Source organism: bacterium, from assembly GCA_016708025.1.
In the GTDB taxonomy this organism is placed as follows: Bacteria; Zixibacteria; MSB-5A5; order GN15; family FEB-12; genus FEB-12.
The window spans coordinates 346,029-403,699 of record JADJGQ010000001.1; the positions used below are offsets into that span (position 1 = coordinate 346,029).

General features: G+C 55.0%; 45 protein-coding genes (2 of these 45 cut by a window edge). 27 read left to right on the plus strand and 18 right to left on the minus strand.

Going from position 1 to position 57,671, the window contains the following annotated elements:
* Positions 1 to 762, plus strand: partial view of a DUF885 domain-containing protein gene (locus IPH75_01580; GenBank protein MBK7140752.1) — the end only. 975 nt of this gene lie to the left of the window's left edge; only the last 762 of its 1,737 coding nucleotides appear in the window; its start codon lies beyond the left edge, outside the window; it ends in the stop codon at positions 760 to 762.
* Between the two features lie 276 nt (positions 763 to 1,038).
* Here the strand turns inward: IPH75_01580 and IPH75_01585 are convergent, their stop codons facing one another.
* Positions 1,039 to 4,308, minus strand: coding sequence for a PD40 domain-containing protein (locus tag IPH75_01585; GenBank protein ID MBK7140753.1), 3,270 nt, complete (start codon positions 4,306 to 4,308; stop codon positions 1,039 to 1,041).
* Between the two features lie 177 nt (positions 4,309 to 4,485).
* Positions 4,486 to 7,881 carry an alpha-amylase gene (locus IPH75_01590; GenBank protein MBK7140754.1) on the minus strand — a complete coding sequence of 1,132 codons (3,396 nt, stop codon included), beginning with the start codon at positions 7,879 to 7,881 and terminating at the stop codon, positions 4,486 to 4,488.
* Positions 7,882 to 8,206: 325 nt separating this feature from the next.
* Between IPH75_01590 and IPH75_01595 the strand changes: the two genes are divergently transcribed.
* Positions 8,207 to 8,821 carry a YfiR family protein gene (locus IPH75_01595; protein ID MBK7140755.1) on the plus strand — a complete coding sequence of 205 codons (615 nt, stop codon included), beginning with the start codon at positions 8,207 to 8,209 and terminating at the stop codon, positions 8,819 to 8,821.
* 38 nt (positions 8,822 to 8,859) lie between these two features.
* Positions 8,860 to 10,515: a HAMP domain-containing protein gene (locus tag IPH75_01600; GenBank protein ID MBK7140756.1), complete on the plus strand. Its 1,656-nt coding sequence runs from the start codon at positions 8,860 to 8,862 to the stop codon at positions 10,513 to 10,515.
* A gap of 95 nt (positions 10,516 to 10,610) precedes the next feature.
* On the opposite strand, the gene IPH75_01605 is transcribed toward IPH75_01600, so the two are convergent.
* The 4 genes from IPH75_01605 to IPH75_01620 form a co-directional block, all read right to left on the minus strand.
* A complete protein-coding gene (locus IPH75_01605) occupies positions 10,611 to 12,233 on the minus strand; it encodes a hypothetical protein (protein MBK7140757.1) in 1,623 nt (540 codons plus the stop codon).
* Positions 12,234 to 12,815: 582 nt separating this feature from the next.
* A complete protein-coding gene (locus tag IPH75_01610) occupies positions 12,816 to 14,771 on the minus strand; it encodes a VCBS repeat-containing protein (protein ID MBK7140758.1) in 1,956 nt (651 codons plus the stop codon).
* A 137-nt stretch (positions 14,772 to 14,908) separates the two neighbouring features.
* Positions 14,909 to 15,700, minus strand: a complete 792-nt coding sequence (locus IPH75_01615) for a response regulator transcription factor (protein MBK7140759.1) — start codon at positions 15,698 to 15,700, stop codon at positions 14,909 to 14,911.
* Positions 15,693 to 16,832 (minus strand): histidine kinase, encoded by a 1,140-nt coding sequence (locus IPH75_01620; protein MBK7140760.1) that lies wholly within the window; start codon positions 16,830 to 16,832, stop codon positions 15,693 to 15,695. Before IPH75_01620 ends, IPH75_01615 begins: the two co-directional genes overlap by 8 nt.
* A gap of 206 nt (positions 16,833 to 17,038) precedes the next feature.
* On the opposite strand from IPH75_01620, the gene IPH75_01625 reads away from it, so the two are divergent.
* Complete coding sequence (locus tag IPH75_01625; protein MBK7140761.1) at positions 17,039 to 17,638, plus strand: penicillin-binding protein activator LpoB; 600 nt, start codon at positions 17,039 to 17,041, stop codon at positions 17,636 to 17,638.
* Positions 17,639 to 17,650: 12 nt separating this feature from the next.
* Positions 17,651 to 19,039, plus strand: a complete 1,389-nt coding sequence (locus IPH75_01630) for a hypothetical protein (GenBank protein ID MBK7140762.1) — start codon at positions 17,651 to 17,653, stop codon at positions 19,037 to 19,039.
* 11 nt (positions 19,040 to 19,050) lie between these two features.
* On the opposite strand, the gene IPH75_01635 is transcribed toward IPH75_01630, so the two are convergent.
* The gene (locus IPH75_01635) at positions 19,051 to 22,230 is read right to left on the minus strand and encodes a nucleotidyltransferase domain-containing protein (protein ID MBK7140763.1); all 3,180 of its coding nucleotides are present in this window, start codon (positions 22,228 to 22,230) and stop codon (positions 19,051 to 19,053) included.
* Between the two features lie 176 nt (positions 22,231 to 22,406).
* Positions 22,407 to 22,904 (minus strand): DUF1579 family protein, encoded by a 498-nt coding sequence (locus IPH75_01640; GenBank protein ID MBK7140764.1) that lies wholly within the window; start codon positions 22,902 to 22,904, stop codon positions 22,407 to 22,409.
* 258 nt (positions 22,905 to 23,162) lie between these two features.
* On the opposite strand from IPH75_01640, the gene IPH75_01645 reads away from it, so the two are divergent.
* Positions 23,163 to 23,969, plus strand: a complete 807-nt coding sequence (locus IPH75_01645; GenBank protein MBK7140765.1) for a hypothetical protein — start codon at positions 23,163 to 23,165, stop codon at positions 23,967 to 23,969.
* Positions 23,970 to 23,984: 15 nt separating this feature from the next.
* Here the strand turns inward: IPH75_01645 and IPH75_01650 are convergent, their stop codons facing one another.
* Both IPH75_01650 and IPH75_01655 read right to left on the minus strand, forming a co-directional pair.
* Positions 23,985 to 24,281 (minus strand): GIY-YIG nuclease family protein, encoded by a 297-nt coding sequence (locus IPH75_01650; protein MBK7140766.1) that lies wholly within the window; start codon positions 24,279 to 24,281, stop codon positions 23,985 to 23,987.
* A 375-nt stretch (positions 24,282 to 24,656) separates the two neighbouring features.
* Positions 24,657 to 25,943: a Glu/Leu/Phe/Val dehydrogenase gene (locus IPH75_01655; GenBank protein ID MBK7140767.1), complete on the minus strand. Its 1,287-nt coding sequence runs from the start codon at positions 25,941 to 25,943 to the stop codon at positions 24,657 to 24,659.
* 1,092 nt (positions 25,944 to 27,035) lie between these two features.
* On the opposite strand from IPH75_01655, the gene IPH75_01660 reads away from it, so the two are divergent.
* Genes IPH75_01660 through IPH75_01705 form a run of 10 tightly spaced genes read left to right on the plus strand, consistent with a single transcriptional unit; the run spans position 27,036 to position 37,189 of the window.
* Positions 27,036 to 27,620 carry a 4Fe-4S dicluster domain-containing protein gene (locus IPH75_01660; GenBank protein MBK7140768.1) on the plus strand — a complete coding sequence of 195 codons (585 nt, stop codon included), beginning with the start codon at positions 27,036 to 27,038 and terminating at the stop codon, positions 27,618 to 27,620.
* Positions 27,621 to 27,622: 2 nt separating this feature from the next.
* Positions 27,623 to 28,498: a CoB--CoM heterodisulfide reductase iron-sulfur subunit B family protein gene (locus IPH75_01665; protein MBK7140769.1), complete on the plus strand. Its 876-nt coding sequence runs from the start codon at positions 27,623 to 27,625 to the stop codon at positions 28,496 to 28,498.
* On the plus strand, positions 28,495 to 29,484 hold the full coding sequence (locus IPH75_01670) for a CoB--CoM heterodisulfide reductase iron-sulfur subunit A family protein (GenBank protein MBK7140770.1): 990 nt from the start codon (positions 28,495 to 28,497) through the stop codon (positions 29,482 to 29,484). The genes IPH75_01665 and IPH75_01670 overlap by 4 nt, the downstream gene beginning before the upstream one ends.
* Complete coding sequence (locus IPH75_01675) at positions 29,481 to 29,993, plus strand: NAD(P)H-dependent oxidoreductase subunit E (protein MBK7140771.1); 513 nt, start codon at positions 29,481 to 29,483, stop codon at positions 29,991 to 29,993. Before IPH75_01670 ends, IPH75_01675 begins: the two co-directional genes overlap by 4 nt.
* On the plus strand, positions 29,990 to 32,005 hold the full coding sequence (locus IPH75_01680; GenBank protein MBK7140772.1) for an NAD(P)H-dependent oxidoreductase subunit E: 2,016 nt from the start codon (positions 29,990 to 29,992) through the stop codon (positions 32,003 to 32,005). Before IPH75_01675 ends, IPH75_01680 begins: the two co-directional genes overlap by 4 nt.
* 9 nt (positions 32,006 to 32,014) lie before the next feature.
* A complete protein-coding gene (locus tag IPH75_01685) occupies positions 32,015 to 33,769 on the plus strand; it encodes a 4Fe-4S binding protein (protein ID MBK7140773.1) in 1,755 nt (584 codons plus the stop codon).
* On the plus strand, positions 33,766 to 34,227 hold the full coding sequence (locus tag IPH75_01690; protein MBK7140774.1) for a hydrogenase iron-sulfur subunit: 462 nt from the start codon (positions 33,766 to 33,768) through the stop codon (positions 34,225 to 34,227). The genes IPH75_01685 and IPH75_01690 overlap by 4 nt, the downstream gene beginning before the upstream one ends.
* A 3-nt stretch (positions 34,228 to 34,230) precedes the next feature.
* Positions 34,231 to 35,202, plus strand: a complete 972-nt coding sequence (locus tag IPH75_01695) for an oxidoreductase (GenBank protein ID MBK7140775.1) — start codon at positions 34,231 to 34,233, stop codon at positions 35,200 to 35,202.
* Complete coding sequence (locus IPH75_01700; protein ID MBK7140776.1) at positions 35,199 to 36,680, plus strand: Ni/Fe hydrogenase subunit alpha; 1,482 nt, start codon at positions 35,199 to 35,201, stop codon at positions 36,678 to 36,680. Before IPH75_01695 ends, IPH75_01700 begins: the two co-directional genes overlap by 4 nt.
* Positions 36,680 to 37,189 (plus strand): hydrogenase maturation protease, encoded by a 510-nt coding sequence (locus IPH75_01705; GenBank protein ID MBK7140777.1) that lies wholly within the window; start codon positions 36,680 to 36,682, stop codon positions 37,187 to 37,189. Before IPH75_01700 ends, IPH75_01705 begins: the two co-directional genes overlap by 1 nt.
* A 13-nt stretch (positions 37,190 to 37,202) precedes the next feature.
* Here IPH75_01705 and IPH75_01710 read toward each other — a convergent pair whose 3' ends face one another.
* Both IPH75_01710 and IPH75_01715 read right to left on the minus strand, forming a co-directional pair.
* Positions 37,203 to 38,852 carry an alkaline phosphatase family protein gene (locus tag IPH75_01710; protein MBK7140778.1) on the minus strand — a complete coding sequence of 550 codons (1,650 nt, stop codon included), beginning with the start codon at positions 38,850 to 38,852 and terminating at the stop codon, positions 37,203 to 37,205.
* Positions 38,853 to 38,890: 38 nt separating this feature from the next.
* A complete protein-coding gene (locus IPH75_01715; protein MBK7140779.1) occupies positions 38,891 to 40,537 on the minus strand; it encodes an NAD+ synthase in 1,647 nt (548 codons plus the stop codon).
* A gap of 422 nt (positions 40,538 to 40,959) precedes the next feature.
* Here IPH75_01715 and IPH75_01720 point away from each other — a divergent pair, with 422 nt between their 5' ends.
* Genes IPH75_01720 through IPH75_01745 form a run of 6 tightly spaced genes read left to right on the plus strand, consistent with a single transcriptional unit; the run spans position 40,960 to position 46,014 of the window.
* Entirely contained in the window at positions 40,960 to 42,153 is a 1,194-nt protein-coding gene (locus IPH75_01720; GenBank protein MBK7140780.1) for a 4Fe-4S dicluster domain-containing protein, read from the plus strand.
* Positions 42,154 to 42,156: 3 nt separating this feature from the next.
* Positions 42,157 to 42,609 (plus strand): cyclic nucleotide-binding domain-containing protein, encoded by a 453-nt coding sequence (locus tag IPH75_01725; GenBank protein ID MBK7140781.1) that lies wholly within the window; start codon positions 42,157 to 42,159, stop codon positions 42,607 to 42,609.
* Complete coding sequence (locus IPH75_01730) at positions 42,606 to 43,472, plus strand: FAD/NAD(P)-binding protein (protein ID MBK7140782.1); 867 nt, start codon at positions 42,606 to 42,608, stop codon at positions 43,470 to 43,472. The genes IPH75_01725 and IPH75_01730 overlap by 4 nt, the downstream gene beginning before the upstream one ends.
* Before the next feature lie 2 nt (positions 43,473 to 43,474).
* Positions 43,475 to 44,251, plus strand: a complete 777-nt coding sequence (locus IPH75_01735; protein MBK7140783.1) for an oxidoreductase — start codon at positions 43,475 to 43,477, stop codon at positions 44,249 to 44,251.
* Positions 44,241 to 45,530 (plus strand): Ni/Fe hydrogenase subunit alpha, encoded by a 1,290-nt coding sequence (locus tag IPH75_01740; protein MBK7140784.1) that lies wholly within the window; start codon positions 44,241 to 44,243, stop codon positions 45,528 to 45,530. The genes IPH75_01735 and IPH75_01740 overlap by 11 nt, the downstream gene beginning before the upstream one ends.
* Before the next feature lie 4 nt (positions 45,531 to 45,534).
* Positions 45,535 to 46,014, plus strand: coding sequence for a hydrogenase maturation protease (locus IPH75_01745; GenBank protein ID MBK7140785.1), 480 nt, complete (start codon positions 45,535 to 45,537; stop codon positions 46,012 to 46,014).
* Position 46,015: 1 nt separating this feature from the next.
* On the opposite strand, the gene IPH75_01750 is transcribed toward IPH75_01745, so the two are convergent.
* Positions 46,016 to 46,450: a hypothetical protein gene (locus tag IPH75_01750; GenBank protein MBK7140786.1), complete on the minus strand. Its 435-nt coding sequence runs from the start codon at positions 46,448 to 46,450 to the stop codon at positions 46,016 to 46,018.
* A gap of 143 nt (positions 46,451 to 46,593) precedes the next feature.
* On the opposite strand from IPH75_01750, the gene IPH75_01755 reads away from it, so the two are divergent.
* From IPH75_01755 to IPH75_01770, 4 genes are all read left to right on the plus strand, one after another.
* Positions 46,594 to 48,843, plus strand: coding sequence for a vitamin B12-dependent ribonucleotide reductase (locus IPH75_01755; GenBank protein ID MBK7140787.1), 2,250 nt, complete (start codon positions 46,594 to 46,596; stop codon positions 48,841 to 48,843).
* Between the two features lie 52 nt (positions 48,844 to 48,895).
* Positions 48,896 to 49,540: a hypothetical protein gene (locus IPH75_01760; protein MBK7140788.1), complete on the plus strand. Its 645-nt coding sequence runs from the start codon at positions 48,896 to 48,898 to the stop codon at positions 49,538 to 49,540.
* Between the two features lie 364 nt (positions 49,541 to 49,904).
* Positions 49,905 to 50,282, plus strand: coding sequence for a holo-ACP synthase (gene acpS / locus IPH75_01765; GenBank protein ID MBK7140789.1), 378 nt, complete (start codon positions 49,905 to 49,907; stop codon positions 50,280 to 50,282).
* On the plus strand, positions 50,279 to 50,851 hold the full coding sequence (locus tag IPH75_01770) for an orotate phosphoribosyltransferase (GenBank protein MBK7140790.1): 573 nt from the start codon (positions 50,279 to 50,281) through the stop codon (positions 50,849 to 50,851). The genes acpS and IPH75_01770 overlap by 4 nt, the downstream gene beginning before the upstream one ends.
* A gap of 30 nt (positions 50,852 to 50,881) precedes the next feature.
* Here the strand turns inward: IPH75_01770 and IPH75_01775 are convergent, their stop codons facing one another.
* From IPH75_01775 to IPH75_01795, 5 genes are read right to left on the minus strand one after another with little or no spacing between them, the layout of a single operon-like run.
* Positions 50,882 to 52,552, minus strand: a complete 1,671-nt coding sequence (locus tag IPH75_01775; protein MBK7140791.1) for a response regulator — start codon at positions 52,550 to 52,552, stop codon at positions 50,882 to 50,884.
* Positions 52,549 to 52,917, minus strand: a complete 369-nt coding sequence (locus IPH75_01780; GenBank protein MBK7140792.1) for a response regulator — start codon at positions 52,915 to 52,917, stop codon at positions 52,549 to 52,551. Before IPH75_01780 ends, IPH75_01775 begins: the two co-directional genes overlap by 4 nt.
* A gap of 9 nt (positions 52,918 to 52,926) precedes the next feature.
* Positions 52,927 to 53,295: a response regulator gene (locus tag IPH75_01785; GenBank protein MBK7140793.1), complete on the minus strand. Its 369-nt coding sequence runs from the start codon at positions 53,293 to 53,295 to the stop codon at positions 52,927 to 52,929.
* 20 nt (positions 53,296 to 53,315) lie between these two features.
* The gene (locus IPH75_01790) at positions 53,316 to 54,986 is read right to left on the minus strand and encodes a HAMP domain-containing protein (protein MBK7140794.1); all 1,671 of its coding nucleotides are present in this window, start codon (positions 54,984 to 54,986) and stop codon (positions 53,316 to 53,318) included.
* Entirely contained in the window at positions 54,983 to 55,921 is a 939-nt protein-coding gene (locus tag IPH75_01795; protein ID MBK7140795.1) for an ABC transporter substrate-binding protein, read from the minus strand. The genes IPH75_01790 and IPH75_01795 overlap by 4 nt, the downstream gene beginning before the upstream one ends.
* 294 nt (positions 55,922 to 56,215) lie before the next feature.
* On the opposite strand from IPH75_01795, the gene IPH75_01800 reads away from it, so the two are divergent.
* Positions 56,216 to 57,671, plus strand: partial view of a TonB-dependent receptor gene (locus IPH75_01800; GenBank protein MBK7140796.1) — the 5' portion only. Its footprint extends 1,217 nt past the window's final position; 1,456 of the gene's 2,673 nt are visible here — the first part of the coding sequence; its start codon is at positions 56,216 to 56,218; its stop codon lies off the right edge, out of view.

Below are 57,671 nucleotides of genomic sequence, written 5' to 3' on the forward strand. Positions count from 1 at the left end.
CAAGAGCTACTCCGGACCTATCGAGATATCGCGAAGCGTGTAGACCCTGAGCTGGTGAAGTTCTTTGGGATCCTGCCGCGCCTTCCGTACGGCGTGACGCCGATCCCGTCATTCATGGAGAAGCAACAGACGACTGCGTACTATCAGCCGGGTTCGGCCAAAGGGGGGCGGCCGGGATACTTTTATGCCAATCTGTACAATCTGCCATCGCGCCCGAAGTGGGAGATGGAGGCGCTTACTTTGCACGAAGCGGTGCCGGGGCATCATCTGCAGATAGCGCTGGCGCAGGAACTGGACGAGATACCGAGATTCCGGCGGGAGTCCTGGATAACGGCGTATGGTGAGGGATGGGCGCTATACTCAGAGAGTCTGGGTGAGCAGATGGGGTTTTATGCCGATCCGTACGCCAAATTCGGGCAGTTGACATTCGAGATGTGGCGGGCGATCCGGTTGGTGGTGGATCCGGGGTTACATGCCAAAGGCTGGAGCCGTGAACAGGCGATCCAGTTCTTTATGCAGAATTCGAGCAAGCCGCGGCATGATGTCGAGGTAGAGATAGATAGGTATATCGTCTGGCCGGGGCAGGCGGTGTCGTACAAGATCGGGGAGTTGCATATCAGGTCATTGCGGAAGAAGGCGGAGACGCAGTTAGGGGAGAAGTTTGATATCAGGTCATTCCATGATGAGTTGTTGAAATATGGGTGTGTGCCGTTGGCGACGCTGACATCCATTGTCGACGCATGGGTTGAGTCGAGAAAGTAAGGCGGCGAGCGTCAGACCCGCCGCAACGGAACTAGGGGTAGGGCAGACCAGGAGGTCTGCCGCTCAGTAACCCAGGTTCTCGGCCGCCGGGGGGGGCAACGGTTCAAGGAAACCCAGGTCTCAGGTCGCCGGAGGGTCACAGGAAACCCAGGTCCCGGAGGGGCAGGTAGCCCAGTTCTCAGTCTCTCGAGGATCACGGTCACTCAATCCCAGGTTCTCAAATCTGCTCTAGGCAGATTTGGAACCTGGGCTACGATATAATGCTAATAGATTTTTTTAGTGCTCGTGCTGGAGGCACGAGGTGTTGATATCTGAGCCACGAATACCCATCAGATTTGGGCCGACCGGAAGCGGTTTTCTGATCGGTTCGATCTGTTCAAGCGTCTTCGCATCGTACAATCTTCCATTGATCATAGTGTACAGAATATTCTCGGACTGGCGGATATCAGTCAATGGGTCACCATCGATAACGATCAAGTCTGCGAGCATTCCGGGTTGGATGGACCCGAGTTTGTGATCGAGGCCGATCGCTTTGGCGCCCATCCAGGTGGCGCAGCGGAGAGCTTCGTGGTTGGTCATGCCGCCTTGTTGAAGCATCCAGAGTTCCCAATGCGCGCCAAGTCCCTGCAACTGGCCGTGGGCGCCGAGTTCGACTATACCGCCGCGACGGAGAATATCGGTAGCTGTCTTCGCGGCGGCGAAGTGATGATATTCCGATTCGGGGGCCATGGGGCGACGGCGTGAGCGCGGGTCAAGCACGGACCGCGGCGTGAAGTGAGCGAGGCGTTCGTTCTCCCAGACATTGTCATGCTGGTACCAGTAGTTCTCTCCCATGATACCGCCATAGGCCACGATCAAGGTGGGGGTGTAGCCAGTTTGTGATTTGCTCATCAACTGGAGTTCCGGGTCATAGAGCGGGGCGACCGGAACGCAGTGCTCAACCGTGGTGTGGCCATCGAGGTAGTGCGTCATATTGTAATGGAGAGTGGAGCCGCCTTCGGGGACAACCATGACGCCGAGTTCACGCGCGGCCTTGATGACCATCTGACGTTGCTCGCGACGTGGCTGGTTGTAGCTCTTGACGGAGAACGCGCCCCAGGCGGTAGTGCGTTTGATTGCGCTGACCGCGTCTTCATACTTGTTGATGACGGTTTTGAAACTGCCATCGGCGCCGTAGAGAATCGTTCCAGTGGAGAAAACACGCGGGGCGAGGTTTTTCCCCTGAAGTTGCAGTTCTGATTCGGCAAAGATCATCTCGGTGTTGTTCGAGGGATCATGCGTGGTGGTCACGCCAAAGGCGAGATTGGCCAGCCATGACCATTGTTGTTGCGGGTAGATATCCTGATTGGATGAACCGGTATGGGCATGGATGTCTACAAGGCCGGGCATCAGCAGTTTACCGGTGATATCGATGACTTTGGCGCCGGCAGGAACTTTGATCTGATCTTTCGTACCGACCTCGGTGATGAGATTCCCTTTCACATGGACGACACCGTTTTCGATGATGGAGAGGTCATGCATCGGGGCGATGCGTGCACCAACAAAGTAGACATCGCTATTCGGGATATCTGCTTTTTCTTGCCAGCCAAGGTTGACAGTTTTCGGCGTGAGCGTAGTGTCAGACTTGCTGCTGTCTGGTTTCGGCGCGTAGAGCGTGGCGAGATCGATGCTGAAGTATTCCGGCCCAAGCGACCAGTTTATCGTCTTGCTGTCAGCCGACCAGTTCAAATAGGTGCCGCCATCTTTGGAGAGTCTTTTCTGAGGCAGCGAACGGGTTTCGGGGCTGAGGTCGAGTGGAGTGGCTGTGCGCGGGAATGGCACAACATAGGTTTGCCAGAGTTCTTCGAAAGCGAGCCAGTTTCCATCGGGCGAGAGTTCGTAATTACCAGCGCGGACGGATTTGGCGAGGACGCGTCGGTCGGAGCCGAGGAGATTGACAGAGATGAGCGCAGATCCTTCACCTTCGCCGGAAACCAGAGTAATGCGCTGGCCATCGGCGGAGAATCTGGGATTGCGGCCCTCGCGAGTAATGAGACGCGGAGGAGTGAGTCCCTTAGCATCAACGACGTAGATGCCCGGTTCTTCATCCCACATTCTGCCGCGGTAGCCATCGCCACTCCCGCGATGGTAGACCACCCAATTTTTGTCAGGAGAGAATGCGGCAGTAACGTAGTGGCCGGGTTGCGAAACGACGATCTGCTCCCTTTTCGTCGCGAGGTCAATAATTTTGACGCGGCCACCGGTTGTGTCGTTCCAGGTGACACAGGCTGCCGACTTTCCATCGAGCGACACTGACGGCGCAAATTCGTAATGGTCGGTTTGCGAGGTCAGACGAGTGCGTTTGCCGGTTGAAGGACTATAGCGATACAGATAGCCAAGCGCCTGGAAAAGGAGATCGCCGGAAGAGCCAATTGTCTGTGGCCAGCGCACAACTTTGACGGAGAACTCCGGGCCACCGATCTCCTGCGGGAAACGAAGCACCTGCGCGACTTTCTGGCTGACATCGACAGAGAAGGGGATAGGAGCGACAGTACCATCAGCGATGGTCACTTTCCAAAGCTTTCCTTTGGCGGTGATGACGATAGCACGACCATCGGGAGTCCAGTCGAATCCGGGATGGACACCAAAGATCGACCAGGTCTCCTGCTGATCTTCATCGAGACCATCCCAAAGATGGCGGACTTCGCCGGAAGAGATGTCATAGAGGCTGAGGACGGATCTCTCGCGGACACGACGGACAAACGCCATGGTTTTGCCGTCGGGAGAGATCTGCGGTCGGACCGCGCCGCCATTGAGGTTTATCAGCTCAGTGATCTCGCCGGTCTCAAGATTGAGGCGGCGGATCATGTAGATGGTGCCGTTCGGGTCTTTGTTGTACTGGAATGAGGGTCCGGCAGTCATGTCCTCTGACCAGTAGAGGTATTTGGCATCGGGGGAGAAGATTGGCTCACCGGCATCCTGCTGGTCATTCTTCTTGGTTGTGAGTTGAATGCCGACACCGCCTTCGGGAACTTTGTACATCCACATCTCACCAGCGCCCATCGAGCGATAACCGGTGAAATGTTTGCGGGCGACGATGTAATTACCCGACGGGTGCCAGGTGGCGTTGTTGAGCAGGCGGAAATCTTCTTTCGTTATCTGAACAGGATTCAGACCATCGATATCCGTTACCCAAATGTTGTCAGCTCCGGCGCGGTCGGAGGTGAAGGAGATATGTTTTCCATCGGGGCTGAAGCGCGGCTGAATTTCGTAGGCTGGACCACTGGCGATGCAGGTCGCCTTACCACCTTCGATCGGCATAGTGTAAATGTCGCCGAGGAGGTCGAACACGAGGAGCTTGCCGTTGGGGTGAATGTCGACGGATATCCAGGCTCCCTCGGAAGTGGTGAAGGCGAGGGTGTCATAGGGGACGCCGAAATCCGAGACATTCCACTTTGGATCGGCTTTGGCCGGTTTGGTTGAGTCAGTAGTGGTTGTATCTGCGTTCGCGATCAAAGCGAAGGCGAGATAAAGGAGTGAAAAGAGAAATGAGAGCGTGCGAGACATTTGCTGATACCTCCTGCGTAGCGACGGTTGTGACGGGCGATATGGGCGTCACAGCAGTGAAGAGTATATAAGGATGTCGACTTTGGAAAGCGATTTTTGGGCGCATCGGAGCCCCGGTCGGGGGCTCTGTGTCACTTTATGCGAAAACAGCAGGGATCGGCAATAATCCCTTAGCGGTCATTTGACTGGCGGTCGTGGAAGGCCATACTCGGCCAGGAATGCCTCGACCTGGTAGCCGAGTCGGTCGGCCCATGTTGTCAGGTCAGAAGCGGCGGTTCCGGCATGCGCCATCAGGTCGATCGGTTGCGGCTGTAGTTCGCGCAGACCGGCGAGAGTGGCGATCAGGAAGGTCGAAATGAGTCGGTCAAACTGCTCGCGGTTAAACCAGTGTGCTTCCTGGTAGCGGTTAACCCGGAGGAATTCAGACGCGGCATCGGTGTCAAACAGCCGTTGCAGGGATGGACCGAGCGGTTTTTGAACAGTAGGCTGCAGCAATTCGGGGAAAGCGATCAACATCCAGACGAGGAGGGCATTGTCGCGTGAGCCGCGGAGATCGCCGGTCCGTTTTTCGAGGACACGGGTGACGGCGGGGACTATTCGCCATTCGTTCATGCGCTGCAGGGCGATGGCATCCTGGCGGCCTTCGGGCAGGCCCACTCGCAGGAGATGATAAAGCACAGACCAGCAGACGAGCGCATCATCGGAGACATTGGTGATCTGTTCGGATGGCGGAGCATCGGACTCCGGTTCGAGCTCAACCGTCGTGATCTCATCGGCAAGATCATCATCGGGAGGCGCGACCCATTCCAGTTTCGCCTGGAGCTGTTTGAATATCCTGAGATCATCAGTCCCGGATTGCAGGTATTGGTCAAGTGTGGTAAGAGCATTCTGCAGACCGGAGGCGACATCGGCCAGTGCCTGATCGTAATCATCGGTATCGAGCAGATCCAGCGATGTGTGGAGAAGTGACTCAAGAGGAGTGAGGATTGGCTCCAGTTTCATCTCGTAGTGAGCTTCGTCAATATTGGGGACGCCGCCGCCGTCGAGGCGTCGCTCCATCTCCGCCCAGGAACCATCGGAGTCGTGCATTTCTCGCCAGTCAATGAAGGCATGGAACTGATAGGCATGGAGGCGGGTCCAGAAGCCGTCGTGCTGAAGGCGCCGTCCATTGCGAATATATTCCAGTCCGGTGGCGTGGTCGCGGAAGAGGTAGTAGTGACTGCCATCGGTATTCAGATCCAGAGCATCGGCGAGATTGCGTCGCACTATATGAGTTTCTTCTCCCTGTCCGACGTTTATTTCAGAAGAGGTGTGGATGGTGCCATTAGTGGAGGAGTAGGCGTTGTTATAGAGAATCAACGCGCGCTCACCGAACGCACGGTTGGTGAATGCGTAGACGTTTTCGTCGACCCATCCATCGGGGTGAACGAAGTCAAAAAAGGCAAAGTTGGCGGCGCCACTAAACAGATAACGCTTGTGCATCAGGGGGAAGATCTGTTGTTGGTGGCGACGGACCATTTCTTCATCGACATGCTCATCCCAATAGGCGCGGCGGTATTCCATACCGTACTTTTCGGTGAAGCCTTCGATCTGACCGTGGCCGAACATTGGCAGTCCGGGCATCGTGACCATCAGCATCGCAACGCCGAAGTATTTATCGCCGCGACCGAATTGCTCGACAGCGGTTCGTTCATCGGGATTATTCATGAAGTTGACAAATCGCTTGATCACTTCGGGGCTGAAGGTGAGGACGTTTTTGACGGTTTGTCGGTAGTTGGCGTTCTCTTCCATCTTCAGCATGTTCATGAAGGCGGAGTTGTAGACGCGGTGCATGCCGAGCGTGCGAACAAAGTAACCTTCCATCAGCCAAAAGGCCTCGGCCAGAAGAAGCGTATCCGGGACCTCTGCGGCCACGCGGTCGACCACCTGACGCCAGAATTCCTCGGGAAACACAGCATCAAAATCGGTGCGGGTCATACCATGTTCAGCGCGTGAGGGGATGGCGCCACCATCGCCGGGTTGCGGAAACCAGAGACGTTGATAATGTTTTTTGGCGAGGGTCATGGCGGCATCAAAGCGGATGATCGGGAAATGGCGGGCGACATGGAGGATCGTCTGAATGACCGCCTCGCGAACATCGGGAATCATGAAATTGAGTTGGGCGGTGTCGTTCCAGGGCATGCTGGTGCCATCGTTGCCGTGGTAGATGTAGCGGACATCGCCAGTCCAATTGTCGGTGCGCTTGAAGACGACTGCGGCGTCGGTATGATTCCAGTAACCATCTTCGATCTGGATGGTCACACGCGGGTCCCAGGAGAGATTAGCGCCGGTGAAGCGGTAGGCGGGGAAGGGGGGATAATTCAGTTGCATGAACCAATCGGGGTGTTCTATACTCCATCGAGAGTATATGCCCATGTGGTTCGGGACCATATCGGAGGCGAGGCGAATGCCGCGCTGCCAGGCCCGCTGACGCAGTTGGTCATAGGCGGAATCGCCTCCCAAGTCTGCGGCGATCGTATAATCATAGAGAGAATAGGCCGAAGAAACGGCTTCCGGGTTGCCCATAATTCGCTTGATCTGTTGTGAAGCTGGTGAGCGTTCCCAGACGCCGATCAACCAGAGCGCGGTGAAGCCGAATCTGGCGAGGCGATCGAGTTCTTCATCGGGAATATCGCTGAGCAAATGAATGTCGCGGCCGTAACGTTTGGAGAGCTGGTCAAGCCAGACGTAGGTAGATTTGGCGATCATGACGACATTGGACATCCAGTCAGCATCGGGGCTGAAGCGTGCCGGTTCGGGATAGCCGAAGCTGTCGCGATATTCCTGTCCCCAGAACTCCATGACAGGGACCGGGCCGCCGGTAGGCGGCAGGCGGAAAGCGGCCTGTTCTCGAAGGATGTCTGTGGCGAGGAGCGTACGTTCGACCAATTCGACGGGCAAAAAGCGTGACCAATAGGTACGTATAAACTCCAGCTGGCCCTCCAATGAAAACGGCGAGGCCAGCATAGGGGCGCGCAGGCAATCGAACAGAGGCAGTCCGACCGGGTCAACAGTCGGTTGAGTAGCGAAAAACTGCTCCAACCGGGTGATCAGCGGCATGTACGGGACTTGTTGCCGAAGCGGCTGGTCATCGTACAGCGGACGGAACGGCAGAAAGGCGGGATTCTCCATCGATAGTTCGAGGAGGATCATCTCGCCGACGGAGACTTCAAGATGGTCGACCTTGTCGCTGATGGTCCCCAGATATTCTGACTCGTTCTGGCTACCGGCCAAAACCGACGGCGGCGGAAAAAGTTGGACGAATTTGGGCGGCGGAAGCTCTACTATCTCGCTGGAGCCGAGCGAGCGGGCATGGGAGAGCCCCTGTCCGAGTATCTTGGGATGCTGCTCATGGCAGAAGAGCATCAGGACATATCTGAGAATATCGGTAATGGTAGCGGCAGTGATCAGATCACCGGGCCGGATCGGGATCGTGCCGGAAGGGAAATTGAGCAGCTGATCGTTGAATTTAGCGGCGATCAGCCGGAGGGCCGCCGGTGGGGACTGAATCGGTGCCGACTCCGGGGCGACCATGGCGCGGAGATGGAGGCGGTCGATGGTCTGTCGGGAGATCGGGATCCCGAGAGGGAAGTAGTGATGGAGGCGACGATCTATGAACAGTTCGGACATACGTGACTCACTCTTTCAGACTCCCGGCATATTGAGACGGGGGCAATGGAACAACATGATTCAGACTACATAGATAGGGAGACAGGCCATGAGACGCAATCTTTTGTATCGACTTGCTGTGCATTTCCTGCACAGGCGGCGGAGGGAAGATCCAGTGCAGTTTTCATCCGGAATCTGGGCAAAGCGCCTAATGAATACCAGTATCTCCCCGATATTTGGTAAGAAAGCTATGGTAACGCTGAATCACAGGATCCAGCCAGGCTGGGGCGATGTATTGCCCGGCCTGCCTGCAAAGGGGATGTACATGCGCGGTCGTTGGCTAGTTGTGGGGCTATTGGTTTGGGCGATGCTGGTCGGTCCGGTCAGCCAGGTCGCAGTCGCAGCGGATGCTTCGGAAAAGGCGGATTTTGTCGCCAAACTGATCGATTTCGTGGAGTGGCCGGCGGGAAAAGGGACAGATGCATCGGGCAGTGTAGTGATCGCCTGCGTGGGTGATTCACCGGTGATAGCGTCGCTGAAAGATGCGGCCGCCAGGAAATCGGCGGAGGGGATGAAAGTGACGGTTAAAACGGTCGCGGCGGGCGATCCGTTGGCCGGGAGCCAGATGGTTTTTATCGGCGCATGCGACAAAGCCGAGCTGGCAAAAGTATTGAAAGCGGCTGCCGGACAGCCGGTGTTGACGGTTAGCAATTGCACCAAGTTCGCGCAATTCGGCGTGATGGTAAATATTCTGGATGATTCTGATGGGGGCGCGAAAGTCAAGTTTGAGGTAAACACCATTACGGTCAAAGAGGCTGGGTTGAAGATCGGCGCACAACTGTTGAAGTTGGCGACGGTGATCTAAACCTTTGGGCAGTTCCTCGACGACCAGAGGCAGGAGAGATGCGCAAACTCCGCGACTACTCGATCAGGGCTAAGCTGACATTCATGATCATGCTGACCAGTATCAGCGCTCTGCTGATCGCCAGCACGGTATTTGTGTTCAACGATCGTTCGACTTTCAAGCAGGGGATGGTCGACAACCTGACTGTTCTGGCGACGGTGTTGGCGAACAACAGCGCGGCGGCGGTCAGTTTTGAGGACCAGGAAGCCGGGAACGAGGTTCTTGGCGCTCTTTCCTCGGACGAACACATTACTTCAGCGCAGATCGTACTTGGTACGGGCGCCACGTTTGCGCAGTATTTACGAGCCGAAGCCAAGTTGCCTGCTTTGCAGGTAGCGGGATTGGCGGATGGCGCACGATTTGATGCAGAGCATCTTTACGTTACCAAAGTCATTTCCGCGAAAGGGAAGCCACTTGGATACCTGGTGATCCAGTCGGATCTGACGGCATTGGCCCAGCGACTCCGCTGGTTCGCGGGGGTCTCTTTCCTGATCGCGCTGGCGATCGGCGCCTTGTCGATCGGTATCGTCGTGATCTTCCAGCGGATGATCTCAAAGCCGATCGTCCATCTGGCGGAAGCGGCCAACGGGATCGCGGTCGGCGATATCAATCAGCAGATGGAGTTTGAATCAGGAGATGAGATCGGCAAGCTGTATGCCGCGTTCAGGAATCTCCGGTCGTATATCCATGACCTATCGGCCGCGGCGGAGCGGATCGCCGCAAATGACCTGACTGTGGTGGTGACGCCGAAATCTGAGAAAGATGTGTTGAGCCATTCGTTCCGGTTGATGGTGGTCAGCCTGACCAAGATGGTGGGACAACTTCGTTCAAGCGCCACGGAGATGGTTTCGGCGGCGACGCAGATCTCGGCCTCGGCCTCGCAGATGCTTAGCGGGGCACGCGAGCAGGCGCAGCAGATCCAGGGGGTATCTTCCTCGATCGAAGAGATCAGTCATACGATCATGGCATCGGCAGAGAATGTACAGGAAGCGACCTCGGCCTCGCGCGCGGCCAGCGAAACGGCTGGTTCAGGCGGACGTCTGGTGGACGATACGATACGCGGAATGGAAAAGATCGAAGCGGTGGTACGGGAGTCGGCCAAAACGATCTCTAAGCTGAGCCAGTCATCGCAACAGATAGGTCAGATCGTCAACGTGATCAATGATATTGCGGACCAGACCAATTTGCTGGCGCTGAATGCGGCGATCGAAGCGGCGCGCGCCGGCGAGCAAGGACGTGGATTCGCGGTAGTGGCGGATGAAGTACGCAAACTGGCTGAACGGACCGGCAAGGCGACCGGTGAGATCGTTCAGATGGTACGCTCTATCCAGGATGAGACGGTTGAGGCGGTTGAATCGGTCAAGACTGGCTTGCAGGATGTTGACAAGGGACGCGAACTGGCGAATCGTGCCGGTGCAAACCTGCAGGAGATCGTTAATATGACCCATCAGGTGATGGGGATGATCCAGCAGATCGCGCTGGCGGCGAATGAACAATCGACGGCGGCAGAAGGGATCTCCCGTCATATTGGCGATATATCGGCAGTGACGAAAGAGACGGCGGCGGGCGCGGAGCAGTCATCAGCGGCCGCGGCACAGTTGAGCCGCCAGGCGGAGTCATTGCAGACGATGGTGGAGCAGTTCAAGCTGGCGTAAGTTCTCGACACGATAGAGAATCAGAAAAGACAACGGACGTTGCATTCGGCAACGTCCGTTTTTGTTTTATCCCACTCGGCGACGGGAAGCCTGCGTCACGGGCAGGGGGGGAGCGTCACCGCGCCGGGCGGGGAGAGGAGATACGAAATGAGCATGGAGAGATCGGTCAGGTCGATCGGGCCGGTCGTATTGATATTGGCCTCGCTAAGGCAGTCCAGTTCCGGCCGTGGGGTGATGACCATATAATAGATCAGGACGCTCAGGTCGGAGAGATCTACGCCGCCATTGAGGTCAACATTCCCGGTGGTACCTTCGCAACAGGAGACCTTGCCGCTGACAATGGTCAGCAGAGGATTGGCGACGGTGGTGTCGTTGTGATAGATCCTCGCGGTATCGAGGAGGTTACCGACGGCGCTGGGGTTCCAGAGGATCTGGATCGAGTCGACATATGGTTTCTCGGGGATAGTCAGCGGCAGCGATGTCAGGTTGTATAGCTCTACATTCGAGGTATGGCCAAAGCGGATCGAGTCGATCCGCACCGGACCATAGCCATCCTTGCCGACGAGAATCCAGGGGAGGCTGAAACTGCCGGTGGGGACAGTCCCCATGTCAAGAGAGTCGGTGATCATATTGGTGTATGGGGAGGTGTAGGTTGGGAGGATGGCTCCGCCGAGTCCGCCATACGCCCCTTTGTCGTTCAGTAGTGAACCAAGTGCCGGCCAGAGCGCGTTGCCGGGATTGCCGAGATCTTCTCGGTCGTCGTACATCGGATCGGGGTCGCCGGAATCTATTCCGGGTGAGCCGGGGAGGAGGAAGAAGTTGCTGTCAGCGAAGAGCGGGATTTCATCGATATTGCCGGTTCCGGCATAGCCTCCCTGAATATTGTTAAACCAGATGGTGGTACTTTGAGCGCCACTGACCCAGAGCTGAGCGGGAGTTCCGCTGTTGCCGCGAATGATGTTGTTGTGAATGTCGATCTCGGAGTTGCTGACAGAGAGCCCGCCCCCGGTGTTGGTTGTGCTGTTGGCGATGATGGTGTTGTTTTCCACCAGGGTAGTGGCGAGAGAGCCGTTGTTCCAGATCCAGAGTCCGGCTCCGCCGAAATCAGTTCCGCCCGAGTTACGCCAGACGACATTATTGCGGAAGATGACCGGGGCATGGAAGGAGACCAAAGCGCCACCGTAATGTGCCTGATTGAAGGCAAAGAGATTTCCTTCGATCACCGGACGGGCTCCAGACTGAAAGCCGACGCGCATGCCGCCACCGCCGCAGGAGGTAACACCAGGTCCGCGGAGGATGGAGCGATTATTGATGATCAGGTTATTTTTGATACGTGGGCTGGCGCCCTCGATGAGAATGCCGCCTCCTTCGCGATAGACCAGATTATCTGAAATGTCCCGCCATTTGGTGCCGGTGCCACCGGTTATGGTGAATCCTGTCACAACCATGCTCGTATCCTGAAGTCCGGCAATGATGATGACTGAGCCGGTATCGGCAAAGGTCGGGCTGCTGCCATCCAGAACGGTATTCCAAATATCCATCGGGTCACCCGAGAACAGGTATTGGCTGGCGAGGACTATTCGTTTTGAGCGGAGGTTGACATTGGCGTAGTGATGTCCCGGGGCAACTAAGATGGTATCGCCGTTTACTGAAGCGTCGATAGCCGACTGGAGGGTGGGGTGGTCGGCCGGGAAATGGATGATGGCTGCGTTAGCCATACTTCCAAGGGATACCAAGGCCAGAACCAACAACAGGATGAGGGGGCGGACATTTTTCATAAGATGTTTCCTTTACATCTACTCGTACGCGACTAAGAGGGTTGTTGGCAGGATAAGCGTGTTCGGAGGAAAACGAAATGCGCTTGCAGTGAGTTGTCTGGAAAATGCCGCGAACGGCAAAGTCGAAGTGGCGGGCGAAAAGCTGCGGTGGGGAGACCCGGGGTACGCTAACCGAGTCTCCCTAATTGGACCCTCACACACCGCATGTCTTCAAAAAGTAGTTTACTCAACAGGCCATTCAGGGACGGGATCGGCCCGAAACGTTGTCCGGATGAACCCTGTCCTCGTCGATATACGGAAGGGTCGGCGGGAAAGGTTCGCCAAAAGCGAAAAAAATAGGTAAGTGCTTACATTTTTTTGAGGATAAACGGGGAAACGTGGAGAGACCCACTCCCGCATAGACAGGGACGCAGTGGCGGTATAATACGTGCAAAGAAATTTTGATAAAAAATGGGGTCGGCAGATAAAACTGCCGGCCCCGTGTCCAAACTGCCGTTCATAAGCATATCTCTCTAAGGCGGTCTATGGGCAGTTCGGGAGGGTGATCGGCCCTGCGGTCAGGTAGGTGATCAGGCGGGCCAGGTCGCTAAGATCGATACCGGCCAGACCGTTGACATTGGCTTCGAGCGGGCAGGGGAGGGTCAGTCCACCGACCGTCATGTAGGTGATCAACGTGGCCAGGTCGCTCAGGTCGACATTTCCGACGTAGTTGACATTGCCGGTGGTCCCAAGGCAACAGCAGGCATCGCCTATGTCATCGTTATTCGCGTCCTGCTGGCCGGGGTTGTCGACGGTCGGGCAGTTGTCACAGAGGTCGCCGATCCCATCGGAGTCCGAGTCGGCCTGATCGGTATTGGCGAGCACGGAGCAGTTGTCGCAAACATCGCCGACGCCATCGCCGTCAGCATCTTCCTGTCCGGGATTGAAAGTGGTCGGGCAGTTGTCGGCGCAGATCTGACCATCGCCATCGGGATCAACATTCGGGCATTCGGTGATTGCCAGGTACTGATCGACGGTGACGTTTTCCTGCACGGTAATAATGCCGCTGGGCCAGGTGATGATGATAGAGTCAATAGTGGTAGCATCGCCTAAGCCGAAGTGGGGATCCATCTGGCTTTGATTGCAGTATCCCGGTTGAGATGAAACCTCACGCATTTGCCAGGTGGGGATGCCATTGATAGTCGCTTTGACGCGTACGCGGGTGCCGATCGCAGAGCGATTGCTGGAGAGCGCCTGAAGATCGACGATCAGCCAGTGGTTGCTGTTGCCGTTGTTCAGATAGAGCGAGTTGTTTTCATTGGCTCCCTGGCATCGCGCCACGGCGAGGTCGAGATCGCCGTCTTTGTCGACATCGCCAAAGGCGCAGCCGTAGCTCCAGCCGGTTTCGGTGGCGGTGCTGTCATCGAATTCGCGGGTGAAAGTTCCGTTGCCGTTGTTGATGAAGAGGAGGTTGTTGTCGTCAGGCGGCCCAAAGGCGCGAGTGATGAAGAGATCGATATCGCCATCGTTATCAATATCTCCCCAGGCGGTTGAGACAGCATCTCCCGGGATTGTGGTGACGGGAGAGCCCACGATGCGGGTGAAGCTGGTACCATCATTGCGATAAAGCAGATTGGTCTGTGCCCCGTTATTGCCGACTACCAGGTCAAGGTCACCGTCATTGTCGTAATCGCCCCAACTGGCGCTGAAGGACTCGGCAACATCGGTAACATGCGGGCCGGTCAGGATCTTGGTGAATGTCCCGGCGCCATCGTTGCGGTAGAGATTGTTGACGGTGTTGGCCTCGTTGGCGACATAGCAATCCTGATCACCGTCGTTGTCGTAATCTGCCCAGGCGCCAACGCGTGATTTCAGGGCATCGCTCGTGATGCTACCGAGAAATACGCGGGTGAAGGTGCCATCATCGTTATTGCGATAGAGTTGATTCCGCTGATCTCCAGCGCTGTTGCAGACCTGCAGATCAAGGTCGCCATCGGAATCGTAATCAACCCATGTGGCGGCCTCGGAGTAATCATTGTCAAAGGTGGGTTCGGTGCCCATTTCCTGCGTGAAAGTGCCATCTCCATTATTTATGTGGAAAAGATTTACCTGTGCCCACCAGGTGGCGACATAGCAGTCCTCGTCGCCGTCGTTGTCATAGTCGCCGAACGTGGCGCCATCGGATGCGGCCGCAACGGTACCAATGGATGGGGTCATCATACGCGTGAAGGTGCCATCGCCATTTCCCTTGTAGAGGAAGTCTACCTGGTTAGACGAGGGTCCATTGGTGATGAGTAAGTCGAGATTGCCATCGTTGTCATAGTCGATGAAGTTGACAGAGCGGCTGTCACCACCATCAGAGACTACTGGCCCGGTGGTAACGGGGGTGAAGTAGTCAGTGGCGTAAGCGAGTTCGGTTGCGGCTACGAAAAGCATGCAGAGCGCCAGCATCTGAATGGCCCGAACAAGCGTGGTGCGGGTTGATCGAGGGTCGGTCATTGGTCTCCTCCTATGGGTGGGTCCGAAGTGATCCTGTTCATTTAGGTTCAACTTACGGGCGAAGGAGTGAGAGAGTGAGGCGAATGCAGTCAACCGCTGATTTGTTGCGGTGAAGCGTCAAAAGTGGAGAAAAATGGTCAATCCTTTTCGCCGAGGAAACCGGAGAGGTTGTCGCGATAGGAGCGGCTCATCTTGAGATTGGTGCCGTCCTGCAGAATGACGATGAACTCCGACTGGAAGTGGCGTTTCAGTTCTTTAATGCGAGTTGAGTTGACGATAGTCGAACGGTGGATGCGAATGAACTTGGCCGGGTCGAGCTGCGTTTCGAGTCGATTGAGTGTTTCCCGGATCAAGTGCGTTTTCTTGCCGGTGTGGAGCTGGACGTAGTAGTCAGCAGCCTCGATCCAGTCGACATCGTCGGTGTTAACGAAGTAGATCCGGTCGCCTTCTTTGATGACAAATCGTTCGAGAAAGCCGCGGGTATCGATCTTGACTTCTTCGCGGCGGAGGGCCTCAAGCAGTGCAGTCATGCGAGCGGTGATCGCGCCGCCCCGACGCAATTGCAGGTCGGACTTGATCCGTTCGAGGGAGGTCTGGAAACGTGCCGGGTCGACCGGTTTGAGGACATAGTCGACCGCGTGAACCTCGAAGGCGCGGATTGCGTAGCTGTCATAGGCGGTGACGAAGACGATCAGCGGCATCGGTTCGCCGTCAAGCGCCTTAAGGACATCAAAGCCGTTCATGCCGGGCATCTGGATATCGAGAAAAACGAGGTCGGGGTGGTGGAGGCGGATCATCTCAATCGCTTCGGCGCCATTGCCGGCCTCGGCAACGATGGAGAAACCGGAATCCGGCTCCAGCAACATGCGAATTCCTTCGCGGGCGAGCGGTTCATCATCGACGATCAGAGTCCGGATCTTCTCAGCCATGAGTCGATTGCTCCTCAGAACGATAGGGGATCTCCAGCAAGGCGATAGTCCCGCCGGTAGGCGGCGTGGAGAGGCTGAAATGGTGTTGTTCGCCATAAAGTGCGGCAAGTCGGGTGCGGGTAGAGCGCAGGCCGACTCCTTCACCGCGGCTTTGCGAGGGGGTAGCGAGGCCGACGCCGTCGTCTTCAACTTTGAGCGTGAGACTTTCACCATTCCGCATGGTGGTGACGCGAATATGGCCGATGCCTGACTTTTGCGCGAGGCCGTGGCGCACGGCATTCTCGACAAGGGTCTGGAGGACAAATGACGGGACCTGGGCTTTAAGGGCGCTGTCATCGATCTGCATTTCCACCTGCAGGCGATCACCAAAACGAACCTGTTCAATCTCCAGGTAGCCTTTGACTATCTCAAGCTCTGTTTCGAGCGGGATAACCTGTGTACCGCCTTTGGCGAGGACATGGCGGAGCAGTTCGCTGAGGCGGTTGAGCATTCGCTGGGCGGTGTCGATCTCACCTTTGCGCATCAGGACCGATATTGAATTGAGCGTATTAAAGAGAAAATGCGGCTGTAACTGGGTATGCAGCGTATCGAGTTGGGCGCGGGTCAGTTCTGCTTCGAGTTTGGAAGCGCGTAGTTCCCGCTCATTGTACTGGCGATAATAGTCGAGCGCGTAGTAAACAGCGACAATGCCTGAGTAGATGAAGATCGACCAGGGGAGCATCCAGATGATCTCGCGCATGCAGAGGTCGATCAGTTGATCGGTGGTGAGTTGTTCTTTGTGCGCCCAAACAGAGCCGATCACGCCAATAACCAGAGTGATCGAGGAGGTGGTCGCCGCAAAAAGAAAGTGAAGCGGGGCAGACCAGAGGAGCGATTTACGGGTGATCCGGACATGTTTGGCCAGCCAAACGATCAGCGGGACAAGCAGCGCCCAGGTGAACCAGTCGAAAGATTCTCCCTTGATCCAGGTCCAGAGATCGGACTCCAGTCCCTTCTGCACATAGCGAAGGTGGCTCAGGACTGCCACAAAACAGGAGATGAAGAGCGCACCGCCGAAAACCAACAGCGCGGCCAGCCATCGTCTTCGACGTTGGCCGAGGAGGGGGGCTCTGTCAGGGTGATCAGCTTGCATGACGGTATCGACCATTTCCGGTGGTGTCGGTTTTCATCGGGCGAAATATACACCCGACGGGGCGAACGTGCAAAAGAATGCTGTGAGGCGACCGGATCCTGCAGTGAACGGCGTGGCGTTAAAAAAACTTGCCATGCTGGTCGGTCCAGTCTATCCTGACGGCACTACAACAAGCGAAATCTTCGAAGTGAGCAAAGGAAGATGCCATGAGACTGTTTATTATTCTGTCACTGTTGACTGTCCTGATCGTTGGATGCGGCGGCGGCGGCCGGACGGTCACCCGCCTGGATTCCAATCAGGTGACCGACCTGAGCGGCGGCTGGAACGACACCGATGCCCGTCTGGTAGCCGAGGAGATGGTCAAAGATGCTCTGGGCCGCCCCTGGCTGATCGAATTCTCCCGGTCGACCGGCAATAAGCCGGTGGTGACGGTGGGGACGATCCGGAACCAGACCTCCGAGCATATTAATACTGAGACATTCTCCAAGGATTTTGAGCGGGAATTGATCAATTCCGGGCAGGTCCGTTTTGTGGCGGCCCGCAATCAGCGCGACGAGATCCGGGATGAGCGTCAGGAACAGCAGGAGTTTGCCTCGCGCGAAACAGTGAAGAAACTTCGCGAAGAGACCGGTGCGGATTTCGTGCTTCTGGGCTCGGTGAAAGATATCGTCGATGAGATCGAGGGGACCAAGACAGTTTTCTATCAGACCGATTTCGAGTTGATCAACGTTGAGTCGACCGAGAAGGTCTGGATCGGCACAAAGAAGATCAAAAAAGGGATCGCCCAGGGCAGTAAGAAGTGGTAGTCGCGTAATACTGTGACCAAGCGGATACTCTTACTTTTTCTTTCCGGTCTGCTTCTGCTGTCCGGGTGCGGGACGATGCGGACCCAGAAGGCGTTCTACGAACCGATCACTGAGGAGCTTCGGCGGAACGAGTACGATTCAGTGATCGTCCGACTGGAAGAGGCGCGCGAGACGAACAAGTACGGGGAGAAAGATCGGTTGATCTATTTCCTTGATGCCGGTTTTGCGCGCTACTATGCTGGCCAGTATCTCGGCTCAGTCGAAAAGCTGAAACTGGCGGACCAGGCAGGGGAAGAGCTGTATACGAGGAGCATCTCCAAAGCGGTCCTTTCGATGATGCTTAACGACAATGCGCTGGAGTACGCGGGGGAGGATCATGAACTGCTGTACGCCAATCTGTTTAATGCGCTTAATTTCATCGCACTCGATTCCTTTGATGCGGCTTTTGTCGAAGTCCGGCGGGCCAATCGCAAGTTGGACCTGCTGGAGCAGAAGTATGCTGACGCATCTCAGCAGTTGAATGAAGGGATGGCCAGGGACAGCAGCAAATATCGGGTCAATTTCGAGGCGAAACAGGTTCGATTCAACAACAGCGCGTTTGTGCGATACCTGAGCATGCATATGTACGCGGCGGATGGGAAGTGGGATGATGCACGCATCGACTACGAAGCGCTACAGAATGCGTTTCTGAGTCAGCCGCATATTTATGGATTCTCTCCGCCAGAGGTTCGTTATGCGGCAGACAGCGGGGCATTGCTCAGTGTGGTGGCGATGGCCGGTTTGGCGCCCGTGAAAGAGCCATTCAATCTGCGCCTGCGCACCGACAAGCAACTCAATCTGGTTCAGATATTGTTTACGGGAGCAGATGGATCGGAGTCCGAGTATGGTCATCTGCCAATGCCGGTGGGTGAGGATTTTTATTTCAAGTTTGCGATCCCGACATTACAGCAGCAGCCATCGACGATCAGCCGGATCGTGGTGGCGGCCAATGGGAAATCGGTCGGTCAACTTAGTCTGATCGAGGATGTCGGGGCGGTGGCGGGTGAGACGTTTGAGGCGAAAAAGTCGCTTATATATCTGAGGACGATCGCCCGCGCTCTGGCCAAAGGGCTGGCCAATTATAAGCTGAAAAAGAAGGCGGATACCGGCGGGTTCGGGGGATGGCTGAAAAAGGCGGCGATCGATGTCGGCACCGACTTGACGGAGAATGCCGATCTGCGCTGCTCGCGACTATTGCCTGGGAAGATCTACGTGGGGGATTTCGCCATCGCGCCGGGAACGTATGACATCAGCGTAGAATTTTATGACAGTTCCAACCGGCTGGTGCGACGAACCGAGATGCCGGGCTATACGGTACTGGAGCATGGCCTCAACCTGCTACAGGCATCCGCTCTCCAGTAAGCCGCCGGGCGTCATTTCTTCATCATTTGCAGCGGACGGGCCGGGTCGGTGATGGCATCGATCTTCGCGGCATAAGTAGTTTTCTTCGCAATATCCTCATCCGTCACAAAGTGCACATCAACCATGCCGTCGGTCCTAAAACCGGTGCGTCGGAAGTTCTGTTCATCCAGAGCGAGACTCCAGCCTTCGAACCAGGTTTCCAACAGCAGTCGCTGCATTTCCGTACCGTTGAAATGAACAATCAGGTCGATATCGCTACGCGGGCTGGCGGTCGCGTTTTTGGTTGAGCCGAAGAGATAGACGGCTGTCACACCGTATTTTTCGGGATCGATCAGCGAGGCGATATGTTCGGCGGCACGATGTCTCCAGCGCCAGGACTGACTCTGTTCGATCGCTTCTTCAGGATCCTTCAATGCGAAATCATCATCAGAGGATTTTGGCTGCGATAGCATGCCGATAGCTTCATCGATATCTGCATTCATTAAGATCCGAAGTACCTGTCCTCCGGTAACGGCAGGGACATCGATCAGTCGGATCACGCGGTCGAGATGCGCGCTTTCGGGAAGCAGTTGCGTGAAAATGCTGGGCGAATCTTTGAAGAACTGCTCGTTAAACTGAATACCCGGATCATCAGGGTAAAGCGGCAGATAGCGGATATTAGCTTCGACCAGATCCTGGAAGAAGTGCGTGCCGAAAGAGAGGTCCGGCAGATAGTTGCCGCGTTTGCGCGCGATTTCGATCAGAGATGCTGTATTGTTGATCTCGGAATAGGTGACACTCACCCCCATCTTGATATCACCGCGACTTCCCCAACGACCCGGCCCCATCAAAACAAATTGGCGTTTGGGAAGGACTTTGTTCAGTTTGCCGACTGCTCGCCCGATCTCGATCAGCGTCTGTCGATCGGCGACAGCGTCGTACTGCTGCGGATCGACATAAACAATATGAGTGATATCGGGCATCCGACCGTTGGAGACATACCTATTGGCCGTGAAGAGCACCCGATCTTTGGGGAGATCCCTTGGGATCGGCGCGGCAGTGCTTTCATCGGCAGAACTTTGCGGACGGCACTGCAGGAGATACAGGTCTCGTCCATCGGAGGCGAATTCGATATCGACCGGTGTCCCCAATTTCGACTCGAGGAGCTGCAGGATCGCTTTGATGCGCTGGACAAACTGCGTCCGCGTGATCAAACCTTCGAAAGTAACGATCAGGTCGTCCTTGGAGAAATCGCAATGCAGGCCGAGGAAATTGCGGATGTGGTCGCGATCAAGGATTGAGACCAACTCATGCACGTTCTGGATCTCATGACCGTAATTGCGCAGCAGGTGCTGGATCGAGACCGTTTCGAACGAGCTGGTGGTCAGGTCGATGGCATCCACATATTGAGGAGCGTATCGGATCGATTCTTCCATTGTGACATTGACGCGCAATCCGGGCTGACCGGGGGCGAGGAGCACCGGGTAATCGTCGCTGAGACGGTCGACCGCGCGAGTGCCAAGACCGGGAACGAGGCGGATCAGGCCATCCTCACGTTTGATCCGTGGCGACCAGCGGAATTCGTTTTTGCTGAACGCGACGCCAGCATAGGCGGGGAGGAAGTAATGGCCGACCTTCGTGCCGACCACTTCCTGGATCATGATCCCCATCTCTTCGTAGAAATCGAGCAAGCCGCGCTCGGCGCGATATTCGATCGGGTCGGGACCGAAGGTCGACGCATAGACTTCGGTGATCGCATCGCAGAGGGCGTTGAGCCGTTCCTGTTTGGTCCCCTGGTTGGCCAGGAAGAGGGACTTGTATTTGCCGGAAAACGCGGCGCCAAAGCGATCTTCAAGCAGGGAGGAACTTCGGACGATCAAGGGCCGATCTCCGAGATCATCGAGCGCCACACTTAACCCTTTGAGTACCTCGGGAGGGAAGATGCCGTTTTTGAAGGTCTGCACGACATGCGGATATTCGAGCCTGACCTGATTGATCTCTTTGTATTTCTGCTCGACTATCTCTTCGAGATTGTTGTAATACATGAACGACATGATGGCGTCGGACGTGACGTACCATGTCTTAGGCGTTTTGATCCCCGCAAGCAATGGATCGCCGTTGGCCGACTTGACGATGATCTTCTCGGCCAGATAAAGGCCAGCCGATTTTCCGCCCAACTTTCCACGGCTTTCCGAGCCGAAGACCACATTTTGCAGCAGCGAGTGGAAGTCGTTCACCGTGATGAAATTCTTGGCGATATCGACAAACTGCACTTGCTCGGAAAAGAGCCGGCGGATGAGCGCGGCATGGACACCGCGTTGCGTTGCCGAAGGAACATCCGCGCCCTGGGGGGCGATCCGGTGGTAACGTCGGATAGCATCGGTCAACTGCTCGAGTGATTGGCTCTGGTGGAGCGCACGCGAAAGTGTGACCAGCTTATCCTCCTGGATCCGTCGCTGGACAAAGGCGAATATCTCTTCATCTGACATATGCTGCGCGGCGATCCGAAAGGTCTCATCGGAGGTGTGGTCGTTCGAGAGCATGACCGAGCGACGCTGATGCGGCATGTTGCTGTCGCGAGCCAGTTCTTCTTCGTTGATATTGTCCGGGTTGTTAGTCAGGACCAGTTGTTTGGCTTCCTCAATACCGGACCAACAGAGGTGGTTCAGCATTTTGTGGGAGATGCTGAGAAAGAGATTTTTGTCGGTCTGGCGAAGCAGGTCGAGAACAACGCGCCAGTCATCCTTGCGATTCTGGCCGAAGGTCTCCTTGGCGGTTTGCCACTCGCTGAACATATGTTTCATGCGGTGGTACATGATGAAGTGACCGAGGCGGTCGGCGATCGTCTGGGTTAGCTTGACTTCTTCTTTGAGGAAGGGACCCTCGTCGCCGAGCGGCATTTCCTGCCGATACTGGATGATGATCTGGCCGATCGGCTTATCCTGAACCAATATGGGGGCAGTCAAGGCCCAGGGGGACCGTCTGAAATCCTCTGCCTCGTAGGTGTTGTCAGCTACGGCGATGGAAGCGCTGCAGACCTCGGGATACTGAAATCCCTGGGGGATAGCGCTGACGATCAGATGGCAAACATCGGCGATCTGGGCATCGGGGAGATTGAGGATCTCTTCGACTCGGTAGAGGCAGTTGAGCTCTTTGGCTCGTTCCTGGAGGAACCAGAGGAGGTTGTCGATCGTCTTCTTCTGTTTATTCATATCCGCATAATATCCTGTCGGGTAGTTCGAAATGTCACTGCTCCCGGCAACTGGGTTTGCACGAGGCTGTCACAGTTGGGCCAAATATATATGCAGATGGGTGGTTCTGCCAGTAAAAGCGGAAGGGATGATAAGGGCGGCCAGAGCGACCGCCCGTGCTGTTCTTGATTGTCGGACTACTTCCGAGCCAGGACTGTCTCGACACCCTTCTGTTCGTTGCCATCGGGGAAGATATTGTACATGGTGATGGTCAACTGGTCAGTGCCGGAGATCCGGAAATCAGTGCGCCATCCCCAGTCAGGACCGCCGGATGGGTCTGAATAATGGGTGAGGACGCTGAAGCCGCTGTCGATCGCTTTGCCGAGGCAGTGGAAGAGGGCGGATCCGGTATGGAACGTGTCCATCCAGGACATCTGGAATTCTGCCTTCTGCTTATTGAAGGCGATAAGAGCGGAGCCCACAAGCGGCTTTCCCTGCATTGCTCCGGTGTAGTCCCACTGGATCGCTTTGCCGTTGAGGATACTTTTGAATGAGCCTTCGCAGGGGGATTCATCAACCGGCTTTTCCCCTTCAAACCAGACTCTGGTAATACCGGCCCATTGGCCGACCATGCCCTGGAAGATCTGCTGGGCGGTTGAGTCAGTCGAGGTGGAGTTGTTTGTGTCCGCTGCCATGCACTGGCCTCCCGCGATAAGGATGAGTAGGAAGATGATCATTTTCATAGTGGACCCAATATATGGTAGCGCTGGCGGAATGGCAAGTGGGGGAGAAATGCCCGGATTTGACCCCTTCACAGCATCTACTTGTAGCTTGGTTTATGGGTCAGTCTTGTCTATGAGAAAGGGGCGCCGAATTTTGTCATATTCACCTTGCCGGTCACCGATAATAAGGAATAGGTTATCCACGAATGCTCTCAATCCGAAAGGCGAGATATGCGTAATCGACATACTGAGCTGATGCGCTACTTTGGTCTGCTTGCGGCGATTCTGTTTCTTATCCCCTCCGGATGTAGTGATTCCAAGAAATCCACGGGGACTGATGATACCGACCCGCAGATCGACGGCTATGTGGCGGATCATACCGTTATCGCAGGTTTCGGCGATATCGCCACAGCGATCAAAGAGAATGTGGCGGACAGCTTGAACATATTCTACGGCCATACCTCGCACGGGAGCCAATTGATGACCGGGCTGGATCTGGTGGAGATGGAGGATGGGTCGTTCCGTCAGCCGTTGGTTCATGAAGTGGGGGATGACCTCGGCGCCGATGGCGACACCAGTTGGGCTCCGATCACCCGTGCCTGGCTGAATGATAATCCGGAATGCAATGTCGTGATATGGTCATGGTGCGGCGGGGTCAGTTCGAACAGTGAAGAGGGGATTGCGACCTATCTGGCGACAATGAATGATCTGGAGTCGGATTACCCGGATGTGGTTTTTATCTACATGACCGGGCATCTGGACGGGACCGGACCGGATGGGAATCTGTACGCGCGCAACAATCAGATTCGGGCGTATTGCGAGGCGCATGACAAGTGGCTGTTTGATTTTGCGGATATCGAAAGTTATGACCCGGCTGGGGTCTATTATCCGGATGCATCGGATGCCTGCGAGTGGGCAGCCGACTGGTGTTTGTCGCACACGTGCGCGTCATGCGATTGCGCGCATTCGGAGTGTATTAATTGCTACCAGAAGGGGAAAGCGTTCTGGTGGCTGTTGGGGCGGGTGGCGGAGGGGTAGGGGGGATAACTCCAGCTACTTTCCTAGACGAAGCTGCTCACTCAGATCGCGCCAATCAGGATTGATTGATTCGACAAGCATTGCCTTTTTCCTGCGAGAACCGCCCTTGATCTGCTTTTCGCGCGCAATCGCCATTGTGATATCGCCAAATGTCTCGAAATAGACCAATTTCGTGACGCGATACTTGCTTGTAAAGGTCGAGCCCTGGCCATTCTTGTGTTGCCAGACGCGATGGGCAAGGTCATTGGTCACTCCCGTATTGAGAACCGTGTTTATGGCGTTGGTCAGGATGTAAACAGCATAGACTTTCATGGTTTGCTCCAGAGGTTGCTTCGTCGCTTAGTGTCTTCGACACTAGCGCTCCTCGCAATGACAGCTGCAGGAGCATTCTACTCATAACCGCTGACACCTGCTGTCAGTGAAAATGCGTCAAACGCAATTTATATTCTCTTGAGGATGATAATCAGACTGTGATCTGGTGATTTTGTGGTGCTGTCATTGCGAGAAATCGCGGGCCGTGTGCCTGTTACAGCAAGTGATTTACCTCCGCGATTTCGAAGCAACCTCTGCGCTTGGAATATCAAGGACAGACTGTGCTTGGGGTATGTTGCGATACCAGACACAAAACCGGCCGAGTCTCTTGACCCGGCCGGTTACAGTATGGCTTAAGAAAGATATCAGGGAAGACTAGATCCAGCCGCGATCTTTGCAGGCCTGTGCCACTCGGCTGACCGAGATGATGTACGCTGCATCGCGCATGTACAACTTCCGCTGACGAGCCAGTTCCGACACCTGATGGAACGCCGAAGTCATCTTCGTGTCCAGTTTGGTCAGAACTTCGTCCTTCTCCCAGAAGTAGTTCATGTTCGACTGCACTTGCTCGAAATAGGAGCAGGTGACGCCGCCGGCATTCGCGAGGAAGTCCGGAATCATGAAGATACCGCGTTCGTGAATGACCTTGTCAGCTTCGGGCGTGGTCGGGCCATTGGCGCCTTCGCTGATGATCCGGACGCGCTTGCCGATCTTGGCGACGTTTTCTTTGGTGATCTGGTTTTCGATAGCGGACGGCAACAGCACGTCGACATCCTGCTCGATCCAGGCTTCACCGGGGAGAACTTCGTAGCCGAGCTCTTTGGCTTTGGCTTTGTCAATGCCGCCGAAACGGTCGGTGACAGTGAGCAGAGCGTCGACATCGAGCCCCTGCATGCGACGATAGGTATATGAGGTCTGGTCCTTCTGATCCCAGGAGGAGCAGCAGATGACCTTGCCACCGAGTTGCTGGAAGAGACGGATAGCGTACTGCGAGACGTTGCCAAAGCCCTGGACCGCGGCGGTGCAGTTCTTCGGATCCATGTTCATCTCTTTCATCGCTTCGCGGACGGTGTAGATGACGCCGTAACCGGTAGCTTCGGTACGACCGAGCGAACCGCCCAGGCCAACCGGCTTGCCGGTGATGAGGCCCGGATAGTGGCCGCGATGAATGGTTTCGTATTCATCGAGCATCCAGAGCATATGCTGGGCATTGGTCATGACATCGGGAGCGGGAACATCGATGAGCGGGCCGACCACTCTGGAGAGCTGGCGGATCCAGCCGCGGCAGATCTGTTCCTGTTCGCGCATGGAGAGGTGATGCGGGTCGCAAATGACGCCACCCTTACCACCGCCGAGCGGGATATCGACCACGGAGCACTTCCAGGTCATCCACATAGCCAGAGCGCGGACGGTATCGACGGTCTCCTGCGGGTGGAAGCGAATGCCACCCTTGGACGGACCGCGAGAGTCGTTGTGTTGAACGCGGAATCCGCGGAACACTCTGGTTGTGCCATCATCCATCCGGACCGGGATCGCGAATTGGAATTCGCGGGCCGGCCAACGGAGCAGGTCACGAGTACCTTGATCCAAGCCCAGGAAATCAGCGGCATGGTCAAACTGCGCCTGCGCCATGGCGAATGGATTGAAAGATTTGCTTTCCATTACCATTTCCTCCTAAGGATGTAAAAATGCGAGGCAGCCGACCGTGGACATCGCATGACAGTAATAATCATTCGGTGAGTCCTGACAGATCCGGTGCAGTTGCTCTCGCTCGTATTATAGTAAACCATTGTTCTTTCGCCCAAAGCGGACAAATTAGTGCCGCTATTAGTAGTGAATTCTTTCACAAATGTCAAGCAGGACTGCATCGAAACGACGAAATTTTCAGAGATTGTGCGAGGAGATGACAGCGGCGATGGAGATTCGACGCGAAAAGGTTAAGTAGAGGATCAGCAAGAGATTAGCCAAGTGGCGGGAAAATAGCCGTTGATCGGGCAGGGGTAAGAGAGGGGGGAGGAGAGTGCTACCCACTTCTATAAAGAAGCGCCCCTGTGTGAAGCACAAGGGCGCCGGTAACAAAAAAGCTAATCGCTCTCGAAAGCGCACACGACGCTGAACTATCCGCTGCGTCGCACCAGGCACAGCCCGGACTATCCGGCGCGAAACGCCTTCAACGTAATAATAGACAGGGTTATCTATTATGTCAAGAGGGAAAATTGAGAATTATTTCCTTGCGTGTCCACGTTCGCGAAGGAGAAGAAAAAGCGAAATGCGTTCGCAAATGAAGAGGAAAGAAGTAATGACACCGTTTTTACCTATCGGAATAATGCCGCTAACTTGTGATGCCGCATACAGTGGAAATGTTCGTGCGTGCGAAAAGCTAGTGGCAATCGGGGACTAGTGAGGCAGATGAAGTAGATTGCGAGCGGCATTTAAAACAGGACAGAAATTACCGTTTGGCTCTTGGTTCTTGGCGTCATTTGTTCCGGATTTCACGTGCGAGTGATCGGCTTCTTCCGCTCGAAAAATGGCGGATTTCCAGTGAAAAATCCTCAAATTGAAATTGCTATCTGCTTGACAAAAACGGTCGGAGTAGATAGATACTCCTCAGTATGGAGTAAAAAGTCCATAAACTGATAAACGGTATAAAAAAGACCTTGACGCCCACGATTTACTCGATACCTGTGAAGTGCGACTGTGCTGGTATGCATTACCGGACGCACCGATTGAATCGTGCGGCTCAGGAGGGAAAAGATGCCTGATACTCTGACCCCGTTCCCGAAAGCCGAAGCGGAATTGCGCGCCGCCTTCTGGGAGCAAGTGGCAAGTTTTCCGGATGGTGAGAAGATCAAGAACTGTATCCAGTGCGGCACCTGTACCGGAACATGCCCGGTGTCATACACAATGGATATCACGCCGCGGCAGACGATTGCGTTATTCCGGGCCGGCCACATAGAGGATATTCTGCAGAGCCGGACGATCTGGATCTGCGCCTCCTGTTACTCCTGTACGGTTCGTTGTCCGCAGGGGATCAAGGTGACGGATACGATGTATGCGCTGAAGCGTCTGGCGATGAGCCGTCGGATCTATCCGCCCAAATTCCCAGTGCACACGTTGTCGAAGGCGTTCATGCAGAATGTCTATAAGTACGGGCGGAATTTTGAGCTGGGTCTGGGGATTAGGTATTTGCTGAAGTCGAATTTCTGGAAGCTGTTCGGGACAGCCGGATTTGGTCTGGCGATGATGCGTCGCGGCCGGTTGGCGGTGCTCCCGAGCAAGATCCGTCGGGTGAACGAAGTACGGGCCATTATCGAGCGGGCCAACAAATTCGAGGAGTGACGATGAAAGAGTTTGCCTATTACCCGGGCTGCAGCCTCGAAACGACCGCGTCTCCGTACGATAAGTCGGTTCGCGAAGTCTTCAAGGCGCTGGGGATCGGTCTGCATGAGATCGAGGACTGGAATTGCTGTGGCGCCACCATGTATATGTCGGTCAACAAGACGGTCGGGCATGCGATCTCGGCGCGCAATCTGGCGATCGCCCAGAAAATGAACATGGATATTTGCGCCCCGTGCAGTTCCTGCTATACGATCCTTCGCAAGACCAACAAGCAGGTTCACTGGGATCCCAAAGATCGCGAAAAGATCAACGAAGCACTGGGAGCGGCCGGATTGGTATACGACAAAGATGTCGAGGTGCGGCATCCGGTGGACATCCTCTATAATGATCTTGGGCCGGAGAAGCTGAAAGCGCTGGTCAAAAATCCGCTGAAGGGATTGAAGGTTGCCCCGTATTACGGGTGCCAGATAGTCCGACCCGACGGACATTTTGATGATGTGGATGAACCGGTGACGATGGACAAGCTGATCGAGGCGGTCGGCGCCACCGTGACCTATTATCCGTGCAAGGTGCGGTGCTGCGGCGGAATGCTGATGACCACCAGCGAAGATATCGCGCTGAAACTCAATATGCAGTTACTCCAGGCGGCGGAAGAGAACGGTGCCGATCTCATTGCGACGGCCTGTCCACTGTGCGAGATGAATCTCGAGGCATATCAGGAGAAGATCAACACCCGGTACGGGAAGAAATTCAATATTCCGATCGTCTATTTCAGTCACCTGATCGGTATCGCGTTGGGGATCTCGCCCGAGAAAATGGGGATCGACAAATTGCTGATCTCGCCTGAGAAACTGCTGGCCGCCGGAGGTGTGCGATGACACAGCATGTTCATGGCTCCACGAACGGAGAAATACGGATCGGCGTCTATGTCTGCCACTGCGGAACCAATATTGCCAAGATGGTTGATCCGCACAAAGTGGTCGAGGCGGTGAAGGATATGCCGGGCGTCGTGATCGCGACACAGTATCGTTTCATGTGTTCGGACCCGGGGCAGGAATTGATCCGCAAGGACATCGAAGAACATAAGCTGAACCGCATCGTGGTGGCGGCGTGCAGTCCGTTGATGCATGAAGGGACATTCCGCAAAGCTGTCGAAGCGGCAGGACTCAATCGCTATTTCTTTGAGATGGCGAATATTCGGGAGCAGGTCTCCTGGGTGAGTGAGGATCCGAGAACGGCGACTCACAAAGCCGGGCAGTTGACGCGTGCGGCAGTGGCGCGTGTCCGGTTCCATGAGGAACTGGAGATGCGGCGAGTGCCGATCAAAAAGGCGGTCATGGTGATCGGCGGCGGCATCGCCGGAATAGAGTCCGCGCTACAGATGGCGGATGCCGGTTTCCAGGTCTATCTGGTGGAGCGTGAAGCTACTATCGGCGGCCATATGGCAAAATTCGACAAAACGTTTCCGACGCTCGATTGCGCCGCATGTATTCTGACGCCCAAGATGGTATCGGTGGGGAAACATCCGAATATCACGCTGTTGACCTGGGCGGATATCGAGTCGGTCAGCGGTTCGATCGGGAATTTCAAAGTGAAAGTGAAAAGCAAGGCCCGCTATGTCGACACGAGCAAGTGCAACAGTTGCGGTGCCTGTTTTGAGGCGTGTATCAGTCGTCCGACACCGGAATACCGGCGGATGACGCTGGGGGGACGGGTCTTTCGTGAAGGACGGATGCTGGATGTCCGCGACAAGTATATCCTTGGACCGAAACATGACCTGACTATCCTGACCGGCGCACAGCCAATGCCTGAAAATGTGCCGGCCGCAATGGAGGTCGACATAGAGGAAGGTGCTGAACTATGAGTGACCATCCTGAGACTAATTTCGACCTGGAGCAACGGATCACGGCGATCGTGAAGGAGTATGGCGCCAAGCCTTCGGCCCTGATCATGATCCTTCAGGATATCCAGAAGCACTTTCGCTATCTGCCGAAAGATGCGATGGAGATGGTGGCGAAGAAGATGCGACTCCCCCTGGCGCAGATCTATGGGGTGGCGACATTTTATCGGTCGTTCAGTCTTGAGCCGAAGGGGAAAAATCATATCTGCGTTTGCACCGGGACCGCCTGTCACGTGCGTCAGGCGAACGTGATAGTCGACAAGCTGGAGCGGGATCTGGGAATAAAGTCCGGGCAGACCTCGGCGGACCAGCAATACAGCCTGGAAAGCGTCAACTGTTTGGGGGCATGCGCACTGGGACCGTTGGTGACTGCCAACGATGTTTACTGGGGGAATATGACGGTATCCAAAGTCGATAAGATGCTGGCCGAAGTTCGCGGCAAAAAGACGCCGAGAACAGAGGAGGTTGCATGACACCGGCAAAACTTGATTCCATCCAGGCACTGGAACAATTCCGTGCGTCGTTGATCAAACAGCGGGACAGCCGCAAAACGATCATTTCGGTCTGTGCCGGGACTGGTTGTCAGGCGTGCGGATGCCAGGCGGTGGTGAACGCATTTCGCACCGAGCTGGCGAAAGCCAATCTCGAGAATGATGTCGAGCTGAAAGCAACCGGCTGTCACGGATTCTGCGAACGCGGTCCGTTGGCCCTGATCCAGCCGGAAGGGATATTCTATCAAAAGCTGAAACCATCCGATGCCAAGCTGATCATCGACCAGACGATCGTTGGCGGGCGACTGGTCAATAGTCTGCTATATAGAGAGCCGATCTCGAAAGAGGTGATCAAACACCAGGCGGATATACCGTTCTACAAAAAGCAGATGCGGTTGATTTTCGGCAAAAACGGCATGATGGACCCGACCTCGATCAATGATTACATCTGCCTCGGCGGGTATACCTCGATGGTCAAGGCGCTAACGACCATGGCGCCCGAGAAGATCATCGAGTCGATGAAGAAATCCGGGCTTCGGGGTCGTGGGGGCGGCGGTTTCCCGACCGGTCGGAAGTGGGAGCATTGCCGACGTTCGCCAGGTTCGCCGAAATATGTCATCTGCAACGCGGATGAAGGGGATCCGGGCGCGTTTATGGATCGCTCTCTGTGCGAAGGGAATCCGCACTCCATTCTCGAAGGAATGGTGATAGGAGCCTTTGCGATCGGCAGCAATGAAGGTTTCATTTATGTCCGCAACGAGTATCCGCTGGCGGTCAAGAATCTGAGTATTGCGATCGAGCAGGCGAGAGAGCTTGGGTTGATCGGGACAAATATCCTCGGGACAGGATTTGATTTTGATCTGGAGATCTCGCGCGGCGGCGGCGCCTTTGTGTGCGGTGAGTCAACCGCGCTGATGGCCTCGCTCGAAGGGAAGATGGGAGAGCCGCGAGCCAAGTATATTCATACGGTCGACCAGGGGCTGTGGGATAAGCCAACCTGCCTCAATAATGTCGAGACCTGGGCGAATGTCCCGGTGATCATCGAAAAGGGGGCGGAGTGGTTCAGCAAGATAGGAACCGATAATTCCAAAGGGACAAAGGTCTTTGCGCTGACCGGTAAAGTATTCAACACTGGTCTGGTCGAGGTCCCAATGGGGATCACACTCCGCGAGATCTTGTACGATATCGGCGGCGGTGTTTCCAATCCAAAGAAGAAATTCAAAGCCGTGCAGACCGGGGGACCTTCCGGCGGCACGCTGATCGTGGAAACCAGCGACCCGGATATTCATGATTCCTTGGTGGCGCATGGTGACATTCGCGAAGATGAACAGGTCAAATCGCTGCTGGATCTTCCGGTAGATTTCGACGAACTGACCCGTGCCGGTTCGATGATGGGTTCGGGCGGGATGATCGTCATGGATTCCGATTCCTGCATGGTCGATGTGGCGCGGTATTTCCTGCGGTTCCTGCAGGAAGAATCGTGCGGGAAGTGTGTGCCATGCCGCGAGGGGATCGTGGTGATGCTGGATATCCTCAACCGGATCTGCAGTGGTGAAGGGAGTATGGAAGACATCCGGTCGCTGGAGCAGTTGGCGCAGGTGATCACTGATACCAGTCTTTGCCAATTGGGTGGCTCGGCGCCGAATCCGGTGTTGTCGACAGTCACTTATTTCCGCCAGGAGTATATGGCGCATTGCGTCGACAAACGGTGTCCTGCCGGGGTGTGCAAGGATCTGGTATCGCACGCGATCGATGAAACCTGCACCGGCTGTTTTGCCTGTGTCAAGGCCTGTCCGACCAATGCCATTGTCGGCGAGCCGAAGAAGCTGCATATGATCATCCAGGATAAGTGTATCCAGTGCGGGGCCTGCTACCAGATCTGCCGGCATGATTCGATCAAACGGATCAAACGAGGCGACGGCGACAAGCTGCAGCAACGGGCGAAAGAACGCTGGCAAGCCCCGGTCCGCGCAACCGCAGCGGCGAGCGTGTAGGAGATAGATATGAAAGTCAAAATCAAAATAGATGGACAGGTAGTTGAGGTAGAGGAAGGGTCATACGTCCTCGAGGCGGCGCGCCAGATCGGGGTGGATATACCAACGCTCTGCTACTATCCGTATATGACGCCGTACGCGGCCTGTCGAATCTGCACAGTAGAGGCGAGAGCCGGCAACGGGTGGAACAAGATCGTGACTGCCTGCAACTATCCTGCCTGGGATGGTCTGGAGATCCTGACCAACACTCCGCGGGTGATGAACGCTCGTCGCACCAACCTTGAGTTGTTAATGGCGAACTGTTCGCCTGTTCCGGTCCTGGAGCGCTTGGCCGAACGATTCGGTATCACCGAGCCGCGCTGGCATGTCGAGGACTACACCTGCATTCTCTGCGGGCTCTGCGTCCGTATTTGTGATGAAGTTGTCGGCGCGCACGCGTTGTCGTTCGTTAATCGTGGGAATGCCCGCGATGTCGCGACGCCGTTCAATCTCGATTCCGATGCCTGTATTCTCTGCGGCGCCTGTGCCAAACTCTGCCCGACCGGGTATATCAAGATGGAAGATATCGAGGAACGGGTAATTCATCACAAGGAGATCAATCTTCGGCCGAATGCGGCTATCACGCTTGATTTCCGCCAGGCGGTCCCCAATGTGCCGCGCATTTACCGCGAGAACTGCATCCACTACAAAACGGGTCAGTGCATGATCTGCGCCAAGGTCTGCCAGAAAGAGGCGATCGATTTCAACTGCACCGACAAAGTGGAAGAGATAGAGGTTGGGACGATCGTCGTGTCGACCGGGTTCGATCACTTTGATCCATCCCCGATGAAGCAATATGGCTACGGCAAGTATCCGAATGTGATCTCGGCAAATGAATTCGAGATGATGAACAATGCGGCCGGACCGACCGGCGGCAAAGTGATCCTCGAGAATGGCGCTGAGCCGAAATCGATCGCGATCCTGCATTGTATCGGGAGCCGCGACGAGAAATATCACCAGTACTGCAGCCGAGTCTGCTGCATGTATGCGCTCAAGTTTGCGCATCTGGTGAAAGAGAAAACCAGCGCCGAAGTCTACCAGTTCTATATTGATATGCGGAGCTTCGGCAAGGGGTACGAAGAATTCTACCAGCGAATCCTGCATGAAGGAGTCAACGTGATCCGCGGCAAAGGGGCGGAAGTGGTACCTGCGGGCTTCAGCCGTAATCATGAGGGGCAGTTGCTGGTTAGGTGTGAAGATACGCTGGCCGGGAAGTTCCGCGAGGTACCGGTCGATATGGTAGTCCTCTGTACCGCGCTGGAGGCTCGCAAAGATGCCAAGGAGTTCGGGCGCAAGCTGAATATCTCGACTGGAGCGGATGGCTGGTTTATCGAGGCGCATCCGAAACTCGCGCCGGTTTCGACTACCACCGATGGCGTATTCCTGGCGGGTGCGTGTCAGGGAGCAAAGGATATTCCGGATTCTGTGGCGCAGGGTTCAGCCGCGGCCGCTCAGGCGATGCGGTTGATGTGCCAGGGGGAAGTGCTGATGGATGCCGCGTATGCGGTGATCATGGAAGAGTACTGCTCGGGGTGCAAGATCTGCAATGATCTCTGTCCGTACAATGCGATCACGTTTGATGAAACCAAGAAAGTCTCAGAGGTAAATTCGTCGATGTGCAAAGCCTGCGGCACTTGTGTCGCCGGATGTCCGTCGGGAGCGATCAAAGCTCGCCACTTCACCGATGAACAGATCTATGCCCAGATCGAAGGAATGCTGATATGAGTTTTGAACCACGTATCATAGGATTTCTCTGCAATTGGTGCAGTTATACCGGCGCAGATCTGGCGGGAACCTCGCGGATGAAATATCCGCCGAATGTACTGACGATCCGCGTGATGTGCAGTGGGCGAGTCGACCCGGGATTTATTCTGGATGCGTTCCGAAACGGAGCCGATGGAGTTATCGTCTGCGGTTGTCATCTTGGGGACTGCCACTACGTCAACGGCAACCACAAGTGTATCCGCCGCATCCCTCTTACCAAGAAGATATTGGAAGGGATGGGAATTCCACCGGAACGGCTTCGGTTGGAATGGGTGTCGGCATCGGAAGGAGCGCGGTTTCAGGAAGTGATCACCAGCTTCACTAATGAGATACGGAATATGGGGCCAATGCAGTTGAAAGAGTGGAAGTTCGACCCGACACTGGAAACCTCGCACGCAGCTCTGGCAGGAAAGGAGTAGATCATGGCTAAACCAAAACTGGCAATCTACTGGGCTGCCTCCTGCGGCGGCTGTGATATAGCGATTCTCGATATCGAAGAGAAGATACTGGATGTCGCCAACTTTTTCGATATTGTCTTCTGGCCGTGTGCCACCGATTTCAAGTATGACGATGTGCGCAAGATGGAAGACAAATCGATCACACTGACGCTGTTCAACGGGGCGATTCGGAGTGATGAGAATTTTGAGATCGCTGAGCTGTTGCGCCAGAAATCGGTGGTGATGTGCGCATTCGGAAGCTGTGCAGTTGAAGGCGGCATTCCCGGGCTGGCCAACTTCTACGACAAAGAGTCGATCATGAAGTACGCATATATCCAGTCTCCCTCAACGACGAATGCCGAGAGTATTTACCCGCAGCCGGAGACCAAGGTAGCCGAGGGGACCCTGAGAATTCCAACTCTCTATAATACCGTACGGAGTTTGGGTCAGACGATAGAGGTGGACTACATCATTCCGGGCTGTCCGCCACAATCCGACCAGATCATCGCGGTGGTGACGGCGGTGATCGATATCCTGCAGAACGGAAAACCGCTTCCGCCGAAAGGGACCGTACTTGGCGCGACCGAAAAAAGCTGCTGTGACGAATGCAAACGTCAGCGGAACGTCAAAAAGATCAAGAAATTCGTCCGACCGTTTTCGATCAAAGTTGATCCCGACCTCTGCCTGTTGGAGCAGGGGATCGTCTGTATGGGACCGGCGACGCGCGGAGGATGCGGCGCCAAATGTGTCAACGCCGGCGTACCATGCCGGGGCTGTTACAGCGTGCCGAGCAATGTGCGTGATCAGGGGGCGAAGATGGCATCAGCACTTGCCTCTGTCATCGATTCGATCGATCCCGTCGAAATTCAGCAGATCATCGATACTATTCCCGACCCGCTGGGGACATTCTACCGATTCAGCCTGGCTGATTCGGCAATCCGGAGATCGCAATCATGAAACAGATAGTCATAGATCCGATCACACGCCTTGAAGGGCACGGCAAGATCCATCTTTTCATCAAAGATGATGGCTCACTGGAGAATTGCTATTTCCAGGTGCCGGAGTTGCGTGGATTCGAGAAGTTCTGTCAGGGGAGGCCGGTTGAGGAACTCTGTCGCATAACGACCCGCATATGCGGAGTTTGCCCCGATGCCCATCATATGGCGGCGGCCAAAGCGGCTGACGCCGTTTATGGCGTGACCATTCCATCAGCGGCGTTCAAGCTACGTTCCCTGTTGTATGATGCGTTTTATGCCGGCGACCATACCACTCACTTCTTCGCATTGGGTGGGCCGGACTTTGTTTGTGGACCGGACGCTCCGGCGGCGGAACGGAATATCCTCGGCGTGATTGCCAAGGTCGGTCTTGACGCCGGCAAAAAAGTGATCGCCCAACGTGCCCGCGGCCAGCGGGTTATTGAGATCATCGGCGGCAAGAAGGTCCATCCGGTGACCTCGCTTCCAGGCGGACTCTCCAAACGGATCAGCAAGGCCGAACAGGAAGAGATGATCAAGATCGGCGACGAGATGGTGGAATTCTCCAAGTTCGCTGTGCAGGTCCTGAATGATATCGTTCTGGCGAACAAGGCGTACGTCGACATGATCCTGTCCGATGCCTACACGCACAAGACGTACAACATGGGATTGGTGGACGCCAACAACAAAGTCAATTTCTATGACGGCAAGGTGCGCGTGACCGGACCGGATGGAAAAGAGCACGCCAAGTACGAGCCGAAGGACTATCTGGAGTATGTCGCCGAACATGTCGAGCCATACAGCTACCTCAAATACCCGTATCTGAAGAAAGTCGGATGGAAGGGGTTTGTGGATGGTGTAGACTCGGGGATCTACAAGGCGACGCCGTTGTCGCGACTGAATGTCGCGGATGGGATGGCTACTCCGTTGGCGCAGGCGGAATATGAACGGTATTTCGAGACGTTGACTGGGGACCGTACCGGCAAAACGCCGGTTCATTCGACTTTGGCGACCCATTGGGCGCGTATAGTCGAGTTGGTTTATGCGTGTGAGTCGGTGGCGAAGATGGCACGCGATGAAGAGATCACCTCGGATAAGATACTCAATATCCCGACCTCGATCGTTGGCGAGGGTGTGGGGATAGTTGAAGCTCCCCGAGGCACACTGACGCATCATTACAAGACTGACCAGAATGGAATAGTGACAGAGGCAAATCTGATCGTTGGGACGACCAACAATAATGCGCCGATCACAATGTCGATCAAGAAGGCGGCAGAGGGATTGATCAAGAAGGGGAGTAAGATCACCGATGGGACGCTCAATCGGATCGAGATGGCGTTTCGCGCCTACGACCCCTGTTTTGGCTGCGCTACTCACACGCTGCCGGGGCAGATGCCGCTCGAGCTAATTATCCATGATGTGGAAAGCGGAGAGATCATCGAGTCTGTCCGGAGAAACTGATGCGACCATTTCTGGTCCTCTGTTTAGGTAACGAGGTGCTGACCGATGATGCTTTCGGACCATTGGTCGCATCTCGTCTGGAGAATCGGGAGCTGGGAGACGATGTGGAATTACTCTTTGCTCCCGTGGCCGGCTTTCGGTTGATCGAGCTACTCAGTTCGCGTCAGTCGGTGCTGATTGTCGATGCGATCAAGACCGGCAATGCGGCACCGGGGACATTGCACTCCTTTCCGGCCGGAGCGCTGACACCCTCTAACAGCCTGATCAACAGCCACCAGATCAATCTGCCGACAGCGCTCGAATTGGGTCGTCAACTTGGCGAAACGATGCCGTCAGACATTCAGGTCCTGGCGTGTGAGGCGGAAGATATCGAGACACTGAGCGAAACGCCGACTGAGGCGGTCGGAGCGGCGATCGATCCGGCGATCACCCTGATCGAAGGATGGCTGTCTGATAAACGTCAGGCACGTGTTGCGAAAGATTCCCGTCAGGGACCTATCTCAGCCTGACTTTCGCCGCGATTCATTCCCGCGTGAGAATGTTCTTCAGCACCGAACCATCCATCGGATGGTCTATTTGTATTCCCAGTAGCATCGCAAGGGTCGGCGCGATGTCGATCGTCCGGATGATCTCCTCATGCACTCCCGACACTACTCCGGGCCCGGCAAAAACGATCGGGACTGTGCAATCGTAGTCATAGGGGGTTCCGTGCGAAGTGCCGAACGCATTATTGTCGATCAGATAAAATTGCCGGAAAAGGACCATGAGGTCCGGTCCACGGTCGGGCGTAATACAGTTGCGGAATTTCTGGAGATAGGTGCGATGGGGAGTGCTCGGATTGAGTAGTTCGTCTCGGCCGAAAACATCTTTGACATAAGGGAGTCTCCGAATTTCGGCAGCCACCGCGTCCTGCAACGCCTTCTCATTTCTTCCGGTCATGACAGAATAGTCCAGGATAATATCGCCGATCCCATCTTTGATCGGGTTGCTGGCGAGCCCTTGCTCGGATGCGACTTTTTCGCCAATCCGCTTGAGGGCGGCACGAACTGTATCCGGATGGATCCGACCGGCGTCAATCCCCAACTTCTGCAGATCTTCGGGGAGCGGCAGGACGCCATGGTCAGAGGAGAGAACAACGACATATTTGTCGCGGCCGACGAGGCTGTCGAGAGACGTGAAGAGATCGCCCAGATATCGGTCAAGTCTCAAGTAGAAGTCCTGGATCTCCTGGCTAAGGGGGCCATAGGTGTGTCCGGTAGCATCTGCAGCCGAGCATCCTATCCAGAGTAGATCAACTGTATTGTCTGCGCCGAGTTGTTGCGTTTTCACGGCGGTCCTGGCAAGGCTGATCGTCACCTCATCCGCAAAGGGCGTCGCATAAAGTTCATCCCAATAGGTGGTATCTTGTTGAGGAGAGTGGTCGGTGAAGAGATGAGGAAAGGTTGTATGTATGCCGTCATTTTCATTCGGCGAGTTATCGGGATTGGAGATGGCATACGCCGCTTCTGGAAGGAGTTTGTGCCAGCCACTGTCGTAGTAGCTGTCGACCTGCCGTGCGGCGCTGAAGGAGTCTATCCACGCGGGGTAGCTGTCGGCGTAATAGGTCGAGGTGACATAGTTACCGGTTTTCCAGTCAAACCAATAGGCACCATCGGCCATCTTACCGCCCATGCCAATAGCCGATCTGTCTTTCAGTGCAAACGCAAAGACCTTTGAGGCTGGTGAGTGCGTTTTAAGATGATCTCCCAGGGTCGGCTCAAGAATACGGGCCGGAGAGGAACCTGAGCCGATCGGCTTGCCGATGAGCGGCGAAAGAGTGTCACGCATGGAATAAACTTCGCGCTGTGCATTTCGATCGTAGTAGTTGTTGCCGATCACACCGTGACGTGAGGGGAGGCATCCGGTAGAAATGGTCGTGTGACCGACAGCGGTCTCAGTGGCGGCGTGATCATGGATCGCTCCGAGGAAGAGCGCACCATTGTCGATGAGCCGCCGAAATCCGCCGACATACAGCGAGTCAAATCGGGTCAGATAGTCAGGGACCATCTGATCAACCACGATCACCACCCCGAGTTTTGGTTGGTGTGCGGGTTCCGGAGGAGTCTGTGCGAAGGAGACTGAAGCAGATGCAGTCCACAGCAAAAGAAGCGCGGCTCGGAGAGATGCAGACATGGAAACCCTCGCTTGCTAAAGAAAGCAAGATTGACGGTCTACGGTTCGTATCGCGCGGCGATCGGCATGCGACGTCCGATTCCAAACGCGCGGGTGGTCACTTTGAATCCGGGGGCGGCCTGTCGCCGCTTGTATTCGTTGCGGTTGACCGTCTGCAAAACCCATGCGACAGTTGCGGCCTCGAATCCCATAGCTATTATATCATCCTGCGAGCGATGATGTTCTATGTATTCGGTTAGAATTCGGTCAAGAATATCATAGGGCGGGAGGCTATCCTGATCGGTCTGGTTCGGGCGAAGTTCAGCGCTGGGGGGACGAGTGATGATCCGGTTTGGGATGATCTCGCGCTCGCGATTGATGAAATGGGCGAGTTGATAGACCATTGTCTTCGGAACATCGGAGATCACCGCCAGTCCGCCTGCCATGTCGCCATACAACGTACAGTAGCCGGTGGCCAATTCGGATTTATTACCGGTAGAAAGAACGATCGCGCCTATCTCATTGGAGAGCGCCATCAGAATATTACCTCGTATCCTGGCCTGAATATTCTCAAGGGTGACAGAGACCTTGCTTTCGTCGATTCCCAACGGCTCTAATGTCTTTAGGTAGGCGATATAGGCCGGTTCGATCGGAACCGTTTTGAAGTGAAGGCCGAGATTAGCCGCCAGTTGTTGGGCAAGGGCGGCGGATTCATCGGCGGAAAAGCGCGAAGGCATGGTGATACCGACGACCTGCTCTGCGCCGATCGCTTCCGCGGCCAGAACGGCAACCACGGCGGAATCAATGCCACCCGAGAGGCCGATCGCGGCCCTTTTGAATCCGCACTTCCTGAGGTAATCTCGCACTCCCAGGACCAGCGCCTGATAGAGCGCTTCGGTCGAATCCTGCTGAATGAACTTTTGTCCGCCGTTGAGATGCGAGGTATCCACCAGCCGGACCTCTTCATCGAACGCAGTCATCAGTGCGGTCGGGTTGCCATCGCGATCAAACGCCATACTGCGGCCATCAAACACCAGTTCATCATTGCCGCCGATCTGATTGACGAAAACAAAGGGGCGTTGATGTTTGTGCGCATGGCTATGGATCAGGCGGTAGCGTATCGCCTCTTTTCCGAGATAGAAAGGAGAGGCGGAAATGTTGATCAGGAGCGTCGCACCGTGCGAGACCAAATCGGCAACGGGATCAAAGCGGTAGATCCGTTTCTGCCAGAGATCGGGATCATTCCAGGCATCCTCGCAGATCGAGATCCCGAGAATCTCGTCCTTGAACTTGAACGGTGAAATACTGATCGCTTCATCGAAATAGCGGGCTTCGTCAAATACATCATATGTCGGCAAAAGCGATTTATGCTGCGTGAAGAGCAGTTGGCCATTCTGTACCAACAATGCGGCGTTGTAGAGACCGAGGCCAGTCGGTCCACCCGCACGGACTGGCGTACCAAAAAGAATCCCTGTCTCACCGCATGAGGAAGATCCCTTCACGATTTCTTTGATCCCCTGCTCGATCTGATCGATAAACCAAGGCTCAGCCAGAAGGTCACGCGGCGGGTAGCCGGTTAGGTAGAGTTCGGGAAAAACCACGAGGTCAGCACGTGCGGACCAGTCTTTAACGGTCTGCAGGAGGCGTTGCGCGTTGCCGCGGATATCACCGACAGTCGGGTTCAGTTGGGCGAGTGCTATTTTCATTCAGTTCAATCTGTTAAGGTGGCTGGCAAGGTACTACATCGGGGGGTAATTAGGCAAGCCCGGTCGCAGACAGAAAATGGGCTCCGAAATAGGACAAAAAGACCGATAATAGTTAGAAAGAAGGGACTAGAATAGGGGGCATTTGTGGCATTCTTGGGGTTAGCGAAGAGAGGTGAATTGGGGCAAAGTATACAATTTCAGCCTTGAATTGATAATCAGGCTTGGAATCGGCGCTCCACCCTAATGCGCTACATTATAGGTGGTTATAGCCGCTAAAGGCCAGCGTTCAAAATTACGTCAATTTTTATCAAAAATGGATTGCGGAGTATTGTTTAGGCTTGACGGTTTGTTCTTTTTTTCACATGATATGGCAACGAAATGGATGTGCCCATCGTTTTGAGGGTAAGAGGACAGCAGAAATTATGAAGACTGAAAAGCCACAGGTCGATTCCGCAGCCCCGGAAACATTCAGCACCGAGCTGCGCGTCTTTACCATTGACCATCTCAATAACCTGATCGCCGTACTGACGTCTCACCACTATCAGGTCTTTGGACCGATCGTGCGGGACAAAGCGATCGTCTACGATGAGATCAGCAGTGTCTCAGATCTCCCGGTTGGGTGGATTGATACACAGACCAAAGCAAGCTATCGCCTTTCCAAGCGAGCGGCGAAGACGGTCTTCAGCAACTACACGGTAGGGCCGCACTCGTGGAAAAAGTATTTGCATAAACCGACCACTTGCCTGGTCTCTTCCGATCGCGAAGGGGCGGAACTCGCCATTGGGGACACGCAGGCTGAGATACCCATGCAGGCGCTGATCGGAGTCCGGGCGTGCGAACTAAATGCCATCGCGATCCAGGACAAAGTTCTGTTAGGCGGACCATTCAGTGATCCGATCTACCGGGAGCGTCGCGAGAAGACATTGCTGGTGGCGGTCAATTGCGGCAAAGCGGGTGGAACCTGCTTCTGTGCTTCGATGGGAACCGGCCCTCGGGTAACGAGCGGTTTTGATATCGCGCTGACCGAGATCAATGAGAACAATCGGCATTACTTCCTGGCGGAAGTTGGATCTCCCAAAGGAGAAGCGATCCTGGCCGAACTACCGACCGAGCCGGCGACCGAGCTGGATATTCAGGCGGCCAATCGGGTGATCGCTACGGCGACCCATCAGATGGGACGCAAGGTGGACATGACTGAGATTAAGGAGGTCCTCTATCGCAATACGGAGAATCCGCGATGGAGAGATGTCTCTGAACGGTGTATGAGCTGCAGCAATTGCACGCTGGTCTGTCCGACCTGTTTCTGTACGACTATAGAGGACACCACTGATCTGAGCGGAGCGAAAGCGGAGCGCTGGCGGAAGTGGGATTCCTGTTTCACTATGGAGTTTTCCTATATCCATGGCGGCAGTATCCGGACCTCGCCAGGCACCCGTTACCGGCAATGGTTGACCCACAAGTTTGCGTCGTGGTTTGACCAATTCGGGACGACGGGATGTGTTGGGTGCGGGCGGTGCATCACCTGGTGCCCCGTCGGAATTGACATCACCGAAGAGTTACGAGCGATCCGCGACAGTGAACTGGTCGATGCGGGAGCCCCTAAAGCGAAGGAGTAGAGAATGGAGACCCTTGAGCGCTATGTCGCAGAACATCCCTTTTTCTCCGGGATGTCGGAAAAGCATATCCAACTGATCGTGGGATGTGCCAGCAACATTCGGTACGACGCCGGTCAGCAGATCGATCGTGCCGGAGAAGACGCCAATCATTTCTTCCTGGTCCGTTCCGGGAGGGTGGCGATCGAGATCGTCAGTCCGGCCTCGGGTCCCATTACGATCGCGACGGTCGGGGACGGCGAAGTGGTCGGGTGGTCATGGCTTTTTCCGCCGTATGTGCACCACTTTGATTCACGAGCGATCGACCTGACGAGAGCGATCGCGCTGGATGGAAAATGCCTGCGCCAAAAATGCGAAAATGACCATGAACTTGGCTACGAGCTGTTCAAGCGGTTCGCCAATATCATGGAACAACGAATAGAAAATGCACGCATGCAACTACTGGATCTGTATAAATGAGTACACACGCGGTTCATTCGACTGAGACAGCGCCGGATAACAATCCGATGTTGCCACAGACATTCCGGGTCCGGAAGGTGATGAACGATACCTATGACACCTTCACGCTGGAACTGACTCCGTCGCATGGCGGCTCCGAGTTCAGTTTTAAGCCCGGACAGTTCAACATGCTTTACCTGCATGGGGTCGGCGAAGTACCGATCTCGATCAGCGGCGATCCCGCCCGATCCAACGTGCTGGTTCATACCACGCGCGCGGTCGGCACGGTCACCAAGGTGATGTCGAAACTCAAGGTCGGAGATCTGATCGGTGTCCGTGGTCCGTATGGGACTTCCTGGCCGGTCGATGAAGCCGAGGGGAACGATGTCGTGATAGTGGCTGGCGGTATCGGGCTCGCTCCATTACGTCCGGCGCTCTACCATATTCTTTCCAATCGAACGAAGTATGGTAAAGTGGTGCTGCTGTATGGTACGCGGACGCCTTCGGACATTCTTTATCGCAAGGACCTCGAGCAACTACGCTCACGGTTCGATCTTGAGGTGCACGTAACGGTGGACCGAGCGATGGGGAACTGGCGGGGGAATGTCGGAGTGGTGACCAACCTGATCTCTAAAGCACCATTCGATCCGACCAACACTGTGGTGATGGTCTGCGGACCGGAGATCATGATGCGCTTCACCGTGATGGGATTGCAGAAGCGTGGTGTTGCGTTCGAGAATATCTATCTGTCGCTCGAGCGGAATATGAAGTGCGCGGTCGGGTTCTGCGGCCATTGTCAATTCGGTCCGGTGTTTGTCTGCAAGGACGGCCCGGTGTTCCGCTATGACAAGGTCAGGGAATTCCTCAACAAGAGGGAGATCTAACCATGGCAACCGCAAAACCGAAACTGGCCGTCTGGAAGTTCGCTTCCTGCGACGGTTGCCAGCTCAGCCTGTTGGACTGCGAAGATGAACTGCTGCAGATCGTCGGCGCGATCGATATAGCGAATTTTGTCGAAGCCTCCCGCAACGTCATGAAGGGGCCGTATGACCTCTCGCTCGTCGAGGGCTCCATTACGACCCCTCATGATGCAGAACGGATCCACAAGGTGCGTCGGCAGTCGAAGTTCCTGATCACTATCGGCGCGTGCGCAACTGCCGGCGGGGTACAGGCGCTGCGAAACTACACGGACGTGAAAGAGTATGCGTCCTACGTGTACGCCAATCCTGAATATTTCGAGACGTTAAATAAGTCGACGCCGATCGCCGACCACGTGTTTGTTGATTTCGAATTGCGCGGCTGTCCGATCAGCAAAGCGCAGTTGGTCGAGACAGTCTCGGCCTTCCTGAACGGCCGCAAGCCGGTTACTCCGCCTCATTCCGTCTGTATGGAGTGCAAGCGGAGAGGGTCGGTCTGCGTGATGGTCGCTCATGGGACACCCTGTCTTGGTCCGGTGACCCAGGCGGGATGCGGCGCGATCTGCCCGAGTTACCATCGCGGCTGCTATGGCTGCTTTGGTCCGAAAGAAACACCCAATACCGGAGCCCTTGCGGAACAACTGAAAACGATGGGTGTCTCAGACGAGGGTCTGATCCGAACATTCCGTACCTATAATGCGTATGCCGACGCCTTCCGCAAGGAGAGTGAGGCTCATGAAAAATAGAACAGTGAAGGTCGACTACCTCGCCCGTGTGGAGGGGGAAGGCGGCATTTTCGTCAAGATCAAAGGGGATAAGATCGAGGATGTGAAACTTCGCATTTTCGAACCGCCCCGGTTTTTTGAGGCGTTTTTGCGCGGCCGCTATTTCACGGAAGCGCCGGACATCACCGCGCGCATTTGCGGCATTTGTCCGATCGCCTACATGATGTCATCCATCCATGCGATGGAGAACGCCTGTGGCGTGACGGTAGGTGGGCAATTACGTGCCCTTCGCCGCCTGATCTACTGCGGAGAGTGGATCGAGAGCCATGTGCTGCATATTTACATGCTGCATGCGCCGGATTTCCTCGGCTATGAGGATTCGATCCAGATGGCAGCGGATTACCCGCAGATCGTGACGCGCGGCCTGATGCTGAAAAAGCTCGGCAACGATATCATGACGACAGTTGGTGGGCGGGAGATCCATCCCGTCAACGTCAAGGTGGGCGGATTCTATCGCGTCCCGACCAAGAAGGAGCTTGATCCGTATCGTGAACGTCTGGTGAAGGCGATCGAGGATTCGGTCGAGACCGCCAAATGGGTCAATGGGTTTACGTTCCCCGACTACAAGGTTGATTATGAGTTCGTCTCATTGCAGCATGCCCAGGAATATCCATTCAACGAAGGACACCTGGCGTCTAATAAGGGGCTCAAGATCAGCTTCTCCGAATATGAACAGCAATTTGTCGAAGAGCATATGGAGCATGCCAACGCGCTGCACTCGGTGCATCGCGAGCGCGGCAACTACTTCGTCGGGCCGATGGCGCGCTACAACAACTGTTTCGACAAGCTGACGCCGGTCGCCAAGCAGACGGCTAAAGAGCTGAAGCTTGAGGCGCATGTTACCAATCCGTTCCGCAGTATCATCGTTCGGGCGATTGAGACGATCTATGCCTGTGAAGAGGCGTTGCGGATAATCGAGAATTACAACCCGCCGCCGCAACCCTCGGTTGATGTTCAGCCGAAGGAAGGGGTGGGGTATGGAGCCTCCGAAGCGCCTCGCGGGACACTGTATCATCGCTATCGGATCGATGCCGACGGGATCATCCGGGATGCCAAGATCGTACCGCCGACCTCACAAAACCAGCGGACGATCGAGGCGGACCTTCGCGGCTTTGCCTCCCAGAATCTTCATCTGAAGAATGATGATCTGACCTGGCAGTGCGAGCAACTGGTGCGCAACTATGATCCGTGCATTTCCTGCGCGACACATAGTTTGAACCTGAAGCTCGATCGCGCGTGACGAGATGTCGCGCGAGGAGGGAACAAAGCGCGTTATCGTTATCGGAATAGGCAACGAATTCCGGGGAGACGACGCGTTCGGTTTTGAAGTGATTCGACGGATCCGGGAGCAGATTCCCGGGTCCGTCGATGTTTTATTGACGGAAGGGGATGGGACACATCTTATGCAGCGATGGGCCGGTTGTGATGTCGTCTACATCGTTGACTGCATTACTTCCGGGGCGCCGGGCGGAACCTGTTTCCGGCTCGATGCCGCAGAACGAAAGATGCCGACTCAGTTTTTCCGTTCATCCAGTCATATATTCGGAGTGGCCGAGGCGATCGAAATGTCCCGGGCGCTGAATCAGTTGCCATCCAAAGTCATTGTTTACGGTGCCGAAGGGACCCAGCTTGATCTGGGGAAGCCGATGTCTGAGCCGATGGTCAGGGCGGTCCGGATTATTGGGGATCAGTTGTTGCAGGAGTTGCGGCAGGATCCGACCTGAGTCAGTTTCGCGCTTTCAGATAGGCGCCGGCGCCGATCAATAGTCCTACACCGATCAGCAGATAAATTCCGACGAGATAGAGGCGGGGGAGCGGGGAGATTCGCAAGAGGATCCCTGCGGTGATCATTATCAAGACAATCAGGTACGATTCCCAGGCTTGAAAGGCGAAGATGCAGATCTTCTCTTTGTGCGGGGAGATCTGCCGTATCCGTTCGACATTCTTGCGGGCAAGCCGGGCAAAAACGAAAATCCCTTTGAGCAGACCGAGCAGAAGTCCGCTCACCGCAATCACCAGGGTCAGGACGCCGTTCGTTTGGTGAGCCTCCGGGTAGTAGAGCAAGGCTCTGACGATGAGGAAAATCCCGACGGCCGCCCAGACGTATGCGGCGGTGGTGACGAGGGTCCATCGGGAGGCGGCAGGTTCACGGATAGGCATGGCTGTAGCCAATATAAGCCGGATATTTCCACTGGACAGCCGATTAGTCGAGGAGAATGTGATTCTGTCGGTGAGCCAAAAAGCTCTTTCGGGTGTTATATTCTTACCGGGCAGTTTTTCCGATAATACTTTAAGAGCTGAATATGGCACAGGATAAAGAGATACCGCTTTCTGACAATGGACTGACCGTCCTGAAACGTCGCTACCTGCTGAAAGATCAACAGGGGCGGGTGATAGAGACGCCGAAAGAGATGTTCTTGCGGGTAGCGCGGTATATTGCCACCGGGGACCGTCAGTACGGCGCCACCGATCAGCAGGTCGAGACGACTGCGGATCGGTTCTATAACCTTATGTCCAGTCTGGACTTCCTCCCGAACTCCCCAACTCTGATGAATGCCGGGCGCTCGCTTGGCCAGTTATCGGCCTGCTTTGTTTTGCCGGTTGGGGACTCGATGGAGGAGATATTCGAGACCAACAAACATGCGGCTATTATCCACAAAACCGGTGGGGGAACCGGGTTTTCGTTTTCACGGCTCCGCCCGCGTAATTCAGTGGTGGCCAGTACCTCGGGGGTAGCCTCGGGGCCGGTCTCGTTCATGAAGGTCTACAACGCCTCGACCGAGGCGGTCAAACAGGGGGGGACCCGTCGCGGGGCGAATATGGGGATCCTTCGAGTCGACCACCCGGATATTCTCGAATTCATTTCGTCCAAAGCCAATACCTCAGAGATCACCAATTTTAATATCTCCGTCGCGATCACCGACCGGTTTATGGAGGCAGTCGAAAAGGGGACATCCTATCCGTTGATCGACCCGCGGTCCGGCAAAACGTTTGTTCGGGATGACGAAGAGCAGTCGCTGGATGCCCGCACGCTGTTCGAACAAATTGTCGAACATGCCTGGTCGACCGGGGAGCCGGGGATCGTTTTCATCGATCGGATGGACAAGGGGAATCCGACTTCACCCTCGGAGCGGATCGAGGCGACCAATCCCTGCGGTGAGCAGCCGTTGCCGCCGTATGATTCCTGCAATCTGGGTTCGATCAATCTGGGGCATTTTGTGAAGTCGCCATTACCCTCAAATTATACGCTAACCTCGGCGGCCGATGGAATCGACTGGGAGCGACTGGCGCGTGTCATTCATACGGCAGTACATTTTCTCGATAACGTCATCGATGTTAACCGCTATCCGATACCGCAGATCCAGGTACAGACGAAAAAGAACCGTCGTATCGGGCTTGGGGTAATGGGGTGGGCGGATATGCTGATCAAGCTGCACCTTCCGTACAATTCACTCCAGGCGTTTGAGCTGGGGGATAAGGTGATGGCCTTTGTCGAATCCGAGGCGCGCAATCAGTCCTCGGAGATGGCGGCAGTACGCGGGCGATTCCCCAATTGGGAAGGCTCAGTCTATCGTCAGGATGGGGTCGTGATGCGCAACGCCACGGTGACGACAGTCGCGCCAACTGGGACGATCTCGATCATTGCCGGATGTTCATCCGGGATAGAGCCATATTATGCGATCGGGTTTGAGCGGAATGTCATGGATGGGACGCGGATGCGCGAGATCATTCCGTTATTCGAGCAAGCGTCGCGCGACGGCGGATTTTATTCCGAGAAGCTGATGCAGCGGGTGACCTCGGTACGGTCCCTTGCGGAGATCACCGAGATCCCGGAGTGGGTGCGGGCACTGTTTTTGACTGCTGCCGATGTTTCTCCGGAAGATCATGTCCGGATGCAGGCGGTTTTCCAGCGGCACTGTGATTCCTCGGTCTCCAAAACGATCAATTTCCCGGAATCGGCCAGTCGCGGTGACGTTCGCAAGGCGTATGAGCTGGCGTATCGACTTGGATGCAAGGGAGTGACAATCTATCGCGACAACTCCCGCCCCAACCAGGTGCTCTCTTCGGTGAAGCCGTCAGAAGAGAAAATGCTCCCCATCGCGGCACCGAAGGTCGAGAAGCGTCCGAACTTGCTAACCGGGTTTACCGAGAAGATACGGACCGGATATGGGAATTTGTATGTCACGGTGAATCTCCGCGACGGGAAACCATTTGAGGTGTTTGCCCATATCGGGAAATCCGGATATACGACCATGGCAGATACAGAGGCGATCTGCCGGCTGATTTCGCTGGCGTTACGTTCGCATGTACCGGTCGAGAAAGTGATCAGTCAGCTTCGCGGGATAGGTGGCTCGGCTCAGATATTGGCAGAGGGAGGGCGGGTATCCTCGATCCCTGACGCCATTGCGCAAATTCTGAACAGGCATTTTGGCTCGGCAGATCAAGGGAATGCCGAGGAAAGTACACGGGAGATCTGTCCGGAGTGCACCGGACCGCTGGTCTATCAATCTGGTTGCTATTCCTGCTCATCTTGTGGTTATTCCACCTGCTAATTCTTCCGATATAGGAATAGATAGAGGGCGTAACCCGTCCTCGTGAACTATTATGGCGACAAGTCTACAATTCATACCGGCCGGTCGGACCTCGACTGTCAAGCGTGGGAACACTGTTCTCCAGGTGCAGACGGAGTATGCTCACCGTCCGAACCCGCGAATCACCACGACCATTCTGGATAATGGCCGCGTGCTGCATAAGGTGGAACGAGGGCTGGACAAGCCGATCGAGACGCTCGAGGAACAGCACAAAACCGAGGTAACGCTGGTGCGCCAGCATACCGAGGTGATGAGCATCATTCAGAATGACCCGTCCGCCGCGACGGCGCCCAAATTCCCGTCACCACAGCCGATCGACATTTCGCCGCTGTCCGCGCATGACCGGATCAAGCAGATCCCCGGTGTGCAGATGGTGTTGCAGATGGAGAACGACGGAACCTTCTCGTCACCCGAATTGACAATCGAGTTCCAGAAGCAGTTTGCGTTCATCTTTAAGAACCTGCGGGAACTGCTGGAGCTGTTTGAGAAAGTGCCGGGGGTGGGTCTGGTACGCCGTCAGGGGATCTATGAGGTTGAGCGGGACCGACTTTACTTTGTTTCAGCGGGGGATGAGTGCTTTTTCGTGGTGGTGCGTCGCGTTAATGTAACCACACAGTATGACCAGGAATTGAAGGCGGTTCTGGTGGACCGGATCTAGATATTTCTGCCGGAACAACGCTCCCTATCAAATCAAAAGCCCGCCATGAGGCGGGCTTTTAAATTTACAACGGAGAGGTGGTAATTTGAAAAAACTCCAGAGATCCTTACGTTAAGGGCTTTACCGCCGCTTGGCGTATCTAGCTTTCGCTACTGCTGCAAGAGCAGGTCACGGCGTACGCGCACCGCACAAGAGACAACCCTCATAAGTGGAGTGTTAGAGATTTTCAAATGACTCTTTCTCTCCGCTGATTGTGTGCTCTTTATACCATTCCACAACCCATTTTGCAAGTGAAATTTTCCTCTGTTGCCCTCTGAAAAGAGATTTCATATGTTACTTACAGAATCAATATGTGGAATGTTCAGTGAAACTCGGCGCAGTCGGAATTGATCTGGTTGATGTTACGCGGATCGCGAATCTTATTTCGCGATATGGCGATAAATTCGTGTTGCGTATACTTGGCCCGGATGAGATTGCCCAGATGGGAATCCGGCGGGATCGTGCTCAGTTTGTGGCCGGGCGATTTGCCGCGAAAGAAGCGGCGGTCAAAGCGCTGGGCCATTATCTGGTCGACAAACCCGCGCTCTCCCGGATCCAGGTCATCAACGATGAAACCGGCCGACCGGCGCTTGATCTTGCTTCACTGAACCTCCCACAACTTCGCCACGTCTCGGCGAAGCTCTCCATCTCCCATGAACGCACACATGCCATTGCGATTGTTATCCTGACGGAGGAAAAATGAGTTCGTCGAATATCCTGCAGCTTTTCAAAGATTCCGGAGCGTTGCTGACCGGTCATTTTCTGTTGACCTCGGGTCGGCATTCTGATGTGTACTACGAGAAATTCACTTTGCTGAAAAATCCGACCATCTGCACGCAGATATGCAAGTCGATGGCGGATCATTTCAAGAACAGCGGCGTCCAGACGGTTGTCGGTCCCACCACCGGCGGGATCCTGATCGCGTACGATGTCGCCCGCTATCTTGGCGTTGAATCGATCTATGCCGAACAGGGTGAGAACGGCCGTGTTTTCAAGCGCGGATTTTCGCTGGAACCGGGTGAGAAGGTGCTGATCGTCGATGATGTATTGACCACTGGCAAGTCAGTCGAAGAAGTCATCGCGCTGGTGAAATCCTACAAGGCTGATATTGTCGGGATCGGGCTGTTCCTCGATCGGTCCGGCGGTAAAGTGACATTCCCTTATCCTACCCAAGCGTTGGCCACTGTGAGTGCCGATAGTTGGGAAGCGACTGCGTGTCCGCTCTGCCAGAAGGATGTTCCTTTCACGCAGCGTGGAAGCCGAAAGCTGTAGCGATTTAGAGACGGGGGAGTAACGAGCGACTTATGCCGGGACCAGTTCGGTCTCGGCCAGGGGGAAGGTGATGCTGATAGTGGAGCCCTGATTTTCCATCGACTCTACTACCAGCTTCCCGCCGTGATTTTCAATTATCCGCTTACAGACGACCAATCCAAATCCATGGCCCAGTTTTTTGGTGGTGAAGCGTTCCTGGAACGCGCGTTTCAGCAGTTCCGGAGGGAAGCCGCAACCGGTATCGCGAATCGCGACCGCAAACTGCGTGTCACTGGTGGCCGATAATTCAACGGTGATCTCTTTTTTGGGACGATCGACCATGGCATCGGCAGCGTTATTAAACAGGTTGTAGAGCAATTGCTGCATCTGTGTGGAGTCAGCCTCGAAAGGGAGATGCAGGTCGGTGCCGCTCACCTTGATCTGGACACCCTGGAAGCGCTTCTGCGGTCGCAGGTAGTCGATCACCTCACTCATCAGCTTGCCGAATGACATGACTGTCTTCTCTGAAGAGATCGGCGTGAGGTCCATCAGATTGGCGGTAAAGACCTTGATCTTCTCGATCGTCCCGGACATGGCGCTGACATATTTCCCAAGATCCTGGACATTTCCTTTTTTCAGATGGAAATCAAGCAACTGCAGGTTACCGGCAACCACTCCCAGGAAGTTATTCAATTCATGGCCGATCTCGGCGGACATCTGCCCGCGGGTGGCGATCTTTTCCAGTCGAACTGTCTCGTCCTGCAGCTCTTTCAGGCCCGAATATGCTTTCTGCGTTTCTTCGAGCAGCGCCTGGTTCTCCAGGGTGATGGCGAGCTGACCCGCCGTAATGGTGAGAAATTTGAGGTCTGCGTCGCGTAGCTGGATGATCGGCTCGTTTGGACCGAGAGCAAACCATCCGAAGAGTTCGCCATTGCGGGTGATCGGGACGATGATCATCTGATCGGTATCAGATGCCCAGCCTGGACGAACCAATGTTTGCAGTTCCGGCTGTGGATCAGCCAGATAAAGCGGGTGATTCTCCGCGCTATCGATGAGCAGAGGATACTGCAGGTTTTTTGCTCCGCCTTTCTGGACCGCCTGTTGGATCGGGGCATCGGAATGGCGATCTCGTGATTCCACTCCGTCGACGATCGAAACCGTGGCACAGGCCTCGTTCTCTTTATCATGGAAAGTCGCCGAGCCTTTGGCGATATGCAGGTTCATCAGGATGAACTTGAGCGAGGAGGTAACCAACGAGGCGCGGTCGTTGGTGGCAAACAACATCTGATTCAGATCGGAGAGTTTAGTCAACTCGGTGGTGGAGGTTTTCTCCGCAGCGGCGGCTTTGATCTTGAGACCGTTGCGGACAGCCTGGCGGATCTCCGTCAGCTCGAACGGTTTCATGATGTAGTCGAATGCACCTTGCTTGATCGCGTCTTTGGCAGAGTTGAGATTCGCGTAGCCGGTCATGAAGATGACGCCCAGATCGGGTTGTCTGTCGCGGGCAAGCTTGACCAATTCGATGCCGGTCATACCGGGCATCCGGATATCGGTCACCAGCAGATCCAGCTCTTCGCTCTGCACGATGGCGAGCGCTTCGTCACCGGTCATGGCGGTGATGATATCATAATCTTCGTCCTCCAGCGCGTCACGCACGAGAGAGACGACGATTGATTCATCGTCGACTACCAGGATCCTGCTTCTGTTTACGTTCGGGCTCATACTTTCTGCAAAGAGGCGCAGACCGTGGACAAGACCTCACGGAGTTGGTCGAGGTCAAACGGTTTGCGCAGGATATATGGCACGCCTGCTTCGGACACCTGGTCGGCCAGATTGTCCGGAAGCGAATCTGTCATGATGAACTTGAGTTTCGGGAGTTGGCGACTGATCTCGGTGTAGATCTGGAATCCGTTTTTCTTGGGGATATGAAGGTCGCAGATACAGATGTCGTAACTCCCCTGGACCGCCATCCGGATGCCGTCATCGGATTCCGCGGCGCAGTCGACAAAGTGGCCGGCATCGGCCAAAAAGTCGGCCAACAGGTCGCGAATAACCTGCGAATCATCAATCACCAGGATTCTGGCCATTCGTCACTCTCACGAACTAAGCGCGGTGTTCACGGTTTGCAGCAATTCTTTGATGCTGAACGGCTTGGATAAAAAGGCACAAGCGCCGTTGTGAACTGACTGGCTTACTGTCGCCAGACTAGAATATCCAGAGATGACCACGACCTTGGCTCCCGGATAAGTGTCGCGGGCGAATTTCACGACTTCTTCTCCCGGAATGCGTGGCATCCGAAGGTCCGTAATGACGAGGTCGTAGGGACGACTCTTGAGTTTTTCGATCGCCTCATCTCCATCACAAGCGACCGTAACCTGATAATCCTCCAGCACTTCCGAAAGGAAGTCGCGGATGATCTCTTCGTCGTCAACCACTAGAATAGTATGCTTGTCGTCTGCACTCATCGGATCTGTACCGTCACGTCCTATTGTCCGAAACTGTATTTTGCTTCCTTCCTGTTATCGGTATCAGCATCCGGTTTCTGCACAGGGAGAACGATGGTAAATGTTGAGCCGACCCCAACCTCTGACTGGACAGTGATTTCGCCGCCATGCTCCTTGATAATTCCGTAGCTGACCGACAGCCCCAGGCCGGTCCCTTTACCGATCTCCTTGGTCGTGAAGAACGGCTCGAATATCTTCTTGAGATGCTCGTCTTTGATCCCGTGACCAAAGTCCTTAAAGGTCAACTCTACTGCGCCACCGAATTCGCCCAGGGCCGGACTATACCGCGACTGGATCCGGATCTTTGATCCCTGCGCTGATGCATGCATGGCGTTGATGATCAGGTTGGTGAAGACCTGCTGCAACTGCCCGATATTCCCCTGAATGTGCGGGAGCTTCGCATCCAACTGCACTTCCAATTCGATCTGACTCAAATGCAGCTGGTGAGCAACAAATGAAAGCGTCTCTTCGACCGCCTTGTTGACATCAACATCGTCAAAGTCGACAGTCCGCGAAGAGCGCGAGAATTTCAGCAGGTTCTGGACGATGGTCTTGCAGCGACGGGCCTGCGTCTCAATATCCGAGACGTAGCGGATATAGCTCTGTATCTCGCGGGCGGTGGTCTTTTCCGGAATGTTCTTATTCAACTTTTCCAGAGTGAACTGGGCATAGCCGAGAATACCGCCCAGCGGGTTATTTAACTCATGCGCCACGCCGGCGGCCAATTGACCGATCGCGCTCATTTTCTCCGACTGGATGAGCTGCGCCTGGGCCTCTTCGAGCTGCAGGGTTCGCTCGACGATCTTCTCTTCGAGATTGCGATTGTATTGTTCAACCTCGTCGCGCGACTGCTTCAACGATTCAATCATGCGATTGAACGTATCCGCCAGGTGGCCGATCTCGTCGCGTTGCGTAATACTGACGCGCTGGGACAGATCTCCCTTGGAGACCTGATCGGTGACATCGACCAACACGCGCAAGGGCTTGGTGATGGCGCCGACGATGAAGGCCAGCATCACAATCGCTCCCAGCATGATGACCAGGGTAAAGAGGTACGACGCGATCTTGGCTTCAAAGATCGCCTGGTTCACCTTGTCGAGCGAAAGACCGAGTTCGATATGCCCGATCACTTCTCTGACCGTGGCTGCATCGCCGGTACCATCGAGGCCGCCGGTGATACCGAGATTTTCGCGATTGTAGGCCTGCTTATACGTGACGACCGGCATACAAAGGACGAGGAACTCTGCTCCGTCTTTTCCGGAGTCTTTGCGTGTGAAAGTAGAGTCAGGCGATTGGGCGTGCTCTTCTTTGCGTACCGCACCTGTGGCCAGACTGGTATCGCCAATAGATGCCAGCACCAGGCCATCGTTGTTGGAAACAACCACAAACTTGACGGCTTCGAATTGCGCCGGTGTTTTGAGCTGCTCTTCAAGATCGTATCTATTCTCGAATAGTACGCCGCTCTCTGCATTGATCGCCAGCATGCGGATCATGGTGCGGCCGCTGGCCTCCAGTTCCTGGAGGTAACCGGCAGACTGCTGCTTGATCAGATAGCCCGAAATAAGAAGCAAGCTGATCGCGATCATGGCCGAGATCGGCAGGACGAATTTCATCCTGAGGCTGCTACGGAAAAGTCTTCCAAGGAAGCTCATCGATAGACCTCCTTGGCGACCGAGACCAGGTCATTGGGAATGACCACGTTGATATGCTGGGCTGTCTTCTCGTTATAGTGGAACCAGATGATATCCGGGGTAGTGACGCTGATATTGTCGGCGTGGGCACCGCGGAGGATCTGGCTGGCGATTTCGCCGGCCTGGCGGCCGACCGCCTTATAATCGAAGTCGAGAGCAAACAGCGCCCCTGATTCCACGACATTACGCGAAAAACCCATCAACGGTATACCGCGACGGAGCGCATTTATCAGGATGAATTTGGTCGATTGCGGGCTGAACAAATTTGCATCGGCCAGCGACCAGATCCCCTGCACAGTTCGAGCGAGTGAATCAAATGCCGCCGGAAGTTCTTTTTCGTTCGAGACTCGGATCGCGATAAGTTCCAGGTTCAGGTTTTTGGCAACCTGTTTCGCCTGGGGGATAAGTGATTCGGTATTGTCAGTATAGAGGACGCCGATAGCCTTCAGGTTCGGCACGATCATCTTGAAATATTCAAACTGCGTTTTTGGCGGAATGCTGAGTGACGCGCCGGTGATGTTGCCGCCAGGACGGTTAAACGACTCGACAAAGCCGGAGACGATCGGGTACATCACCGAAGAAAAGACGATCGGGATATCCTTGAAGTTCTTCTTGGCGAATTCAGTCGCCGATGTGCCGGTGGTGAGGATCAGGTCTGGTTTGAGGGCACGGATCGAGTCGGTGGCGCCGGGTTCTTTCGCGGAAGGGAAGGAGACTAGAAATTCGGAGAAGGTAGCTTGTGCGCATGCGCCTTTTATCACGCTCTTCGCACCGCTGACACTCCGTTGGGTGGAGGTCAAGGTGTCGGTAGTAATGATAGCGACCTTTTGCGCAAACACCGGCAGGTGTAAGCACACGCTACCGAGAATGATTGCGCCAAAAAGCAGACGCCGCATGCATGAAGCCATCACTGCAGGATTCTTTCTGCCTCGTTATCCGTAACTTCCTCTGGCAACGAAGGATAGGTGGTGCCAGAGGAGTGGTCGTTGCACGTACTGTTCCATTATCGGGCTACTGTCCGAAAACTTAACGGTGGCAACTGCTTTCTGCCGACAATCTTAGCTTTGAGGTGGTCAAGTTTTTGGCGGCTGTTCCGATACTAAGCAGCAGAATCTAAATCTCTCGACGGAACCATATTTAATGACGAGCAGATGCACATCATCAAGAAGGGCAGTACAGGGAGGTATGTTGTGAGTACTCGGCTGCAGTGCAGACGCGTTCTTCTCCTGCTTCTTGCCGCGGTGATCCTCTATGGCGTACCGGCGATCGCCGGTGTGACCGGGAAGATCTCCGGCGTAGTTACAGATGCCGAGTCAGAAGAACCGATCGTGGGGGCTACCGTACGAGTCGTCGGGACCGATCTCGTTGCGACCACCGATGATGAAGGGGAATACTTCATTATCAACGTCCCAAGCGGTAAATACAACCTCTCCGTTACCCACGTCGGGTTCGAACTGGTTACCAAGAAGGAAGTCCGCGTCCTGCTCGACTTGACCACACCGGTCGATTTCAGCGTCCGCCAAATGGCGGTCCAACTGAATAACGAGATGGTGGTCTATGCCGAAGAGCCGCCGATCCAGAAAGATCTTACCTCGTCAAAGATCATTTTCACGTCGGATCGTTTGAAGAACATCCCGAATATCGTGACTGTCCAATCCGTCCTGAGCAATTATCCGGGTGTCCTGATGGACAAAAACAACGAGATGCACGTACGCGGTGGCCGATCCGGCCAGGTGGCGTACTTCTATGATGGTTTCTCCATTATGGATCCGTTTGTCTCGGCTCCGGGGATGCGCATACTGCCGTCGGCATTGGAAGAGCTGTCCTTGACCTCGGGTGGTTTCACCGCCGAGTATGGAGACGCGCTGTCGGGAGTAGTTTCCGCCGTCACGCCTGAGGGGAATTCCGAATATCGTGGTAAAATGCGCCTCTATCAGGGGGCGACTCATTCATATGATGTGTACACCGGTGAGTGGAGCGGGCTTGAGTTTATCAAGAATCGGGCCGCGGCATTTTCTTTCGGCGGACCGATCCCCGGTCTGGATAGCCGAAAGTACACCTTCTTCTCGGCCGGTGAGTATATGCGGGACAACAGCGAACTTCCACATAATATGACCATATCATATGTGGGGCTGGCCAAGGTTGCCATTCAACCGATCCCGAAACTCAAATTGCTGGCCAACATCAAGTACAACGAGTCGTACGGCGACACGTACGAACATCGCGATGTCAATAACCGGTCCTACGACTTCAATCTGGATGGACTGCCGTCATTTGAGAAGCAGTCGTATTTGGTCGGTCTGTCGGGCAACTGGAATTTGACGGACCGTTCGATCCTGTCCGGATCGTTCAGCCGTTTCCTGACCAATACAATAGTGGCGCCCCGTCATTTGATGGATACCCACTGGTCGGCCTGGCCGGGATACTCGGAAGATTCCAACGGGGTATACGATGGAACGATCCATCTTCACAATTATCTGAATAACCCGGACTACAACAACCCGATGGAAGCGATCGGCTTCACGACTGGAACAGATTTCAATCCGGTTTATCGCTGGCGGGAAGCGATCTCCAATTCGATGTCCTTGAGCTACCTGAGTCAGATCACCAAGACCAACCAGTTCAAGCTGGGTCTGGATCTGACCA

Coding starts and splice junctions, on each gene's coding strand:
- IPH75_01610 (MBK7140758.1), bottom strand. CDS start 14,771: ATGACCGACCCTCGATCAACCCGCACCACGCTTGTTCGGGCCATTCAG.
- IPH75_01795 (MBK7140795.1), bottom strand. CDS start 55,921: ATGCGGCGTCTGCTTTTTGGCGCAATCATTCTCGGTAGCGTGTGCTTA.
- IPH75_01620 (MBK7140760.1), bottom strand. CDS start 16,832: ATGCAAGCTGATCACCCTGACAGAGCCCCCCTCCTCGGCCAACGTCGA.
- IPH75_01645 (MBK7140765.1), top strand. CDS start 23,163: ATGCGTAATCGACATACTGAGCTGATGCGCTACTTTGGTCTGCTTGCG.
- IPH75_01780 (MBK7140792.1), bottom strand. CDS start 52,917: ATGGCCAGAATCCTGGTGATTGATGATTCGCAGGTTATTCGCGACCTG.
- IPH75_01760 (MBK7140788.1), top strand. CDS start 48,896: ATGGCGACAAGTCTACAATTCATACCGGCCGGTCGGACCTCGACTGTC.
- IPH75_01775 (MBK7140791.1), bottom strand. CDS start 52,552: ATGAGCCCGAACGTAAACAGAAGCAGGATCCTGGTAGTCGACGATGAA.
- IPH75_01650 (MBK7140766.1), bottom strand. CDS start 24,281: ATGAAAGTCTATGCTGTTTACATCCTGACCAACGCCATAAACACGGTT.
- IPH75_01755 (MBK7140787.1), top strand. CDS start 46,594: ATGGCACAGGATAAAGAGATACCGCTTTCTGACAATGGACTGACCGTC.
- IPH75_01590 (MBK7140754.1), bottom strand. CDS start 7,881: ATGGTCGCCCCGGAGTCGGCACCGATTCAGTCCCCACCGGCGGCCCTC.
- IPH75_01605 (MBK7140757.1), bottom strand. CDS start 12,233: ATGGCTAACGCAGCCATCATCCATTTCCCGGCCGACCACCCCACCCTC.
- IPH75_01680 (MBK7140772.1), top strand. CDS start 29,990: ATGACACCGGCAAAACTTGATTCCATCCAGGCACTGGAACAATTCCGT.
- IPH75_01625 (MBK7140761.1), top strand. CDS start 17,039: ATGAGACTGTTTATTATTCTGTCACTGTTGACTGTCCTGATCGTTGGA.
- IPH75_01695 (MBK7140775.1), top strand. CDS start 34,231: ATGGCTAAACCAAAACTGGCAATCTACTGGGCTGCCTCCTGCGGCGGC.
- IPH75_01615 (MBK7140759.1), bottom strand. CDS start 15,700: ATGGCTGAGAAGATCCGGACTCTGATCGTCGATGATGAACCGCTCGCC.
- IPH75_01785 (MBK7140793.1), bottom strand. CDS start 53,295: ATGAGTGCAGACGACAAGCATACTATTCTAGTGGTTGACGACGAAGAG.
- IPH75_01690 (MBK7140774.1), top strand. CDS start 33,766: ATGAGTTTTGAACCACGTATCATAGGATTTCTCTGCAATTGGTGCAGT.
- IPH75_01725 (MBK7140781.1), top strand. CDS start 42,157: ATGGAGACCCTTGAGCGCTATGTCGCAGAACATCCCTTTTTCTCCGGG.
- IPH75_01665 (MBK7140769.1), top strand. CDS start 27,623: ATGAAAGAGTTTGCCTATTACCCGGGCTGCAGCCTCGAAACGACCGCG.
- IPH75_01670 (MBK7140770.1), top strand. CDS start 28,495: ATGACACAGCATGTTCATGGCTCCACGAACGGAGAAATACGGATCGGC.
- IPH75_01675 (MBK7140771.1), top strand. CDS start 29,481: ATGAGTGACCATCCTGAGACTAATTTCGACCTGGAGCAACGGATCACG.
- IPH75_01715 (MBK7140779.1), bottom strand. CDS start 40,537: ATGAAAATAGCACTCGCCCAACTGAACCCGACTGTCGGTGATATCCGC.
- IPH75_01740 (MBK7140784.1), top strand. CDS start 44,241: ATGAAAAATAGAACAGTGAAGGTCGACTACCTCGCCCGTGTGGAGGGG.
- IPH75_01770 (MBK7140790.1), top strand. CDS start 50,279: ATGAGTTCGTCGAATATCCTGCAGCTTTTCAAAGATTCCGGAGCGTTG.
- IPH75_01790 (MBK7140794.1), bottom strand. CDS start 54,986: ATGAGCTTCCTTGGAAGACTTTTCCGTAGCAGCCTCAGGATGAAATTC.
- IPH75_01730 (MBK7140782.1), top strand. CDS start 42,606: ATGAGTACACACGCGGTTCATTCGACTGAGACAGCGCCGGATAACAAT.
- IPH75_01700 (MBK7140776.1), top strand. CDS start 35,199: ATGAAACAGATAGTCATAGATCCGATCACACGCCTTGAAGGGCACGGC.
- IPH75_01640 (MBK7140764.1), bottom strand. CDS start 22,904: ATGGCAGCGGACACAAACAACTCCACCTCGACTGACTCAACCGCCCAG.
- IPH75_01735 (MBK7140783.1), top strand. CDS start 43,475: ATGGCAACCGCAAAACCGAAACTGGCCGTCTGGAAGTTCGCTTCCTGC.
- IPH75_01685 (MBK7140773.1), top strand. CDS start 32,015: ATGAAAGTCAAAATCAAAATAGATGGACAGGTAGTTGAGGTAGAGGAA.
- IPH75_01655 (MBK7140767.1), bottom strand. CDS start 25,943: ATGGAAAGCAAATCTTTCAATCCATTCGCCATGGCGCAGGCGCAGTTT.
- IPH75_01705 (MBK7140777.1), top strand. CDS start 36,680: ATGCGACCATTTCTGGTCCTCTGTTTAGGTAACGAGGTGCTGACCGAT.
- IPH75_01710 (MBK7140778.1), bottom strand. CDS start 38,852: ATGTCTGCATCTCTCCGAGCCGCGCTTCTTTTGCTGTGGACTGCATCT.
- IPH75_01750 (MBK7140786.1), bottom strand. CDS start 46,450: ATGCCTATCCGTGAACCTGCCGCCTCCCGATGGACCCTCGTCACCACC.
- IPH75_01600 (MBK7140756.1), top strand. CDS start 8,860: ATGCGCAAACTCCGCGACTACTCGATCAGGGCTAAGCTGACATTCATG.
- IPH75_01635 (MBK7140763.1), bottom strand. CDS start 22,230: ATGAATAAACAGAAGAAGACGATCGACAACCTCCTCTGGTTCCTCCAG.
- IPH75_01745 (MBK7140785.1), top strand. CDS start 45,535: ATGTCGCGCGAGGAGGGAACAAAGCGCGTTATCGTTATCGGAATAGGC.
- IPH75_01720 (MBK7140780.1), top strand. CDS start 40,960: ATGAAGACTGAAAAGCCACAGGTCGATTCCGCAGCCCCGGAAACATTC.
- IPH75_01595 (MBK7140755.1), top strand. CDS start 8,207: ATGGTAACGCTGAATCACAGGATCCAGCCAGGCTGGGGCGATGTATTG.
- IPH75_01585 (MBK7140753.1), bottom strand. CDS start 4,308: ATGTCTCGCACGCTCTCATTTCTCTTTTCACTCCTTTATCTCGCCTTC.
- IPH75_01660 (MBK7140768.1), top strand. CDS start 27,036: ATGCCTGATACTCTGACCCCGTTCCCGAAAGCCGAAGCGGAATTGCGC.